Origin of the sequence: Lacimonas salitolerans (assembly GCF_042677865.1) — a bacterium.
GTDB classification, from domain to species: Bacteria; Pseudomonadota; Alphaproteobacteria; order Rhodobacterales; family Rhodobacteraceae; genus Lutimaribacter; species Lutimaribacter salitolerans.
Genome location: NZ_JBHUDD010000043.1, coordinates 56117 through 113243 on the forward strand (window position 1 = coordinate 56117; position 57127 = coordinate 113243).

At 65.7% G+C, this 57127-nt stretch carries 51 protein-coding genes (2 of these 51 cut by a window edge); 17 read left to right on the forward strand and 34 right to left on the reverse strand.

The genetic code is table 11. The features are described from left to right. The 5 genes from ACFTOW_RS06455 to ACFTOW_RS06475 form a co-directional block, all read right to left on the reverse strand. Nucleotides 1-265: the 5' end (the start) of a M20 aminoacylase family protein gene (locus ACFTOW_RS06455; protein WP_379914240.1), read on the reverse strand. The gene continues 899 nt to the left of window position 1, outside the view; the window shows 265 of its 1164 coding nt (coding positions 1-265); the start codon lies at nt 263-265; its stop codon lies beyond the left edge, outside the window. Nucleotides 266-340: 75 nt separating this feature from the next. Then, on the reverse strand, nt 341-1513 hold the full coding sequence (locus ACFTOW_RS06460) for a M20 aminoacylase family protein (protein WP_379914241.1): 1173 nt from the start codon (nt 1511-1513) through the stop codon (nt 341-343). A gap of 217 nt (nt 1514-1730) precedes the next feature. Beyond that, nucleotides 1731-3080 (reverse strand): NAD(P)/FAD-dependent oxidoreductase, encoded by a 1350-nt coding sequence (locus ACFTOW_RS06465; protein ID WP_379914242.1) that lies wholly within the window; start codon nt 3078-3080, stop codon nt 1731-1733. Then, nucleotides 3077-4234 carry an acetylornithine deacetylase gene (gene argE / locus ACFTOW_RS06470; RefSeq protein ID WP_379914243.1) on the reverse strand — a complete coding sequence of 386 codons (1158 nt, stop codon included), beginning with the start codon at nt 4232-4234 and terminating at the stop codon, nt 3077-3079. The genes ACFTOW_RS06465 and argE overlap by 4 nt, the downstream gene beginning before the upstream one ends. Before the next feature lie 138 nt (nt 4235-4372). Beyond that, a complete protein-coding gene (locus ACFTOW_RS06475; protein WP_379914244.1) occupies nt 4373-6193 on the reverse strand; it encodes an ABC transporter ATP-binding protein in 1821 nt (606 codons plus the stop codon). 295 nt (nt 6194-6488) lie between these two features. On the opposite strand from ACFTOW_RS06475, the gene ACFTOW_RS06480 reads away from it, so the two are divergent. The 4 genes from ACFTOW_RS06480 (at nt 6489) to ACFTOW_RS06495 (ending at nt 11558) form a co-directional block, all read left to right on the forward strand. Next, complete coding sequence (locus tag ACFTOW_RS06480) at nt 6489-8192, forward strand: peptide ABC transporter substrate-binding protein (protein ID WP_379914245.1); 1704 nt, start codon at nt 6489-6491, stop codon at nt 8190-8192. Between the two features lie 85 nt (nt 8193-8277). Continuing rightward, nucleotides 8278-9315 carry an ABC transporter permease gene (locus ACFTOW_RS06485; protein WP_379914246.1) on the forward strand — a complete coding sequence of 346 codons (1038 nt, stop codon included), beginning with the start codon at nt 8278-8280 and terminating at the stop codon, nt 9313-9315. Continuing rightward, complete coding sequence (locus tag ACFTOW_RS06490) at nt 9308-10288, forward strand: ABC transporter permease (RefSeq protein ID WP_379914247.1); 981 nt, start codon at nt 9308-9310, stop codon at nt 10286-10288. Before ACFTOW_RS06485 ends, ACFTOW_RS06490 begins: the two co-directional genes overlap by 8 nt. 211 nt (nt 10289-10499) lie before the next feature. Then, nucleotides 10500-11558, forward strand: a complete 1059-nt coding sequence (locus tag ACFTOW_RS06495; protein ID WP_379914248.1) for a YeeE/YedE family protein — start codon at nt 10500-10502, stop codon at nt 11556-11558. Here the strand turns inward: ACFTOW_RS06495 and ACFTOW_RS06500 are convergent. The 5 genes from ACFTOW_RS06500 to ACFTOW_RS06520 all read right to left on the reverse strand — a co-directional run bounded on the left by ACFTOW_RS06500 (nt 11479) and on the right by ACFTOW_RS06520 (nt 17547). Next, entirely contained in the window at nt 11479-12774 is a 1296-nt protein-coding gene (locus ACFTOW_RS06500; protein ID WP_379914249.1) for a DUF3422 family protein, read from the reverse strand. The two genes, ACFTOW_RS06495 and ACFTOW_RS06500, sit on opposite strands and share 80 nt — an antisense overlap. A gap of 192 nt (nt 12775-12966) precedes the next feature. After that, entirely contained in the window at nt 12967-14400 is a 1434-nt protein-coding gene (locus ACFTOW_RS06505) for an NAD(P)(+) transhydrogenase (Re/Si-specific) subunit beta (protein ID WP_379914250.1), read from the reverse strand. Nucleotides 14401-14417: 17 nt separating this feature from the next. Next, complete coding sequence (locus ACFTOW_RS06510; RefSeq protein ID WP_379914251.1) at nt 14418-15989, reverse strand: Re/Si-specific NAD(P)(+) transhydrogenase subunit alpha; 1572 nt, start codon at nt 15987-15989, stop codon at nt 14418-14420. Nucleotides 15990-16115: 126 nt separating this feature from the next. Continuing rightward, a complete protein-coding gene (locus ACFTOW_RS06515) occupies nt 16116-16565 on the reverse strand; it encodes a methyltransferase family protein (protein WP_379914298.1) in 450 nt (149 codons plus the stop codon). A 28-nt stretch (nt 16566-16593) separates the two neighbouring features. Beyond that, entirely contained in the window at nt 16594-17547 is a 954-nt protein-coding gene (locus tag ACFTOW_RS06520; protein ID WP_379914252.1) for an MBL fold metallo-hydrolase, read from the reverse strand. A gap of 155 nt (nt 17548-17702) precedes the next feature. Here ACFTOW_RS06520 and ACFTOW_RS06525 point away from each other — a divergent pair, with 155 nt between their 5' ends. From ACFTOW_RS06525 to kynA, 3 genes are all read left to right on the forward strand, one after another. After that, nucleotides 17703-18464, forward strand: a complete 762-nt coding sequence (locus ACFTOW_RS06525; protein WP_379914253.1) for an SDR family NAD(P)-dependent oxidoreductase — start codon at nt 17703-17705, stop codon at nt 18462-18464. 172 nt (nt 18465-18636) lie between these two features. Continuing rightward, on the forward strand, nt 18637-19830 hold the full coding sequence (gene kynU / locus ACFTOW_RS06530) for a kynureninase (protein WP_379914254.1): 1194 nt from the start codon (nt 18637-18639) through the stop codon (nt 19828-19830). 147 nt (nt 19831-19977) lie between these two features. Next, a complete protein-coding gene (gene kynA / locus ACFTOW_RS06535) occupies nt 19978-20811 on the forward strand; it encodes a tryptophan 2,3-dioxygenase (RefSeq protein ID WP_379914255.1) in 834 nt (277 codons plus the stop codon). Nucleotides 20812-20904: 93 nt separating this feature from the next. Here the strand turns inward: kynA and ACFTOW_RS06540 are convergent, their stop codons facing one another. Further along, nucleotides 20905-21513, reverse strand: coding sequence for a TetR/AcrR family transcriptional regulator (locus ACFTOW_RS06540; protein ID WP_379914256.1), 609 nt, complete (start codon nt 21511-21513; stop codon nt 20905-20907). Between the two features lie 93 nt (nt 21514-21606). On the opposite strand from ACFTOW_RS06540, the gene ACFTOW_RS06545 reads away from it, so the two are divergent. From ACFTOW_RS06545 to ACFTOW_RS06555, 3 genes are all read left to right on the forward strand, one after another. Next, nucleotides 21607-22068, forward strand: a complete 462-nt coding sequence (locus ACFTOW_RS06545; RefSeq protein WP_379914257.1) for a (2Fe-2S)-binding protein — start codon at nt 21607-21609, stop codon at nt 22066-22068. Between the two features lie 4 nt (nt 22069-22072). Next, nucleotides 22073-24310 carry a xanthine dehydrogenase family protein molybdopterin-binding subunit gene (locus tag ACFTOW_RS06550; RefSeq protein WP_379914258.1) on the forward strand — a complete coding sequence of 746 codons (2238 nt, stop codon included), beginning with the start codon at nt 22073-22075 and terminating at the stop codon, nt 24308-24310. Between the two features lie 128 nt (nt 24311-24438). Continuing rightward, nucleotides 24439-26706 carry a Hint domain-containing protein gene (locus tag ACFTOW_RS06555; protein ID WP_379914259.1) on the forward strand — a complete coding sequence of 756 codons (2268 nt, stop codon included), beginning with the start codon at nt 24439-24441 and terminating at the stop codon, nt 26704-26706. Nucleotides 26707-26718: 12 nt separating this feature from the next. On the opposite strand, the gene ACFTOW_RS06560 is transcribed toward ACFTOW_RS06555, so the two are convergent. The 5 genes from ACFTOW_RS06560 to ACFTOW_RS06580 form a co-directional block, all read right to left on the reverse strand. Further along, nucleotides 26719-27495, reverse strand: a complete 777-nt coding sequence (locus tag ACFTOW_RS06560) for a gamma-glutamyl-gamma-aminobutyrate hydrolase family protein (RefSeq protein ID WP_379914260.1) — start codon at nt 27493-27495, stop codon at nt 26719-26721. A 131-nt stretch (nt 27496-27626) separates the two neighbouring features. Then, the gene (locus tag ACFTOW_RS06565; RefSeq protein WP_379914261.1) at nt 27627-29771 is read right to left on the reverse strand and encodes a malate synthase G; all 2145 of its coding nucleotides are present in this window, start codon (nt 29769-29771) and stop codon (nt 27627-27629) included. Between the two features lie 112 nt (nt 29772-29883). Beyond that, nucleotides 29884-30048 carry a DUF2256 domain-containing protein gene (locus tag ACFTOW_RS06570; RefSeq protein ID WP_379914262.1) on the reverse strand — a complete coding sequence of 55 codons (165 nt, stop codon included), beginning with the start codon at nt 30046-30048 and terminating at the stop codon, nt 29884-29886. Between the two features lie 5 nt (nt 30049-30053). After that, nucleotides 30054-31562 carry an FAD-binding domain-containing protein gene (locus ACFTOW_RS06575; RefSeq protein WP_379914263.1) on the reverse strand — a complete coding sequence of 503 codons (1509 nt, stop codon included), beginning with the start codon at nt 31560-31562 and terminating at the stop codon, nt 30054-30056. Nucleotides 31563-31601: 39 nt separating this feature from the next. Continuing rightward, complete coding sequence (locus ACFTOW_RS06580) at nt 31602-31799, reverse strand: hypothetical protein (protein ID WP_379914264.1); 198 nt, start codon at nt 31797-31799, stop codon at nt 31602-31604. A gap of 110 nt (nt 31800-31909) precedes the next feature. Between ACFTOW_RS06580 and pepN the strand changes: the two genes are divergently transcribed. Together pepN and ACFTOW_RS06590 are read left to right on the forward strand one after the other, a co-directional pair. Then, entirely contained in the window at nt 31910-34459 is a 2550-nt protein-coding gene (gene pepN, locus ACFTOW_RS06585) for an aminopeptidase N (RefSeq protein ID WP_379914265.1), read from the forward strand. Next, entirely contained in the window at nt 34452-34892 is a 441-nt protein-coding gene (locus ACFTOW_RS06590; RefSeq protein WP_379914266.1) for a hypothetical protein, read from the forward strand. The genes pepN and ACFTOW_RS06590 overlap by 8 nt, the downstream gene beginning before the upstream one ends. Before the next feature lie 109 nt (nt 34893-35001). Here the strand turns inward: ACFTOW_RS06590 and ACFTOW_RS06595 are convergent, their stop codons facing one another. Beyond that, on the reverse strand, nt 35002-35526 hold the full coding sequence (locus tag ACFTOW_RS06595) for a peptidoglycan-binding domain-containing protein (protein WP_379914267.1): 525 nt from the start codon (nt 35524-35526) through the stop codon (nt 35002-35004). Between the two features lie 47 nt (nt 35527-35573). Further along, complete coding sequence (locus ACFTOW_RS06600) at nt 35574-35987, reverse strand: OB-fold nucleic acid binding domain-containing protein (RefSeq protein ID WP_379914268.1); 414 nt, start codon at nt 35985-35987, stop codon at nt 35574-35576. A gap of 128 nt (nt 35988-36115) precedes the next feature. Here ACFTOW_RS06600 and ACFTOW_RS06605 point away from each other — a divergent pair, with 128 nt between their 5' ends. Together ACFTOW_RS06605 and ACFTOW_RS06610 are read left to right on the forward strand one after the other, a co-directional pair. Further along, nucleotides 36116-36439 (forward strand): 2Fe-2S iron-sulfur cluster-binding protein, encoded by a 324-nt coding sequence (locus ACFTOW_RS06605; RefSeq protein WP_379914269.1) that lies wholly within the window; start codon nt 36116-36118, stop codon nt 36437-36439. 2 nt (nt 36440-36441) lie between these two features. Beyond that, nucleotides 36442-37149 carry an FG-GAP repeat domain-containing protein gene (locus tag ACFTOW_RS06610; RefSeq protein ID WP_379914271.1) on the forward strand — a complete coding sequence of 236 codons (708 nt, stop codon included), beginning with the start codon at nt 36442-36444 and terminating at the stop codon, nt 37147-37149. Here the strand turns inward: ACFTOW_RS06610 and ACFTOW_RS06615 are convergent, their stop codons facing one another. From ACFTOW_RS06615 to purD, 3 genes are all read right to left on the reverse strand, one after another. Continuing rightward, on the reverse strand, nt 37150-37362 hold the full coding sequence (locus ACFTOW_RS06615) for a hypothetical protein (protein ID WP_379914272.1): 213 nt from the start codon (nt 37360-37362) through the stop codon (nt 37150-37152). It abuts the gene before it with no gap. After that, on the reverse strand, nt 37362-37700 hold the full coding sequence (locus tag ACFTOW_RS06620) for a hypothetical protein (RefSeq protein ID WP_379914273.1): 339 nt from the start codon (nt 37698-37700) through the stop codon (nt 37362-37364). Before ACFTOW_RS06620 ends, ACFTOW_RS06615 begins: the two co-directional genes overlap by 1 nt. 113 nt (nt 37701-37813) lie before the next feature. Further along, a complete protein-coding gene (gene purD, locus ACFTOW_RS06625; protein WP_379914274.1) occupies nt 37814-39076 on the reverse strand; it encodes a phosphoribosylamine--glycine ligase in 1263 nt (420 codons plus the stop codon). A 71-nt stretch (nt 39077-39147) separates the two neighbouring features. On the opposite strand from purD, the gene xseA reads away from it, so the two are divergent. Further along, on the forward strand, nt 39148-40710 hold the full coding sequence (gene xseA / locus ACFTOW_RS06630; RefSeq protein ID WP_379914275.1) for an exodeoxyribonuclease VII large subunit: 1563 nt from the start codon (nt 39148-39150) through the stop codon (nt 40708-40710). Between the two features lie 286 nt (nt 40711-40996). Here xseA and ACFTOW_RS06635 read toward each other — a convergent pair whose 3' ends face one another. The 3 genes from ACFTOW_RS06635 to ACFTOW_RS06645 all read right to left on the reverse strand — a co-directional run bounded on the left by ACFTOW_RS06635 (nt 40997) and on the right by ACFTOW_RS06645 (nt 46013). Then, nucleotides 40997-42769 carry a bifunctional helix-turn-helix transcriptional regulator/alpha/beta hydrolase gene (locus ACFTOW_RS06635; RefSeq protein ID WP_379914276.1) on the reverse strand — a complete coding sequence of 591 codons (1773 nt, stop codon included), beginning with the start codon at nt 42767-42769 and terminating at the stop codon, nt 40997-40999. Nucleotides 42770-43161: 392 nt separating this feature from the next. Continuing rightward, entirely contained in the window at nt 43162-44673 is a 1512-nt protein-coding gene (gene gatB / locus ACFTOW_RS06640; protein ID WP_379914277.1) for an Asp-tRNA(Asn)/Glu-tRNA(Gln) amidotransferase subunit GatB, read from the reverse strand. An 80-nt stretch (nt 44674-44753) separates the two neighbouring features. Beyond that, the gene (locus tag ACFTOW_RS06645; RefSeq protein WP_379914278.1) at nt 44754-46013 is read right to left on the reverse strand and encodes a hypothetical protein; all 1260 of its coding nucleotides are present in this window, start codon (nt 46011-46013) and stop codon (nt 44754-44756) included. 146 nt (nt 46014-46159) lie between these two features. Here ACFTOW_RS06645 and ACFTOW_RS06650 point away from each other — a divergent pair, with 146 nt between their 5' ends. Next, nucleotides 46160-46813, forward strand: coding sequence for a transglycosylase SLT domain-containing protein (locus ACFTOW_RS06650; RefSeq protein ID WP_379914279.1), 654 nt, complete (start codon nt 46160-46162; stop codon nt 46811-46813). On the opposite strand, the gene ACFTOW_RS06655 is transcribed toward ACFTOW_RS06650, so the two are convergent. The 10 genes from ACFTOW_RS06655 to ACFTOW_RS06700 form a co-directional block, all read right to left on the reverse strand. Next, nucleotides 46765-47049, reverse strand: coding sequence for a DUF6525 family protein (locus ACFTOW_RS06655; protein ID WP_379914280.1), 285 nt, complete (start codon nt 47047-47049; stop codon nt 46765-46767). The two genes, ACFTOW_RS06650 and ACFTOW_RS06655, sit on opposite strands and share 49 nt — an antisense overlap. Further along, the gene (locus tag ACFTOW_RS06660; protein ID WP_379914281.1) at nt 47046-47681 is read right to left on the reverse strand and encodes a DUF1826 domain-containing protein; all 636 of its coding nucleotides are present in this window, start codon (nt 47679-47681) and stop codon (nt 47046-47048) included. The genes ACFTOW_RS06655 and ACFTOW_RS06660 overlap by 4 nt, the downstream gene beginning before the upstream one ends. Next, the gene (locus tag ACFTOW_RS06665; protein WP_379914282.1) at nt 47678-48889 is read right to left on the reverse strand and encodes a GTP-binding protein; all 1212 of its coding nucleotides are present in this window, start codon (nt 48887-48889) and stop codon (nt 47678-47680) included. Before ACFTOW_RS06665 ends, ACFTOW_RS06660 begins: the two co-directional genes overlap by 4 nt. Before the next feature lie 120 nt (nt 48890-49009). Beyond that, complete coding sequence (locus ACFTOW_RS06670; RefSeq protein WP_379914283.1) at nt 49010-50431, reverse strand: Do family serine endopeptidase; 1422 nt, start codon at nt 50429-50431, stop codon at nt 49010-49012. A gap of 209 nt (nt 50432-50640) precedes the next feature. Continuing rightward, nucleotides 50641-50838, reverse strand: a complete 198-nt coding sequence (locus ACFTOW_RS06675) for a DUF2065 domain-containing protein (RefSeq protein WP_379914284.1) — start codon at nt 50836-50838, stop codon at nt 50641-50643. Beyond that, on the reverse strand, nt 50835-51875 hold the full coding sequence (gene hflC / locus ACFTOW_RS06680) for a protease modulator HflC (RefSeq protein WP_379914285.1): 1041 nt from the start codon (nt 51873-51875) through the stop codon (nt 50835-50837). Before hflC ends, ACFTOW_RS06675 begins: the two co-directional genes overlap by 4 nt. Beyond that, nucleotides 51875-53023: an FtsH protease activity modulator HflK gene (gene hflK / locus ACFTOW_RS06685; protein WP_379914286.1), complete on the reverse strand. Its 1149-nt coding sequence runs from the start codon at nt 53021-53023 to the stop codon at nt 51875-51877. Before hflK ends, hflC begins: the two co-directional genes overlap by 1 nt. 68 nt (nt 53024-53091) lie before the next feature. After that, the gene (gene gor, locus ACFTOW_RS06690) at nt 53092-54447 is read right to left on the reverse strand and encodes a glutathione-disulfide reductase (protein ID WP_379914287.1); all 1356 of its coding nucleotides are present in this window, start codon (nt 54445-54447) and stop codon (nt 53092-53094) included. Nucleotides 54448-54586: 139 nt separating this feature from the next. Then, a complete protein-coding gene (rpiA, locus tag ACFTOW_RS06695; RefSeq protein WP_379914288.1) occupies nt 54587-55372 on the reverse strand; it encodes a ribose-5-phosphate isomerase RpiA in 786 nt (261 codons plus the stop codon). A gap of 81 nt (nt 55373-55453) precedes the next feature. After that, nucleotides 55454-56464 (reverse strand): Hint domain-containing protein, encoded by a 1011-nt coding sequence (locus ACFTOW_RS06700; RefSeq protein ID WP_379914289.1) that lies wholly within the window; start codon nt 56462-56464, stop codon nt 55454-55456. 195 nt (nt 56465-56659) lie between these two features. Between ACFTOW_RS06700 and ACFTOW_RS06705 the strand changes: the two genes are divergently transcribed. Next, nucleotides 56660-57127, forward strand: the start of a protein-coding gene (locus tag ACFTOW_RS06705) for an L-serine ammonia-lyase (protein ID WP_379914290.1). Its footprint extends 906 nt past the window's final position; 468 of the gene's 1374 nt are visible here — the first part of the coding sequence; its start codon is at nt 56660-56662; its stop codon lies beyond the right edge, outside the window.

Genomic DNA, 57127 nt, shown 5'->3' on the forward strand with positions numbered 1-57127 from the left:
TCTGCTCGTGGATCGGCAGCGCGTCCATGTCCGCGCGCAGGCCCACCACCTTGCCGCTGTCGGTGCTCTTGCCCCGGATCACGCCAACGACGCCGGTCTTGCCGATCCCCTCGACCACCTCGTCACAGCCGAATGCGCGCAGCTTTTCGGCCACCAGCGCGCTGGTGCGGTGGGTTTCGAACAGGATCTCGGGGTTTTCGTGCAAATCCCGGCGCCATTCGGTGATTTCATCGTGCAATTCTGCAAAGCGGTTCTTGACTGGCATGTCCTGCCCTCCTGATCTGGTGTTTGGTGCTACCCTGTTGGGGTGGCGCGGAAATGTCCAGCCACCCCGCGCCGATCACACCGCCTGCATGCGCCGCTCGACCAGTTCGGCAAACCAGCTGCATCCGACCGGAATGGCATCATCGTTGAAATCATAGGCCGGGTGATGACACATCGCCGTGTCTCCGTTGCCGAGGAAAATATACGCGCCCGGTCGCGCCTCCAGCATATAGGCGAAATCCTCGGCCGGCATCACCGGCGGGGTATTGCGGTCCACCTTGTCGGGGCCCACCACGGCCTCGGCACAGTCGGCGGCAAACTCGGCCTGCGCGGCATGGTTCACCGTGGGCGGATAGCCACGATCATACTGCACATGCGCCACCGCGCCGTGGCTCGCGGCAATGCCGGTGGTCAGGGCGGTCAGGCGCTCCTGCACCAGATCGCGCATGTCGGCATCGAAACAGCGCACCGTGCCGCGCAGCTTGACGGAATGCGAGATCACGTTCTGCGTGTCGCTTTCGGTCATGAAGGTCGCCACCGTCAGCACCGCATGTTTCACCGGGTCCACGTTGCGCGACACGATCGCGTTCAGCGCCTGCACGATCTGGCTGCCCACCAGCACCAGGTCGATCGCCTGATGCGGCACGGCGGCGTGACCGCCCTTGCCCTCCAGCCGGATGGTGAACTCGTCCGCCGAGGCCAGCAGCGGCCCCGACCGGATCGCGAACTGCCCCACGGCCATGCCCGGCATGTTGTGCAGACCATACACCTCCTGCACGTTCCAGCGGTCCATCACGCCGTCATTGACCATCTCCAGACCGCCCGCACCCCCCTCTTCGGCAGGCTGGAACAACAGCACCACGGTGCCGTCGAAATTGCGCGTCTCGGCCAGGTACTGCGCGGCCCCCAGCAGGATCGCGGTGTGCCCGTCATGGCCGCAGGCATGCATCGCACCGGGCGTCCTTGAGGCATACTCCAGCCCGGTGATCTCCTCCATCGGCAGCGCATCCATGTCGGCGCGCAGGGCGATCACCCGTCCCGTCCCGGTCGAGCGCCCCCGGATCACGCCCACCACGCCGGTCCGCCCGATGCCCTCGACGACCTCGTCACAGCCAAAGCTGCGCAGCTTTTCCGCCACGACCCCGGCGGTGCGATGCACGTCGAACAGGATTTCGGGATGTTCATGCAGATCGCGCCGCCATGCGGTGATCTCGTCGTGCATTTCGGCCAGTCGGTTTCTTACGGGCATCGCGTCTCTCCTCGTGCTTGCGTCCGCAGCCTGCCCCAAGCCCCTGACCGCCACAAGCGGACAACGCGCCTCCTCTTCCTCTCTCTGGAAATATCCCGGGGGGTCCGGGGGGCTGGCCCCCCGCTTGTCGTGCGGTGCGGGGGGCTGGCCCCCCGCTTGTCCGCGGGATGAGGGGGACAGCCCCCCGCCTTTGGTTCGGCGCGACCCTCAAGCCTGGCTAGAGGTTCGGCCCCGGCACGATCGGCGAGCCATCGGAAAAACGCCCCCAGCGGAACCGCGTCATGTCATGGCCCGCATCCTCGCCCGCCACCATGTCGGCCACGATCCGGCCAAAGGCAGGCCCGATGCCAAAGCCGTGCCCGCACAAGCCCGTGGCCACCAACAGACCCGGCAGGTCGGCGCAGTGATCCACCACCGGCACCACGTCGGGCGTGGTGTCGATCATGCCCGCCCAGCCCGCCGCCATCCCCGGATCGCCCGCGCCGGGAAAGGTGTCGGCAAACCGCCGCCGCGCCTTTTCCAGACGCGCAGGCCGGGGGGACGGGTTCAGCACGCGCATCCGCTCGAACGGGGTCTGCTGATCGGGCTGCCAGCGGCGCGCCGTGCCCCAGGCATCGGGATGGCCACGCGGCGGCAGCCCCCGAAACGACACTTCGAACCCGCCCGCGCGCAGCAGCGGCATGAACGCGCGCAGGTGGCGAAACGCCTCCGGCCCGATGAAAAACTCCGACGCGGTGGATGGCGCGACCGAGTATCCGCCATCCGCCCGCCTGCGCCACGCGATCCGTGAATCCGTGGCTCCGCCGCCGTGCACATCCGGGCAGCTTTCTGTTGCCAGCACCGTCGCGCGCACCGAAAGCTGAGGCAGCGACACGCCATGATTGCCCAGAAACAGCGCCGACCACGCGCCGCCGGCCAGCACCACATCGGGCGCCGCAATCCGCCCCCGTTCGGTCATCACCCCGGCCACGCGCCCCGCCGCCATGTCCAGACAGCGCACGGCGCAGCCCTCGCGGATCACCACCCCCTCGGCCACCGCCAGCCGCGCCAGTTCGGGCACCGCCTGCCATGGCTCGCCCTTCATGTCGCTGGCGGTGTGCAACGCGCCGACCCAGTCGCCCCGCGCGCCGGGCAGCATCGCGCGCACCGCGCCCGCGTCCAGCAACCGGCTGTCCAGCCCGTCAAACCCCTGCGCATCCTTCAGCCAGTCGGCATAGCGCGCCATGTCGGCCTGGTTGCGCGCCAGATAGCTGACGCCCACCGTTGCGATCCCCAGCCGCCCGCCACAGGCCTGATCCAGCGCGCGCCAAAGCTGCCGCGATTCCAGCGAGATCGGGATCTCCGCAACATCGCGCCCCTGCGTCCGGATCCAGCCCCAGTTGCGGCTGGATTGCTCTGCCGCCACGCGGCCCTTTTCCAGCACGACAACCCGCCGCCCCTTGCGGGCCTGATAGAGCGCCGCGCAAATCCCGATCACACCGCCCCCGATCACCACGCAATCGGTGGCCTCGGGCAGCGGCCCGTCATGCTCGGGCGGGGTCTGCACCTTGAAAGGAAAGCCGCTCACAACCGCTCCAGCAGCTTTTCCATGAACCCGTGACCGGCGTCGAACTGCGCCACGGTGATGAATTCGTCGGGCTGATGCGCCTGCGCGATATCGCCCGGCCCGCAGACCACGGCGGAATAGCCGCGCGCCTGAAACTGCCCGGCCTCGGTGCCATAGCTGACCACGTGGCTGGCATTGTCGCCAGTGATCGCGCGCACCAGCGCCTCGGCCGCGCCTTCGGTTTCAGGGCGCAGCGCAGGCACGCCGAACTTGGTCTCCACGTCGATGCGGGCATCCGGATGCACCGCCTGCATCCCGGCCTGCACCTGCGCCACCTTCTCCATGATCCGGTCCCGCCAGGCGTCTTCGTCATCCGAGGGCACGGCGCGGAACCCCAGGTCGAACCGGCAATGCTTTGCGGTGATATTGGCCGCGGTGCCGCCTTGAATCGTGCCGGAATGCACCGTGGTATAGGGTGGGTCGAACATCGCGGCCAGTGGTGCGGGGTCCTTCGCGGCCTCTTCGGCATTCACCTGATTGGCCCAGTCAATGATCCGCGCGGCCTCCATGATGGCCGACACGCCCTTGTAGGCGATCGAGCTGTGCACCTCGTGGCCCCAGACATCCACCCAGAACCCCTGCCCGCCCTTGTGGCCAGTGACCGCCTGCATCATCGACGGCTCGCCCACGATCACCGCCTCGGCGCGCGGCAGGGTTTCAAGAATGCGCTCGATCATCGGGGGCGCGCCGGTGCACCCAACCTCTTCGTCAAAACTCAGCGCGATCTGCAAGGGGCGCGAGACCCCGCGATGCTGCGCCTCCACCAGCGCCCAGAGCGCCAGCGCATCAAACCCCTTCATGTCGCAGGTGCCCCGGCCAAAATACTTGCCGTCCCGCTCCGTCACGGTCCAGGGATCGCTGGTCCAGGGCTGGCCATCCACCGGCACCACATCCGTGTGCCCTGACAGAATCACCCCGCCCGCGACCTCCGGCCCGACATGGGCAAACAACGCCGCCTTGTCGCCCGCGTCATTGTAGAACCGATGCGCCGTGATGCCGTGACCCGACAGATAATCCTCGACCCAGTCCACAAGCGGCAGATTGGTGTCGCGGCTGACGGTGGGAAAGCCGATCAACCGGGTCATCAGGTCGAGCGGGGATAGTCTCTGGGTCATGCGGTTCTCCTGTTATGCGGCCAGGACGGCGTTGCGCCATCCCGAGCGCCATGAAAATTCGTGCGCCTCCGCGATTTCTTGATCAAGAAATCGTCCGGAAACTTGCTCAAGTTTCCGGTGTCACCGACCGCACGTCTCTCAATATCCGCTGTCCGTGGTCAGAACGAAATGGCCCGGGCTCACCTCGTCATATTCCGACGGGGCGGGTTCATAGCCGACCTTGTGGATCGGGGACGGGATCGGTTTGAAATTCAGCTCGTGCTCGCCCTTGCGGCGGCGTGGGTCGGCGATGGGCACGGCCTTCATCAGCGCCTGCGTATAGGGGTGGCGCGGGTCTTCGAACACCGCCGCCCGCGGGCCCAGTTCGACGATCCGGCCCAGGTACATCACGCCGACATCATGGCTGACCCGCTCCACCACCGCCATGTCATGGCTGATGAAGACGTAAGACAGGCCCAGTTCGGCCTGCAGTTCCATCATCAGGTTCAGCACCTGCGCCTGCACCGACACATCCAGCGCCGAGACCGCCTCGTCCGACACGATCAGCTTGGGGTTCAGCGCCAGCGCGCGGGCGATCGCCACCCGCTGCCGCTGCCCGCCCGACAGCTCGTGCGGAAACCGCCGCATGAAGCTGCGCGGCAACTCGACGCGGTCAAACAGGGCGGCGACGCGATCCTGCACCTCGGCCCGGTTGGTGTGGCCATAGTTGCGCAAGGGCTCGGCCACCTGATCCAGCAGTTGCATCTGCGGGTTCAGGCTGGCGAAGGGATCCTGAAACACCATCTGCATATCGGCCCGCGCCCGGCGCAGATCGCCGGGGTTCAGCGCGATCACATCCACCCCGTCCAGATTGACGCTGCCCGACAGCGGCTCGACCAGCCGCAGCAGCGACCGACCCGCGCTGGACTTGCCGCAGCCCGATTCGCCCACCAGCGACAGCGTCCGCCCCTTGTTCAGGGTGAACGACACATCCTCGACCGCGTGCACATTGGCCACGGTGCGGCGAAAGAACCCCGCCTTGACCGGGAACCGCGTGGTCAGGTTGCGCACGGTCAGCAGCGGCTTGTCGCTGCCCAGGATCGGCCCGGTGTCATACCCTTCGATGCCCAGCAGGCGCATCGGTTCGGGCGCGGCCTTGCCGCGCATCTCGCCCAGCTTGGGCACCGCGGCCAGCAGTGCCTTGGTATAGACATGCTGCGGGTTCTCGAAGATTTCGGTCACGGTGCCTTCCTCGACCTTGTTGCCGCGATACATCACCACCACCCGGTCGGCCATCTGCGCCACCACCGCCATATCGTGGGTGATGAACATCACCGCCGTTCCGGTTTCGCGCTTCAGCCGGTCCATCAGCGCCAGGATCTCGGCCTGAATCGTCACGTCCAGCGCCGTCGTGGGTTCATCCGCGATCAGCAGACGCGGATTGCAGGCCAGCGCCATGGCGATCACCACGCGCTGTCGCATGCCCCCCGACAGCTCGTGCGGATACTGGTTCAACCGGCGTTCGGGTTCCGGAATGCGCACCTCGCGCAGCAGGTCCAGCGCCCGTTCGCGCGCCTGGGCCTTGGTCAGCCCCATGTGCAGGCGCAGCCCCTCGGTCAGCTGCCGGCCGACGGTGAACACCGGGTTCAGCGCGGTCATCGGTTCCTGAAAGATCATGCCGATCTCGTTGCCGCGGATATGGCGCATCAGCGACTGGTCGGTGGCGACAAGATCGATTTCGCCGCCGTCCTTGCGATCAAAAATCAGGCGCCCGCCGGCGATATCGCCACCGCCATATTCCACCAGCCGCATCAGCGACAGCGACGACACCGATTTCCCCGACCCGCTTTCGCCCACCACGCACACGGTTTCGCCCGGATTGATCGAGAACGACACATCCTCGACCCCCACGACGGGGCCATCCTTGGTCTGGAACTCCACCCGAAGATTCTCAATCCTGGCAATCGGTTGGTCCAGCATCGCGCCCACCTTGTTGTTGTTGCTTCCGTTTGGCCCTGAACGCTAAAGACAGCCGGCCACAGAAGTCAATTTCTAAGCGCTCTGTCCGGCGCAACGTCCGCGGGTGCACAGAAACCTTGCAATTTCTTGCCAACCCGCTTTTTGATGATTAATGCCGTGGTTGTCCGGCACGGTCGGACAGGGGATGAGGCTGCGGTGCGACTTGTTCCCAACCACGCGACAAGGACTGTCTGCCCGACCAGCACCACGGGCGCTTAAATAAGAGGCACGTCACGTGTCCAACATGGAGAGAAAGATGAAGATGAAAACCCTGCTGCTGGGCGCTGCGGCGGCCTTTGCGATCGCCCCGGCAGCCTTTGCCGAGCGTGGCGCGCATGGCCAGCTGAACATCATATACTGGCAGGCGCCCTCGATCCTGAACCCCTATCTGTCGGGCGGCACCAAGGACCTGGAATCCGCGTCGATGATCATCGAACCGCTGGGCCGCTACAACGAAGTGGGCGAGATGCTGCCCTGGCTGGCCGAAGAGATCCCTACCATCGAGAACGGCGGCGTATCCGAAGACCTGACCAGCATCACCTGGAAGCTGAAAGAGGGTCTGCTGTGGTCCGACGGCACGCCCCTGACCTCGGCAGACGTGGTGTTCACATCCGAGTATTGCATGCATCCCGAAGGCGGCTGCGCGCAGCTGGCCAAGTTCGAAGGCGTCTCGTCGGTCGAGGCGCTGGATGACCTGACCGTCAAGGTCACCTTCACCGAGCCGAAACCCTTTCCCTATGGCCCCTTCGTGGGCGCGCAATCCCCGATCATCCAGAAATCGCAGTTCGAGAACTGCACCGGCGCGCGCGCACCCGAGTGCACCGACGCCAACTTTGGCCCGATCGGAACCGGCCCCTTCGTGGTGGATGATTTCAAACCCAACGACGTGATCACCATGTCGGCCAACCCCAACTATCGCGACCCGGCGAAACCGGCCTTTGCCTCGGTCACCTTCAAGGGGGGCGGCGATGCCACCGGCGCGGGCCGCGCGGTTCTGGAAACCGGCGAATTCGACTATGCCTGGAACCTTCAGTTGGCGCCCGACGTGCTGGCCAACATGGAAGCCGCCGGCGTGGGTGTGATCGAGGTCGGCTTTGGCAGCCTCGTGGAACGCATCCATGTCAACATGACCGACCCCAGCCCCGACCTGCCCGAAGGCGAACGCTCGACCGCCGCGCATCCGCATCCGTTCCTGTCGGAGCTGAACGTGCGCAAGGCGCTGTCGATGGCCATCGACCGCCCCTTGCTGACCGAAATCGGCTATGGTCAGGCCGGTCGCCCGACCTGCGATCTGGTGCCCGCGCCCGAAATCTATGCATCGGGTGACACCTCGTGCCTCGAGCAGGACATCGAAGGGGCCAAGGCCCTGCTGGACGAGGCCGGCTGGGTTGACAGCGACGGCGACGGCGTCCGCGAAAAGGACGGCGTGAAACTGTCGATGCTGTTCCAGACCTCGACCAACGCCGTGCGTCAGGACTTTCAGGCCCTGATCAAGGCATGGTGGGAAGAAATCGGCTTTGAGGTCGAACTGCGCAACGTCAACGCATCGGTGTTCTTCGGCGGTGATCCGGGCAGCCCCGACACCTTCCAGAAGTTCTATGCGGATGTCGAAATGTTCGCCAACAACTTCGACGGCACCGACCCCGAGGCCCTGATGGCCGCCATGACCTGCGGCAAGGCCCCGCGCCCGTCCACCCAGTGGCAGGGCGAGAACGTCTCGCGCGTGTGCATGGAAGAGTACGACGCCAAAGTGGCCGAACTGGGCCGCACCGGCGAGCTTGAACAGCGCGCCGCGCTCGTCAAAGAGCTGCACGCCATGGTCATCAATGACGGCTACATGATCCTGCCGCTGGTCGATCGCGGTCGTGTCTCGGCCCGTGCCAAGACCCTGGGTGGCATTGTCCTGAACACATGGGACAGCGAGCTGTGGAACGTGGCCGACTGGCACCGCGTCGAGTAAACTGCCCGACCGCACGGCCCCGCCCGGCTTTCGCCGCGGGGCCGTGTTCATTTTCAACCATAACTCGTAACCGGGGCTTACCCGCATGCTGACATTCACCATCCGCAGGCTGGTTCTGTCTGTACCCACGCTTTTGATCATCGCGCTGGTCATCTTTGGCCTGCTGCAACTGGCGCCGGGTGACCCCATGGCCCAGGTGCCGCTGACCGTCCCGCCCGAGGTCAAGGAAAAGATGCGCGCCGCCCTGGGGCTGGGCCAGCCGTGGTACATCCAGTTCTGGAAATGGCTCGTGCAGATGTTCTGGGTCGAGCCCAAGGTCCTGATCGATTTCCTGACCCGCGACAGCTGGCTGTTCGGATGGCTGCCCGACACTGCGTTCTACAACGGCGAGTTGCGGGTGATCAGCTGGCAGACCCGCAGCCCGGTGATGGACATCATCGTACAGCGCCTGCCGCAGACCCTGATGGTGGTCGGGCTGGCCTATGTGGTGGGCATCCTGATCGCCATTCCGATCGGCATCTATTCGGCCTACCGGCAGTATTCGGTATTCGATCAGGCAGGCACCTTCGTCACCATGATCGGGTTTTCGATCCCGCCCTTCTTTACCGGTCCGCTGCTGATCGTGATCTTCTCGGTGCAGCTTGGCTGGTTTCCCTTCATCTACGACACGACCCATGTGGTGAATGACTGGGACAGCTTCGTGTACCAGGTGCGCCAGATGATCATGCCGGTGATGGTGCTGGCGCTGCAGACCACCGCACAGATCAGCCGCTTCATGCGCGCCTCGGTTCTGGACAACCTCAATCAGGATTACGTCCGCACCGCCCGCGCCAAGGGGCTGGGCGAGGCCGTGGTGGTCATGATCCACGTTCTGCGCAACTCGATGATCCCGGTGATCACCGTGATCGCCCTCGGCGTACCGGCCATCTTTGGCGGGGCCATCATCACCGAGGTGGTGTTTTCCGTGAACGGCATCGGCCAGTTGCTGATCACCGCGCTGTTTGCCAACGATCTGCCGATGGTGATGACGATCACCTTCATGTTCGCGGTGCTGATCGTCCTGTTCAACCTGATCGCCGACATCCTGTATGGCGTCCTAGACCCGAGGATCCGCTATGACTGATCCCGTCCCCACGAACCTGCAGGCGCTGAGCGCGCTGCAGAACGCCGAGCTTGCGACACCGCCGCGCAGCCAGTGGCGCGATGTCTGGCTCCAGTTCAAAAGCCACAAGGGCGCGTTGATCGGCGGCAGCTTTCTGGTGCTGATCACGCTGGCCGTGCTGTTCGGCAACTGGATCTGGCGGCTCGACCCGAACCAGCTTGATATCCGCAACCGCGATCTGCGCCCGATCTTCACCGTGCTGTGGGACGGTTCGGCCAAGGTAAGCTGGGGCAACCCGCTGGGCACCGACAACCTGGGCCGCGACTTGCTGGCGCAGATCATCGCCGGTGGCCGCGCCTCGATGGCCGTTGGCTGGGCGGCGATGCTGCTGACCATGCTGATCGGCACGATCATCGGAGTCCTGGCAGGGTTCTTCAAGCGGCTGGACGGCCCGCTGATGCGTTTTACCGACCTGGTGCTGTCGCTGCCGATCCTGCCGCTTATGCTGGTCGCGGTCACCCTGTTCCGCCAGCCGCTGCGCAGCAATTTCGGGCCGGAAACCGGCATGTTCATCCTGATCGTGGCCGTTATCGGCGTGACAAGCTGGATGCAGACCGCCCGCATCGTGCGCGGCGACATCCTGGCGCTGAAAGAGCGTGAATTCGTGCTGGCCGCCCGCGCCTCGGGCACCACAAGCTGGGGCATCATCAGCCGCCACCTGCTGCCCAACGTGCTGTCGCCGATCATGGTCTCGGCCACGCTGGGGCTGGCGACGGCGATCATCACCGAAAGCGCTCTGTCGTTTCTGGGCGTCGGCTTTCCGTCGGATTTCCCGACCTGGGGCAAGATGCTGGCCGATGCGGTGCCCCGGATGCAGGAATACCCCGAGCGGGTGATGCTGCCAGGCATCATGATCTCGCTTACCGTGCTGTCAGTGAACTACCTGGGCGACGGTCTGCGCGATGCGCTTGATCCGCGCATCCGTGGACGCTGAGGCAAAATAGGAACAGCATCAAGCGGCCCGCCCCTGTGGCGGGCCGTTCTTTTGCGCAGGCGCCGCGTGCAGAACAGGGATTTCGCGTTTCCCGGCCCAAACAGAACGCTGTTCTGCGCCACCGGGGGTTCACCCGGGCTGAACATCTTGATTCCCCGCCAAATCCACCGCAACTGGGACAGAATTCCTTTCCCGTCTGTGGAGGCGCACCATGTTCGAATCCCTTGGCCTTGAAACCCTGACCCCGGCACAAGCGGCGGTCTGGCTGGCACTTGCCGTCGGGCTTGCCTTTGGCGTGCTGGCGCAGATCACCCGTTTCTGCTTTCGCCGCATCATCGATGGCGACGACCGCCGACAGGCCGCGGGCATCTGGCTGACCGCCCTGGCCGTGGCCGTGCTGGGCACCCAAGGCGCCGTGGCACTGGGCTGGATCGGCTTTGCCGAGCATCGCTTCATGGCATCCGGCCTGCCGGTGCTGGCCATCGTGCTGGGCGGTCTGATGTTCGGCGCCGGCATGATCCTGACGCGCGGCTGCATTTCACGCCTGACCGTGCTGTCAGGCACCGGCAACCTGCGGGCCGCCCTTGTGCTGATCGTGTTCGCGGTGGTGGCCCATGCCACGCTCAAGGGCGTGCTGGCACCGGTGCGCACCACGCTGGGCAGCGTCACGCTTGACGTGTCCCCCGCCCTGCCCGGCCCGGCCCTGCTCTGGGCCGCAGGCATCGCGCTGGCCGCACTGGCCTTTGCCTGGCGCTCGGGCAACCGCCCCGGCATGCTGGTGCTGGCGGCCCTGCTGGGCGGGCTGGTGCCGCTGGCATGGGTCGGAACGGGCTTTGTCCTGTTCGACGACTTCGACCCCATCGGCATGGAATCGCTGTCCTTCACCGCCCCCGCAACCGAGGCGCTGTTCTTCACCGTCGCCTCAACCGCCGTGTCACCCGGTTTCGGCACCGGGCTTGTGGGCGGCGTGCTGCTTGGCGCTGCGATTGCCGCGCTGATCGGCGGGCAGTTCCAGTGGCAAAGCTTCGACTCCCCGCGCCAGACCGGGCGCTACATGGCCGGTGCCGTGCTGATGGGCGTGGGCGGCGTGCTGGCGGGTGGCTGCACCGTGGGCGCGGGCCTTTCGGGCATCCCCACCCTGTCGCTGGCCGCGATCCTGGCCATCGCGTCGATCGGCCTCGGCGGCTGGCTTACTCGGGCCGTCCTGCATGCACCGCGCGCTGCAACCGGCGCACAAGGAACCAGACAAGCCCCACTACCGGCAGAGTGATCGCTGCTGTCAGCAACCCCTTGCTCAGGCCCGATGCCTCGGCAAGGGGATACAGCGCATAACCCGCCAGCGACACCGCGTAATAGCTGATCGCCACCACCGACAGCCCCTCGACCGTGCGTTGCAGTTTCAACTGCATGTCGGCGCGTGTGTTCATGCTTTCCAGCAAGGCCTGGTTCTGCGCGCTGCGCTCCACGTCCACCCGCGTACGCAGCAGATCGCCCGCCCGGATCGCCCGGTCAGACATCGACACCAGCCGGCCTTGGGTGGATTTCACCGTGCGCATCGCCGGATCATAGCGGCGCATCATGAACTCGTTGAAGGTCTGACGCCCGTCGAACCGCTGCTCGCGCATCACCTCGATCCGCTGGTGCACGATCGCCTCATAGGCCCCGGTCGCGCCAAATCGGAAGGACGCGCGCGCCGCCATCGTCTCCAGCTCCGCCGACACCTCCAGCAAGCGCCCCAGCGTGTGTTCGGCCGGGGTGGCGTTGTCGGTCATCTCGTCCATCAGCTCGGTCAGCCGCCCGTCGATATCGTTCATCCGGGGCGACATCGCCTTGGTTTCGGAAAAGCCCAGCATCGACATGGTTTTATAGGTTTCGATCTCGCACAGCCGCTGCACCATACGGCCCACCCTGCGGTCGCCGGTGCTGGGATCGACGAAGATGGCAAAGCGCTGGTGCCCGGCCTCGTCGATCCGAAAATCCCCGGCGATCACCCCGGATTCATCCAGCACCTTGCTGACGGCGATGCTTTCGGGCACGAACCATTCGTTGATCGCCTTGATCGCCCGCTCTTTATCCGTCCAGGGTTCCACCCGGATCAGAGCGCTGGTCATCCTAACGCCCGGGATCGCCTCCAGCCAGTCGCTCGGGAACACCTCGAAATCCGCCGGATCAAAGGGGCGCGCCGACAACCCGTCGATAAAGGCGGTATAGGTCACGAATTCGGTGTGGCTTTCCCATTTCAGCTTGAACCGGCCAAGGGTGCCGAAATAATGCGTCGCCCCCGGCTGCGGATGCGGCGCGCCATAGCGATCCAGCAGGGTCAGCAGATGCGTCATGTCCGCCTCGCGGTTGCGCGCGGCCGCCCCATCGGGCTGTTTGACCGCCAGATAGACCGCCGTGCCCGGAAACGAGATCGCCGGGAACGGTCGCGCATGCAGTTCATTGGCAAGGCTGTAGCGCAGCGGATGATCGGCAATGGGGGCCATGGCACACTCCTGATTACCCAGCAGATAGGCCGGACCGCACCGGAAGTAAACGAAAATTCGTATGGTTTCCAATGGCTTGGCGGAATACTACGGCATACCTGCCAAAATGTCACGCAAGGCGGTGCCCTGTGCGACGAAAAACCCCCGACCGGATGTCCGGGCGGGGGCTGGCATCATCGGCACCAAGCCGGATCAGCTCATCTTGGCAAGCAGCGCCTCGACGCTGGCCTTGGCATCGCCATAGAACATCCGCGTGTTGTCCTTGAAAAACAGCGGGTTCTCGATCCCCGAATAACCGGTGCCCTGCCCGCGTTTCGACACGAACACCTGCTTGGCTTTCCACACCTCCAGCACCGGCATGCCGGCGATGGGGCTGTTGGGATCGTCCTGCGCGGCGGGATTCACGATGTCATTCGACCCGATCACGATCACCACGTCGGTGGACGGGAAATCGTCGTTGATCTCGTCCATCTCCAGCACGATGTCATAAGGCACCTTGGCCTCGGCCAGCAGCACGTTCATGTGACCGGGCAGACGCCCCGCCACCGGGTGGATGGCAAAGCGCACGGTCTTGCCCTTGCCCCGCAGCTTGCGGGTCAGCTCGGCCACGTTCTGCTGCGCCTGCGCCACCGCCATGCCATAGCCCGGCACGATCACGATGCTGTCGGCCTCTTCCAGCGCGGTTGCCACGCCATCGGCATCGATCGCGATCTGCTCGCCCTCGACCGCCATCTGCTCGCCCGCCGGGCCGCCAAAGCCGCCCAGGATCACGCTGATGAACGACCGGTTCATCGCCTTGCACATGATGTACGACAGGATCGCACCGCTTGAGCCGACCAATGCACCAACCACGATCAGCAGGTCATTTCCCAGGCTGAAGCCGATGGCCGCCGCCGCCCAGCCGGAGTAGCTGTTGAGCATCGAGACAACCACCGGCATGTCGGCCCCGCCGATGCCCATGATCAGGTGATAGCCGATGAACAGCGCCAGCAGCGTCATGATGACCAGCGTCCAGCTACCAGCGCCCGACAGGTACATCACCAGCAGCAGCAGCGACCCAAGGGCCGCGCCCGCGTTCAGCATATGCCCCCCCGGCAGCTTGGCAGCGGCGGTGTTCACCTTGCCCGCCAGCTTGCCATAGGCAATCACCGACCCGGTGAATGTGACCGCACCGATCCAGATGCCCAGCACCAGTTCGATCCGCAGGATGTTGATCTCGACCTGCGTTTTCTTGGCGACAAGCTGGGCAAAGCTGCCTTCGATTGTCTCGCCGGCTGCTTTCGCCGCCTCGACAAGGTTGATGGTGATATCGGCGTTGAAGCCCACAAAGACCGCTGCCAGACCGACCAGCGAATGCATCGCCGCGACCAGTTCGGGCATCTGCGTCATCTGCACGCGCTGCGCCAGCTGCACGCCGATGGCCCCGCCCAGACCGATCAGGATGAGCGACGCCAGCCACAGCCCCGACCCCGGCCCGATCAGCGTGGCCACCACCGCCAGCGCCATGCCGGCAATGCCGTACCACACGGCGCGTTTCGCGCTTTCCTGTCCCGACAAACCGCCAAGCGACAGGATGAACAGAACCGCCGCGACCACATAGGCCGCAATTGTGAATGCGTTATCCATGATCCTCTAACTCCCGCTTACGATTTCTGGAACATGGCAAGCATGCGCCGGGTGACGAGGAACCCGCCAAAGATGTTGATCCCGGCCATGAAGACCGACAGACCGGCCAGCAGCGTCACCAGACCCGAGGTCGAGCCGATCTGCATCACGGCGCCAAGGATGATGATCGAGCTGATCGCGTTGGTCACGGCCATCAGCGGCGTGTGCAGCGAATGGCTGACGCCCCAGATCACCTGGAAGCCGACAAAGACCGACAGCACGAAGACGATGAAATGCTGCATGAAGCTGGCCGGCGCATAAAGCCCCGCCGCCAGGATCAGCACGGTGCCGATGGCCAGCAGCGTGACCTGGTTCTTGGTCTGCGCCTTGAAGGCCGCAGTCTCTGCCGCGCGCTTTTCCTCGGGCGTCAGCTCCTTGACCTTTTCCTTGGGCTTGGCCGCGATCGCGTTCACCTTGGGCGGGGGCGGCGGCCATGTGATCTCGTGATCATGGGTCACGGTCGCGCCGCGGATCACGTCATCCTCCATGTTGTGCACGACCTTGCCGTCCTTTTCAGGCGTCAGGTCGGTCATCATGTGGCGGATGTTGGTGGCATAAAGGCTTGAGGCCTGCGACGCCATCCGGCTGGGGAAATCGGTATAGCCGATGATGATCACGCCGTTGTCGGTCACGATCCGTTCGTCGGCCTTGGTCAGCTTGCAGTTGCCGCCCTTTTCCGCCGCCAGATCGACGATCACGCTGCCGCGCTTCATCGAGGCGACCATATCCTCGGTCCACAGCTCGGGCGCTTCGCGGTTGGGGATCAGCGCCGTGGTGATGACGATGTCCATATCGGGGGCAAGCTCGCGGAACTTGGCCAGCTGCGCCTCGCGGAACTCGGGGCTTGAGACGCTGGCATAGCCGCCGGTCTTGGCCCCGTCCTGCTGCTCTTCCTCGAAATCGAGATAGACGAACTCGGCACCCATCGATTCGACCTGCTCGGCCACTTCGGGGCGCACGTCAAAGGCAAAGGTCATCGCGCCCAGGCTGGTGGCCGCACCGATGGCGGCCAGACCGGCCACACCCGCACCCACGACCAGCACCTTGGCGGGCGGCACCTTGCCCGCGGCGGTGATCTGCCCGGTAAAGAACCGGCCATAGTTGTTGCCGGCCTCGATCACCGCGCGATAGCCCGCGATGTTTGCCATCGATGACAGCGCATCCATCTTCTGCGCGCGGCTGATGCGCGGCACCATTTCCATGGCGATCACGCTGGCACCGGCCTTCTTGGCCTTTTCCAGACCTTTTTCATTGCCTGCCGGATTGAAGAAGGAAATCAGCACCTGCCCCTCGCGCAGGCGCTTCATCTCGGTATCGTAGGGCTGGCGGACCTTGGCGATGATATCGCACTCTTTCCACAGCGCGGCGGCGGTCTTGATCACCTCGACGCCGGCCTCGGCATAGGCGGCATCGGTGAACCCCGCCAGCGTGCCGGCCCCGGATTCGATCGCACAGTCATAGCCCAGCTTTTGCAAAGCCAAGGCCGAGTCCGGGGTCATGGCGACCCGCGCCTCACCCTCGTAAACTTCCTTTGGTGTTCCGATCTTCACGTATCCATCCCCTTTCTCGGCAGATAAATTTGGCCACCCCGACAGAGGCGGCCCCGCTCCTTAGATTATCCGCGCAACATTTGCAAAACTTCCCGTGGTCTTCGATTGCCAAAATGTCCCGGATTGTCAAACCCAACGCCGCGTTTTCTGACAATAGCGCGCGAAATCCGCCCGGAATTTACGCCTCAGGCGGTTTTCCTCGGGAATGATGAAGCGCCGCTCCAGTATCCAGACGAAAACCGGGATCAGCGGCAGCGCCAGAACCGAATCCCATCGCAGGATGAACCCCGTCAGGATCAGCACGTCCCCAAGATAGATCGGGTTGCGCGAGCGGCTGAAGATGCCGCTGCTGACCAGCCGGTCCGCGTCCAGATGCGGGATGATGGTGGTGCGCTGGCGGCGCATCTCGTAGACCGCCAGCAGTGCCAGAACCACGCCGCCGCCCACCAGAAGCCCGCCCGCGAAATCGGCCCAGGCCCCGCCAAACGACAGCCCCGCCGGGAAATGCACCGCCTGCGCCCAAGCCAGCGCCAGTGCCCCCAGCAGCCACACCGGCGGCAGGTCGATCCAGCGGATCACCTTGCCCGCCGCCGGTTGCTCAGGGTCATTCCCATTCCATCTCCTCGTAGACGCGTCCGGCGTTGCGCGTCGCCAGTTCCTCGAACGTGTCCATGTAGTCCCACTGTGACTGATCGACGTAATAGGCACCGGCCAGATCGCCACCCTCGTCGATATGCGCCCCGATCTTTTCACGCAGATCACGCAGGTAGGCGACGGTGCCTTTTGTCACAGTCTCCATCGTCGTCGGATGACCGTGGCCGGGGATCACATAGGTGGGGTTGAGCGCGGCGAACGGGCCTTCGAACGTCTCGATCCAGCAGCTTGTGCAGGTTTCGGGAAAGATCGGCGGCATGCGTTCGTGAAAGGCGATATCGCCCGCGATCATGATGCTGGGCTCGGGCAGCCAGACCTGCGCGTCGCCCGGATCATGCGACGGACCAAGATACAGAACCTCGATGCGCATGTCGCCCATCTCGACTGTATGGGTATCCTCGAACGACAGGTTGGGCAGCGCAATGGTCGTGCCCTCTGCCTTGTCGCGGTTATAGCCCTGCATCCCCTGCAGGATGAAATCGGCATCCTTTTCGAATGCCGCGATGGCATCTTCATGCGCCAGGATGTCAACGCCCTGCTCGGCCCAGTAGGCATTGCCAAGCATCGCGTGGCCCTGCCCGTTCTCGTTGATCACCAGCCGCACCGGCTGATCGGTCACGCTCTTGATCTCGTCATGCAGTGCCCGGGCGAGCCGGACCGATGCACCGGCGTTGATCACCACGACGCCATCGCCGGTCACAAGAAAGGACAGGTTGTTGTTGTGGCCCGAATTTTCATAGGTCGGCGGCGCGGTGGCGCCGATGGCAGACCAGACGCCCGGGTAGAATTCGACCGGTTTGTTGTACAGCTCCGACTGCGGATACTTGTCCGCGATATCCTCATGCGCGAACGCCATGCCCGCGCACAGCGTCACCAGCGCGGCGGCAGAAAAAAGTGGTCTCATGCTGTCCTCCCTCAAGATCCCGAAAACAAATTCACAGATATGAATACCAAAGTAAAGTGTCGGTGTGCAGCCGCATACGGACGCGCAACACCATGGCTTGCCACCCCCGGGCCAGCAGGTAGTCTGGCGCGAAATCAAACCGGAGGAGACAGACCATGACCCTACAGGGAAAACACGCGCTGGTAACCGGCGGCGGCACCGGAATCGGCCTTGCCATCGCGCGGGCACTGGCCGAACAGGGCGCGCAGGTCACCATCACCGGCCGCCGCGCCGAGGTGCTGGAGCAGGTGGCGGGCAACGGCCTGCATGGGCTGGCGATGGACGTGACCGACGAGGATCAGGTGCGCGACGTGATCGACACGGCAGTCGCCGCACGCGGCCCGCTGCAGATCATCGTCGCCAACGCGGGCATCGCCGAGGGGCGCAAGCTGCACAAGACCGACACCGCCCTGTGGCGCAAGATCATGACCACCAACCTCGACGGCGTGTTCTGGACCGTGCGCGAGGGCATGCGCTCGATGCTGGGCACAGACTGGGGCCGCGTGCTGGCGGTCAGTTCCATCGCAGGCGTGCGCGGCCTGCCCGGCGGCGGGGCCTATTCGGCCTCGAAACACGGGGTGATCGGCATGATGCGCAGCTTGGGCGAGGATTTTCTGGGCCAGCCCTACACCTTCAACTCGATCTGCCCCGGCTATGTCGACACCGACATCATCACCCGCAACGTCGACGCCATCAAGGACCGCGCGGGCATCTCGGCGGAAGAGGCGAAACAGGTCATGGTCGACTCGAACCGCCACAAACGCCTGATCGCCCCCGAGGAGGTCGCCGCCGCCGCACTCTGGCTCTGCATGCCCGGCAGCGAAAGCGTGAACGGACAGGAAATCCTGATCGCCGGTGGTCAGGTCGTCGGCAAATAGGGTGGGCATCTATGCCTCCCCTACCCCAACCCTGATGCGCATGGGCCGTGCATGGCATGTGCATGGCTTGCAGATCGCCCGGACCCCGGAATTTTCTGGACACCGCGTCGGCAAACGGCTACCCACAGGGCGAATACTTCAAGCCTAAAATACCATCCGACCGGAGCACGCCATGACCGATTTCGCCGCCACCAAGGCCCTCTTTCACCTGCCGCAAGGGGTGATCTATCTTGATGGCAACTCGCTCGGGCCGCTGCCCAAAGACGCCACCGACCGCATGGCAAGGGTCATGCAGGACGAATGGGGCGAGATGCTGATCACCGGCTGGAACAAGGCCGGCTGGATGGATCAACCCACCCGCGTGGGCGACCGCATCGCCCGGCTGATCGGCGCGGAACCGGGCCATGTGGTGATGGGCGACACGCTGAGCATCAAGGTCTATCAGGCCCTTGCCAGTGCGCTGATGATGAACCCCGACCGCAGGGTGATCCTGTCGGACAGCGGCAATTTCCCCTCTGATCTGTATATGGCCGAAGGTCTGATCCGCTTTCTGGGTCAGGATCACGAGCTGCGCGTTGTCGCCCCCGAGGAGGTGTCCGACCACATCACCGCAGATGTCGCGGTGATGATGATCACCGAGGTCGATTACCGCACAGGCCGGATGCATGACATGGCCACGCTGACCGCCAAGGCACATGAACATGGCGTCGTAACCGTCTGGGATCTGGCCCATACCGCCGGCGCCACCCCGGTCGACCTGAAAGGCGCTGATGCCGATTTCGCCGTTGGCTGCACCTACAAATACCTCAACGGCGGCCCCGGATCGCCGGCCTTCATCTACGTCAACCCGCGCCACGCCGACGCCGCCCTGCCCGCCCTCTCGGGCTGGCTGGGGCACGATGCGCCCTTCGCGTTCGAACCCAACTACCGCCCCGGCAAGGGCATCGACCGGATGCGCGTGGGCACCCCGCCGGTGCTGGCGCTGGCCGCGCTCGACTCGGCGCTGGACATCTGGGACATGACCGACATGCACGCCGTCCGCGCAAAATCGCAGGTGCTGACCGACCGGTTCATCGCGGGCGTCGAAGCCGCCTGCCCGATGCTGACGCTGGCCACCCCGCGCGACCCCGACCAGCGCGGCAGCCAGGTTTCCTTCAGGTTCTCCGACGGGTATGCCGCGATCCAGGCCCTGATCGCGCGCGGCGTGATCGGCGATTTCCGCGCGCCCGACATCATGCGCTTTGGCTTCACCCCGCTCTATATCGACGAGGGCGATGTCGACGCCGCAGTGGCAATCATCGCCGATGTGATGCAGAATGACCTCTGGGATCACCCCGATTACAAGACCCGCGCCAAGGTCACCTGATGCACCACACCACAGCCACCAGCCATCTGCCGCTCTGCCTGCCTGCCGGCTGGGCGGCGCTGTGGCGTCGTATGGCGGCAAATTCCTGCCTGAACGCATGACCGGCGGCCGCACCCGCCCCATCGTCCAGATACAGGAGACATACAGATGACCGACCCCTACGATCCCGCCACCGAAGGCGCCCAGATGCAATTCGACGGGCGCATGTCCTATGGTGATTACCTTGACCTCGACAGCGTGCTGGGGGCCCAGAAGACCCGCACTGACACCCATGACGAGATGCTGTTCATCATCCAGCACCAGACCTCCGAGCTGTGGATGAAACTGGCGATCCACGAAATCGCCGCCGCCCGCCGCACCCTGCAGGCCGGGCACACCCGCCCCGCCTTCAAGATGCTGTCGCGGGTGGCGCGCATCTTCGAGCAGCTCAACAACGCCTGGGACGTGCTGCGCACCATGACGCCCAGCGATTACACCGCCTTTCGCGATGCGCTGGGGGAAAGCTCGGGCTTTCAGTCGCACCAGTATCGCCAGATCGAGTTCATGCTGGGCAACCGCAACGCGGCCATGCTGCGGCCCCATTCCCATCGCCCCGACATCGTGCAGATGCTGCGCGACGAGATGGCGCAGCCCTCGCTCTATGACGTGGCGCTGCACCTGCTGCACGGCACGATCCCGCTGCCCGACGAGGTGCTGAACCGCGACCTGTCGCAAAAATACGCCCCTCATCCCGACGTGACCGCCGCCTGGGTGCAGGTCTACAGCGCGCCGTCAACCCATTGGGAACTCTACGAACTCGCCGAGAAGCTGGTGGATTTCGAGGATTACTTCCGCCGCTGGCGCTTCAACCACGTCACCACGGTGGAACGGGTCATCGGCTTCAAGCGCGGCACCGGCGGCACCGGCGGCGTCAGCTACCTGCGCCGCATGCTCGAGGTCGAGCTTTTCCCCGAACTGTGGCACATGCGCACCGACCTGTAAGCGCGCAGGTCATCCTTCGTTAAGGTTAACGCCGCCCCCGCAGCTTCATCTTGCCCCTAAACTCCGGGGGTGTGGGGGCTGGCCCCCACACAGCTATCCGGCAACGCGCAACGCCCGGCCAAAAAGCGCCGCCAGCCGGTCGGCACTGGCGCGATACGACGCGTGATCGGGCTTGGACGCTTTCAGCCCGTGCAGCGCGGTCATCATCGTCTCGGCCAGCGCCCGCGCAGCGCCGCCGAACGGGGCGAGGTCCACTCGGCCCGCCACCGCTTCCTCTGCCAGCCAACCGGCGTAGATCGCCGCAAGCCGCGCCTCGCCGGCCTCGGCCACATCGGCGGCCTGCGCGTATTTCGTATCCAGCAATTCCTCGCCATGGGGCGAGTTCAGCAACGCCTCGAACAACTCGCCCGCCTGCACCTCGAAGGCAGCGCGCAACGCCTCGTCCACCGGACGTCCGGGGTGCAATTCGGCCCGCACCGCCGCCTCGGCGGTGTCGTAGTAATAGCCCGCAAGCGAGCGGAAGATGTCTTCCTTGTTGCGGTAATGCAGGTACAGCGCCGCCCGCGACATGCCCGCCCCGCGCGCTATGTCTTCCATCGAGGTGCGGCGAAAGCCGTAGTTGCGAAACGCATCAAAAGCCGCGCCCAGAATGGCCTTTTGTCGCGGATCATGGTCCGTGGGCGGGTGCGGTGGGTGTGTCATGACAAAGCGGTGACAGATCGGGTGAAAACTGTCAATTGACACACTGACATAAATGCTCCATTTTGTCATAAATGCCAGGTGACAGGAGTCCCCATGCCCACCAGACTGACCATCAACGGCACATCCCATGACGTGGATCTGCCCGAGGACGTGCCCCTGTTGTGGGTGCTGCGCGACGAGATCGGGTTGACCGGCACCAAGTTCGGTTGCGGCGTGGCGGCCTGCGGGGCCTGCACCGTGCATATCGACGGTCAGGCCGTGCGGTCCTGCCAGGTGGCGCTGGCGGATGTCTGGGGCGACGTGACCACGATCGAGGGTCTGGGCACGCCAGAGGCACTCGGCGCGCTGCAATCGGCGTGGGTCGAGCATCAGGTGGCGCAATGCGGCTATTGCCAGTCGGGCCAGATCATGCAGGCCGCCAGCCTGCTGGCCGAAAACCCCAGCCCGTCGGACAGCGAAGTAGATGATGCGATGCAGGGCAATCTGTGCCGCTGCGGCACCTACCCGCGCATCCGCGCCGCCATCCACACCGCCGCCGCAAAGATGGAAGGCTAAGCCCATGGCAAGCATCGGAAAAATCGCCCGCCGCACCTTCCTGATCGGGTCCGCCGCCATCGTCGGTGGCGCCGCATTCGGGGCGTGGTACGTGGGCCGGCCCGCCGCCAACCCCCTGCGCCCCGGCGCGGGCGAGGCGGCGTTGACCCCGTTCGTGATGATCACGCAGGACGGCGTGACCCTGATCACCCCGCGCGCCGAGATGGGCCAGGGCACGCAGACCACGCTGGCCGCCCTGATCGCCGAGGAACTGGACGTCGCATGGCAGGACATCCGCATCATGCACGGCCCGCCCGCCGCCGCCTATTACAACGGCGCGCTGATGGGCGAGGCGATCCCCGGCAAGGGCTATGACCAGTCCGATTTCATGCACGGGCTGGCCGAGACCATCGGCAAGGTCGGCAAGGTGTTCGAGATGCAGGTCACCGGCGGCTCGACCGCGATGAAGGACGGGTTTGACCGCCTGCGCATCGCCGGGGCCACCGCGCGCGAGGCGCTGAAATCCGCCGCCGCCGCACGGCTGGACGTGGACGTGGCGCAACTGCGCACGGAAAATGGCGCGGTCATCGCCACCGATGGCACCGCCATACCCTACGCCGATCTGGCGACCGAGGCCGCACAGGTGGACCTGCGCGCGCCCGACCTGCGCGACCCCTCCGAATGGAAATACCTGGGCCAATCCATGCCCCGGCTGGACATGGTCGAAAAGGCCACCGGCACCGCCACCTTCGGCATCGACGTGCGCCCAGAGGGGCTGATGTTCGCGGCCCTGCGGATCAACCCGCGCCGGGCAGGCATGGTCAGCTTCGACGCCAGCGCCGCGGAAACCATGCCGGGCGTCGAAAGGGTGGTCGATCTGGGCACCGGCATCGCCGTCGTGGGCCGCAACACATGGCTGGCGCAGCAGGCGGCGGACGCGGTCGAGATCGAGTGGGAAGCCGCCCCCTACCCCGCCGACACGGCGGCGATCTTCGACCGGATCGCGGCGGCCTTCGACACAGGCGCGAACTCGACCATGCGCAACGACGGCGATGCCGACACCCTGCCGCAGGGTGCCACGGATGTGACGGCAAACTACAGCCTGCCCTACCTGGCCCATGCCACGATGGAGCCGATGAACGCCACCGCCCATTTCACCGGCGATACGCTGACGGTCTGGTGCGGCAATCAGGCCCCCACGTTCACCCGCGATCACTGCGCCCGCGCGGCGGGGTTGGACCCCGATAAGGTCGAGGTGATCACCACATATCTGGGCGGTGGGTTCGGGCGGCGCGGCGAAATGGATTTCAGCACCTATGCCGCGCAACTGGCCGTCGCCATGCAAGGCACGCCGGTGCAACTGACCTGGAGCCGCGAAGAGGACATGCGCCACGATTTCTATCGTCCCGGCGCGATGGCCCGGATGCGCGGCGCGGTGCAGGACGGCCGGGCGGTGCTGCTGGACGCGCAGGTGGCCGCGCAATCGACCACGCAGCAGGCGATGGGCCGTTGGCTGGGCATGTCCCCCGGCGGGCCCGACAAGGGCCATGTCGACGGGCTGTTCAACGCGCCCTATGCCATCCCGAACCACCGGGTGCGCGGCTATCTGGCCGATCTTGCGGTGCCGGTCGGATTCTGGCGCTCGGTCGGTGCGTCGTTCAACGCGTTCTTTCAGGATTGCTTCATGGACGAGATGGCCCATGCAGCCGGTGCCGATCCGCTGGAGTTCCGCCTTGCATTGATGCGCGATGAATACCCCACAGGTGCGGCCGTGCTTGAGGCGGTGCGCGAGATGTCGGGCTGGGGCGGCGACAAACCCGCCAATACCGGGCGCGGCGTGGCCTTTTGCTACAGCTTCGGCACGCCGGTGGCGCAGGTGGTCGAGGTTGTGGACGAAGACGGCACAATCCGCATCGCCCGCGTCTGGATCGCCTGCGATGTGGGCACCGCGCTGGACCCGGGGATCATCGAGGCGCAGATGGTCGGCGGCTGCATCTACGGCCTGTCGGCGGCAGTAAGCGAAGAGATCACCTTTGCCGATGGCATGGCCGAGCAGGGCAATTTCCCCGATTACGACGCGCTGCGCATGCACAACACGCCGGAATTCTCGGTGCGCATCCTTGAAAACAACCTCCGTATGGGCGGCGTGGGCGAACCCGGCACGCCCCCGGCGGCCCCGGCACTGGCCAATGCGCTGTTCGATCTGACCGGCACCCGCGCGCGCGACTTGCCGCTGAACCGCACGTTCGATCTGCTGATCTGAACAGGATCGGCCCAAATGTGAGCTTTCGAGGGCATATGGTAAACATGTCCTCGAATTAACCTTAATTCCAACTAAAACCTGCCGCACCCCGTCTGTAGCCAGTTCGGAAACATCAGGATGCGGGTGCCATGCCGACGACTTTCAACTGGATCTACCTCGGGGTTTCCTCGACCACTATCGACCCGACCGAAGGCAATGCGATCGCCGAGAATGCGAATCTGCTTGTCGGTCAGACGTTTGGCTCGGAAACCAACCCGCTCTACCAAAGCGTCACCCGCGCCACGATGATCGACAACGGTGGCTCTCCGACGGCGCTTGATACCAACAACTTGGCATCCAATGACGAGTTCACAACGGATATCGGCAACGGTTCGCAGACCTTCACCTTTGACGGAGTCGCAGTCTATTCTGCAACGCTGAGCTATACCGACGGTACACCTGCCAGCTTCGCCGCGATCGTTGTGCAAGACACGCTTGGCAACCTGTTTTTGGCACCACCACTGTCTTTCAGTGGCGATGTTCCCACGCTGACCGCCCGTCCGATCGAATCAATCACGCTGAACACGCTGACTGCCAACAACGGCAACTTGGGCTCCGACAGGCAGGATATCGGCTTTGACGATGGTATCGTGCAGGGCACCAGCGGCAATGATCTGATCGATGCGGGCTATATCGAGCCGGTAACCGAGGGCTCGGACCGTGTCGACAACAACGATGGGCTTGATGGCAGCAATGCCGACGTGATCCAGGCCGGTGCAGGCAGTGACACGGTCTTTGCCGGGCTGGGCGACGACACCGTGTTCGGCGGCACCGGCAACGACCTGATCTACGGCGGCGCGGACAACGACGAGCTTTATGGCGAGGCCGGCACCGACACGCTGTATGGCGGCGCGGGCAATGACAGCCTGTTCGGCGGGGCCGGCGACGATGTGATCCATGGCGACGGCCCGTCGGGCGGGCGCTGGGAATACGCGACCTACACGCGGGATTTCACATCGGCCAACGGTCAGGCCTTTACCATCGAAAGCGGCACGCTGGCCGCCACCGGCACGGCCGACAGCTTTGACATCCGCGGGCTGGGTCAGGCCGCCACCGGACAGGGCGACCCCAATGATTTCGGGGTGATCTATACCTCGACCCTGTTTGCACCGGATGATGGCACCTACCGGTTCCAGACCACGTCCGACGATGGCTCGACCATCCGCATCCTTGACGAGCAGGGCAATCCCCTGAGCTTCACCAATCAGGACGGCAGCACGACGTCGTTCATGAACAACGATTTTCATCAGGGCGCCACCACCCGCTGGGGCGAGGTCGCGCTTGACGCCAACACGCTCTACACGATCGAAGTCCGCTATTGGGAGAACCTGGGTGCCGAGGTGCTGTCGGCACAGGTGACGCCGCCCGGCGGGGTGGCCGAGGATCTGGCAACCAGCGATCTGGTGGTCGGACCCGGGCTTGACGACGGCGACGATTCCATCGACGGCGGCGCGGGGGCCGACCTGATCTTTGGCGGTGGCGGCAACGATACCATCATGGCCAGCCAGGGCGACACCGTCTTTGGCGGGGCGGGCGAGGATCTGTTCATCCTCGACAGGCTGGGCGACTCGGGCAGCATATTCATCGACGGCGGCACATCGGACGAGCCGGGCGGCGACACGCTGGACCTTAACGGCCATGCCGATCGCACCACGCTGTCCTTCACGCCTTCGGCGCTGGACCCTGACGCCTTTGACGGCACCGTCACGATGACCGATGGCACGGTCGTCACCTTCCGCAACATCGAGAACATCATCTGCTTCACTCCGGGCACGATGATCGCCACCCCGTCGGGCGAGCGTGCAATCGAAACGCTGCGCCCGGGCGATCTGGTGCTGACCCGCGATGACGGCCCGCAGCCCGTGGGCTGGGCCGGGCGCTCGACCGTACCGGGGATGGGCCCGTTTGCCCCCATCCGTCTAGAACCCGCTCTGACCGGCGCGCGCCGCGCCCTGACCGTGTCGCCGCAACACAGGATGATGATCGCCGACTGGCGGGCCGAGCTGCTGTTCGGCACACCCGAGGTGTTCGTGCCGGCGCTGCACATGCTCGGCTTCGACGGGGCCACCATCGCCCCGGCCCCGCAGGTCACTTATATCCACCTGATGTTCGACCGTCATCAGGTGATCACTGCGGACGGCGCGCCAAGCGAGAGTTTCTTTGCCGCCGGTCAAGGCCTTGACGTGTTGGCACCCGAGGCGCTGGCAGACCTGTTTGCCGCCTATCCCGCGCTGCGTGCCGGGCCCAAGGCCTATGGCCCGACAGCGCGCCTTTGCCTGCGCGCCTTTGAATCGAACGCGCTGCTGGCGCGGATGCACCGTCGTAGACCTGCGCAGCAGGCCACGCAAGCCGCGTGATCCGTCAGGGCCTCACGCCGATTTCAGGATCTGCGGCTGGCGTGCCCCGGCCCAGGCCCGGACCGCATCGCCAAAGGCGGTGAACAGCGGGCGCGATACCGGATCATTGGCCGCGTCCCACTCGGGATGCCACTGCACCGACAAGGTGAACCCCGGCGCATCGCGCACAAAGATCGCCTCGGGCGTGCCATCAGGCGCGTGACCTTCGATCTCGATGCGCGCGCCCGGGGTCAGGATACCCTGCCCGTGCAGCGTGTTGGTCATCACCTGCGCCGCGCCAAACAGCCGGTGAAACACCCCGCCTTCGGTCAGGGTCACCTTGTGGCGCAGGGCGAATTTTTCCTCAAGCGTGCCATCGGGGGGCATGCGGTGGTTCATCCGGCCAGGAATGTCGCGGATTTCGGGGTGCAATGTGCCACCCATGGCCACATTCACCTCTTGAAACCCACGGCAGATGCCGAACACAGGCTGGCCGCGTTCGACGCAGGCACGCACCAGCGGCAGGGTGATCGCATCGCGGGCACGGTCGAAATCGCCATGCGCCTCGGTCGGCTCGTGACCATATTCCTCGGGGTGGACATTGGGCCGCCCGCCGGTCAGCAGGAAACCATCACAGGTGTCCATCAACTCGGCAACCGACATGAATCGCGGATCGGCTGGCACGATCATCGGCAAACATCCGGCAACGCAGGCCACAGCTTCGGAATTCATCGTGCCGCCCGCATGCGTCGGGTAGGTGTCGTTGATCAGATGTGTATTGCCGATGATTCCGACGACGGGTCTGGTCATGATGCGCCTGTTGCCTGTGAGTTGACGCCTAGATATAGCGCAAGCGCGGTCAAGAAAACACCCCACGTGCCCAATCGCCCCGCACAGCCCCCCTGCGCGCCCTAAAAACGGGCAGTTGCGCGCCTCGCACGCTATCCCGCCGCCTTCAGCTCCAGCCGCCGACGATGCAGCACAGGCTCGGTATAGCCCGAAGGCTGCTCCCGGCCCTCGAACACCAGCGCGCAGGCGGCCTGAAAGGCGATGCCGTCGAACCCCGGTGCCATGGGGCGATAGGCCGGATCGTCCGTGTTCTGCCCATCGACCACGGCGGCCATCTTCTGCATCGCGCCCATCACCTGATCGCGGCTGACGACACCGTGATGCAGCCAGTTGGCGATATGCTGCGAGCTTATGCGACAGGTCGCGCGATCCTCCATCAGGCCCACATCGTTGATGTCAGGCACTTTCGAGCACCCCACCCCCTGATCGACCCAGCGCACCACATAGCCCAGGATGCCCTGCGCGTTGTTTTCCACCTCGCGCATCACCTGCGCCTCGGTCCATTTGCGGAAACTGGCGGTGGGGATGTCCAGCAGCATGTCCAGATGCGCGCGCCGCCCGCCCGCCTTCAACCCGTCCTGCACCCGGAACACATCGACCTGATGATAATGCAGCGCATGCAGCGTGGCGGCCGTGGGGCTGGGCACCCAGGCGCAGGTCGCCCCGGCCTTGGGATGCTCGATCTTCTGTTCCAGCATCTCGGCCATCGCGTCGGGCTTGGCCCACATGCCCTTGCCGATCTGCGCGCGCCCCTGCAGCCCGCATTCCAGCCCGATATCCACGTTCAGGTTCTCATAGGCACCGATCCAGGCCTTGCGCTTGATGAAATCCTTGCGGCTGAAGGGCCCGGCCTCCATGCTGGTGTGAATCTCGTCGCCGGTGCGATCCAGAAAGCCGGTGTTGATGAAGCACACGCGTGATTTCGCGGCGCGGATACATTCCTTGAGGTTGGCAGATGTCCGCCGCTCCTCATCCATGATCCCCAGCTTGACGGTGTTGCGCGGCAGGCCCAGCGCGTCCTCGACCCGGTCGAACGTCTCGGCGGCAAAGGCAACCTCGTCCGGCCCGTGCATCTTGGGCTTGACCACATAGACCGATCCGGTGACCGAATTGCCCCCCTCGCGCGCCAGATCGTGCATGGCGATCAGCGTGGTGATCATGCCATCCATCAGCCCCTCGAAAATCTCGGCCCCGTCGCGGGTCAGGATCGCGGGGTTGGTCATCAGATGGCCGACGTTGCGCACCAGCATCAGCGCGCGGCCTTTCAGGGTCATCGCCCCCTGCCCGTCGGGTGCCGTATAGCTGCGGTCGTCCGACAGCCGCCGCGTCACCTGCGCGCCGCCCTTGTCGAATGTCTCGGTCAGATCGCCGCGCATCAGGCCCAGCCAGTTGGCATAGGCCGCCACCTTGTCGGCAGCATCCACGCAGGCCACCGAATCCTCGCAATCCATGATCGCCGACAGCGCGCTTTCGATCTGCACATCGGCCAGCCCTGCCTGATCGCGGCTGCCGATGGGATGCGTGCGATCAAACACCAGTTCCACATGCAGGCCGTGATTGACCAGCAGCACCGCATCGGGCGCCTTGGGGTGGCCGCGATAGCCCACGAATTGCAAAGGGTCCGCCAGCGGCAGATCATCCACCAACAGCCGCCCCCGCTCGACATGATAGCGCCGGGCATCCGCGTGGCTGGTGCCGTCCACCGGAAACGCCTGATCCAGAAACACCCGCGCCCGCGCCACCACGCGCGCCCCGCGCCCCTTGTCATAGCCGCCCGAGGGCACCGGCGCGCCCATCACATCGGTGCCATAGAGGCAGTCATACAGGCTGCCCCAGCGCGCATTCGCCGCGTTCAGCGCAAACCGCGCATTGGTGATCGGCACCACCAGTTGCGGACCGGCCATGCGGGCAATCTCGGGGTCCACATTGTCGGTGTCGATCCGGAAATCCCCGCCCTCGGGCACAAGATATCCGATCTCGTCCAGAAACCGGCGATAGGCCTGCGCATCGTGCTGCTGGTCGGCCCGCTCGCGGTGCCACGCGTCGATCTGTGCCTGCAATTCCGCGCGGCGCTCCAGCAGGCGGGCGTTTTTCGGCCCCTGGACATGAGCAATCTCCGACAGCCCCGCCCAGAAGGCATCGGGCGCGACACCCGTGCCGGGCAAAGCCCGCGTTTCGATGAAGTCCACCAGTTCGCTGGCCACTTGCAGGCCGTGCTTATCGATGCGTGCGGTCATGCGCCCCTCCTGTCCGTTGGTTTCAGGATTAGGGCAGAAGTTTCCTATAGGCAACAGGATTGGTAAAGATGCTTTACCAATTTTTGCAAATCCCTTCGTGTGGGTTAAAGTTTCACCCCTGCTTTCGCGCATCCCCGACAGATCGCGGCCTTTCACGGCGGCAGCGATCCGAGCAGTAGCGCACCTCGTCCCAGACCTTGGCCCACTTCTTGCGCCACGCAAAAGGCCGTCCGCAGGTGGCACAGGTCTTTTCCGGCAGGTCCGATTTGCGGCGCATCCGGGTCACAGGTCGAACTTCAGCTGGCGATCCTCGGGGGTTTCGCGCACGGGATCGCGCACGAACCGGCCCGTTCCGTCCTTGCGGCTGGCATGCTTGTGCACGATCGCTTGCGCGGTCTTGCGGAACTGATCGCCCTTGCGCACCGCCCACACGGTCTCGCGCGCCTGTGCCGCTGCGCGTTTCACATCGACCAGCGGCTCGGGATAGACCTTGCCCAGCACCCGCCCCGCCTGCGGCCAGCGCCACGGCTCCTGCAGCCAGTCATTCGGCACCCCGGCCAGTTCGGGCACCCAGGCCCGGGTGAACACCCCGTCCGGGTCCTGATCCAGACCCTGCTTCACCGGGTTGTAGATGCGAACCGTGTTCATCCCCGTGGTGCCCGACTGCATCTGCACCTGGCTCCAGTGTATGCCCGGCTCGTAATCGGTGAACAACCGCGCAAGAATCGGCCCGGTCGCGCGCCAGTCCAGCCACAGATGATAGGACGCCACCGCCATCACCATGCTGCGCATCCGGAAATTCAGCCACCCGGTCGCGTTCAGATAGCGCATGCAGGCATCGACAAAGGGCAACCCGGTCTGCCCGTTGGCCCAGGCGTGGAGCTGCGCGGCATCAGGTTCGACCGGGCGCAGCCCCTCATAGGCCGGATGCAGGCAGCGCCATTCGATCGCCGGTTCATCCTCCAGCTTCTGCATGAAGTGATCGCGCCAGGCCAGCCGCGACTGGAACGATCGCATCGACCCCGGCCAGCTCTTCTGCCCCCGGACCTGCGCCGCACGCTCCACACCAGCCTGCGCCACTTCGCGCCCCGACAGGGTGCCAAAGGCCAGATGCGGCGACAGGCGCGAACACGCATCCGCGCCATAAAGCGGCGAGGACATGGCACTGCGATAGTCGCGCCCGCGCGCATGCAGGAACGTATCCAGCAGGCGCAGCCCCTCGACTCGCCCGCCCGGCTGCCGCTGCGGACAGGGATCATGCAGCCCCAGCGCCTTTGCGTCCGGCAACGGATCACTGATGACACCCTGCTGCACTAACCTCAGTCCCTGCACCGAAACCTGCGGCTGACGCACGAAGCCATCCCGCCGCGCGGCCCAGCCGTCGCGCCCGCGCAACCGCCGCACCACGCCCGATTGCGGCATCTCCTGCCACGCCACACCCTGCCCGCGCGCCCACGCTGCCACCGCCCGGTCTCGGGCATAGGTCCAGGCGTTGCCGGTTTCCTCGTGGCTGACCAGATGGCACACGCCGTGCCGCTGGCGCAGATCGTCCAGCACCTCGACGGCATCGCCCACGCGCACCACCAGCCGGCCATCCAGATCGGCATCCAGATCACTCAGGCTTTCGCGCAGGAACGCATACTGCCGCCCCGACGCATCGGGCTGCGCCCATAATTCAGGCTCGACAATATACAACGGGATCACCGGCCCCAGCGCCGCCGCGCGGGCAAGGGCCGGATGATCGTGCAGGCGCAGATCGCGCTTGAACCAACAGACCACCGCATCTTTCATGCGTTACGATCTAGCGGCGGCGCGCGCGACGGCAAAGGCTCAGTCAGCCGGGACTTCATCGCCCGTGCGACCGTCGATCCGCGTCTCGGGCGTCTCCGGCGCATTCCCGTTCACGATCACCCATCCGCCGAACAGGATCAGAAGCACCACGGCAAATGCCACCGCGCCCTTCATCCCCAGCAACGAGGGCTTGTGTTTCTTTTCCTGCTTTTCGACATCGGTGTTCGGTGCTGACATGGCAAACCTCAATTTCTGCTGTCCCGGCCCTGTCCGGCGGGCCATTGAAGCCCGCACCGCATCGTTCTACCCTCTGGACAAACCCGGATCATATGACTGGAGCGCCCACGATGAAAGACGCCTCTACCAACACCATATATCTTTGTGACTACACGCCACCAGCATACCTGGTCGAAAAGGTCGATCTGACCTTCCACCTGAGCCCGGAAAAAACACGCGTTATCAGTCGCATAGCATTCAAACCCAACCCTGCCTCACAATCGGGTGACTTCTTCCTGCATGGCGAGGACCTGACCCTGCTCCGCGCCAGCATCGACGGCCAGCCAGTCACGCCCGATGTCACCGATCAGGGCCTGACCTGCGCCGTGCCCGACGCCCCCTTCGTGTGGGAGGCCGAGGTTCACATCAATCCCGCCGCCAACACAGCACTCGAGGGGCTGTACATGTCGAACGGCATGTACTGCACCCAGTGCGAGGCCGAAGGCTTTCGCAAGATCACCTACTACCCCGACCGCCCCGACGTGATGGCCCCCTTCACCGTGCGCATCAACGGCCCGCATCCGGTGCTGCTGTCCAACGGCAACCCGGCGGGCGCGGGCGACGGCTGGGCCGAATGGCACGACCCCTGGCCCAAACCCGCCTATCTCTTCGCGCTGGTGGCGGGCGATCTGGTGGCCCATCCCGACACATTCACCACCCGCTCGGGCCGGCATGTCGATCTCAACATCTGGGTGCGCCCGGGCGACGAGGACAAATGCGCCTTTGGCATGGAGGCGTTGAAAGCCTCGATGACATGGGATGAACAGGTCTATGGCCGCGAATACGATCTGGACGTGTTCAACATCGTCGCCGTCGATGATTTCAACATGGGCGCGATGGAGAACAAGGGCCTGAACGTCTTCAACTCGTCCTGCGTGCTGGCCAGCCCCGAAACCAGCACCGACATGAATTTCGAACGGATCGAGGCGATCATCGCGCATGAGTATTTCCACAACTGGACCGGCAACCGCATCACTTGCCGCGACTGGTTCCAATTGTGCCTCAAGGAGGGGCTGACGGTCTTTCGTGACAGCCAGTTCACCGCCGACATGCGCAGCGCCCCGGTCAAGCGCATCAGCGACGTGATCGCCCTGCGCGGGCGCCAGTTCCGCGAGGACAACGGCCCGCTGGCCCATCCGGTGCGCCCCGCCAGCTTTGTCGAGATCAACAATTTCTACACCGCCACGATCTATGAAAAGGGCGCCGAGCTGATCGGGATGCTCAAACGCCTTGTAGGCGACGATGCTTACGACCGCGCGCTCGACCTCTATTTCGACCGCCACGATGGCGACGCCGCCACGATCGAGGATTGGCTGACGGTGTTTCAGGACGCCACCGGCCGCGACCTGACCCAGTTCAAGCGCTGGTACGAACAGGCCGGCACCCCGCGCCTTTCTGTCACCGAAGAGTTCGCCGACGGCACCTATACCCTGACGTTCGAACAGCACACCCCCGCCACCCCCGGCCAGCCCGACAAGGGCCCGCAGGTGATCCCCATCGCCGTGGGCCTGTTGAACCCAAACGGCGACGAGGTGGTGCCGACCACCGTGCTGGAGATGACCGAAGCGAAACAAGGCTTCACCTTCGACGGGCTGACCGCGCGGCCTATCCCGTCGATCCTGCGCGACTTTTCCGCCCCTGTGATCGTCCAGCGCGACACTACCAATGCCGAACGCGCTTTTCTGCTGGCGCATGACACCGACCCCTTCAAAAAGTGGGAGGCCGGGCGCGACCTGGCCCGCGACGTGCTGATCCGCATGGTGCGCGACGGGGCCGCCCCCGATGACGGCTATCTCTCGGCGATGCACGCCATGCTGCGCGACGACACCGCCGATCCGGCCTTCCGCGCGCTGGCCCTTGGGCTGCCGTCGCAGGACGACATCGCGCAGACGCTCTATGACACCGGCACCACCCCCGACCCGCAGGCGATCTGGGACGCCGGGCAAACCCTGCGGCAGGCGCTGGCCCAGCAGATGCAGGACACGCTGCCCCGGCTCTACGCCCAGCATCAGGTCACCGACCTCTACCGCCCCGATGCCGCGCAATCGGGCAACCGCGCACTGGCCAACGCCGCGCTGTCCCTGCTGACCCGTCTGGACGGAGGCGCACAGGCCCAGCGCCAGTATGACGCAGCCGACAACATGACCCAGCAGCTCGCCGCCTGGGGCTGCCTGTTGCAGGCCGGCAAGGGCGACCAGGCCACCGCCGCCTTCTACGACCAGTGGCGGCACGACCGGCTGGTGATCGACAAATGGTTCAGCCTTCAGGTGGTCCATGCCGACCCGTCGCAGGCCGTCGAAACCTGCGCGGCCCTCACCGATCACCCTGATTTCAATTGGAAGAACCCCAACCGCTTCCGCGCCACGCTGGGTGCGCTGGCGATGTCGCCCGCCGCCTTCCACCGCGCCGACGGGGCGGGCTATGCGTTGCTGGCCGACTGGCTGATCCGGCTCGATCCGCTCAATCCGCAGACCACCGCCCGCATGTGCAGCGCGTTCGAGACCTGGTCACGCCATGATACGACCCGGCAGGCCCACGCCCGCGCCGCGCTGAAACGCATCCTTGCCACTCAGGGCCTCAGCCGCGACACGACCGAGATGGTCGGCCGGATCCTTGGCTGACCCCACGCCCCTGACCCACCACAGCCGGGGCCGGTCGCGCCGCAATATGGGCGCGCTGGTGCTGATCTGGGCCGGGCTGGCGGGGCTGCTGGTGTTTCTCGACGCGGCCCCCTGGATCGTGGCCAGCCTTGCCCTCTTCACCCTGCCGCTGGCGTATGAGGTCTGGCGCAACCCGCAGTGCCGCCTGACCCTCGATGCCACCGCGCTGGACTGGCAGGGCATCCTGGGGGCCGACCGCGTGCCGCTGGTGCGCATCGACAAGGTCCGCTTCGACCGCCGCCTCGACATGTCGATGCGCGTCACGCTGGTGCTGACCGACGGGCGCAAGCTGCGCCTGCCGCATGACGTGCTGCCCCCGCCCGAGCGGCTGGAAACCGCGCTGCAGGCCTATGGCGTGAAAACCGAAAGACACCCGTTCTCGCTTATCGGCTGATCCGCTTCATCTTGCCAGGTAAACTCTGGGGTGAATGCGGCGCAGCCGCAGAGGGGCAACGCCCCTGCCTCTCTTGATCAAACCTGCGCGCCGCAGGCGCTCCGCAAGGTCACGCCGGATCAGGGGCGCGCGCCATCGCCACCAGCCCCAGCCTGCGCGCCGCCTCCAGCGACAGGATGCCCGAGTCCACCCCGTCCGGCGATTGATAGCGGCGGATGGCGGCGCGGGTGGCGCGGTCCATCTCGCCGCTCTCGGCGCCGCGGTACAGGTCCCGCGCCGCAAGCGCGCGTTGCAGGCTGGCCACGAACTCGGGCGTCAGCACCTCCGGGCAGGGTGTCTCGAACCATGTCTCGCGGCGTTCGCGCACGATCTGCTGGCGCGTCTCGGTGCGATAGACCGCTGGCGACACGACCGCGCCATCGGCCCCGGTCTCGGCCGGCTGCACGATCACCTGTTCGGTCACCGTCTCGATCAGCGCGGGCGTTTCGGTCTTGCCCCAGCAGGTGCCGGGCGGCGCCCCCGGCGGCGCCGGCTGGAACAGCCGTGTGGCCGGGGGCTCGGCCTGCGTGCTCTGGCACGCCGACAAGACGGCCAGCGCGATCAGCGCGGCGACGAAACGGGGGGATATCTGCATCTGCCTTGCGCCTCTTGCCGACCTCTGACGGGCCTGTCCGCCGCAGGTTACCCGGTTTTCTCCGGCAGATAAAGCGCACCCTCGGGCTCGCTGTCCAGCAGCCGGTCCAGCATGTCCGAGATATCCTCGATCCCCTCGGCGATCACATGGGTCACCCCGGCCTCGCGCTGCACCCGTCCGGTCACGCGCAGCAGCCGCCCCGCGATCACCGCCCGGCGGAACCGTTCATAGATCTTGCGCCAGACGATCACGTTCACCGTCCCGGTCTCGTCTTCCAGCGTCAGAAAGATCACCCCCTTGGCGGTGCCCGGGCGCTGGCGCAGGATCACCAGCCCCGCCACCGTCACCCGCGCGCCGCCCGGTGGACGGTCCAGATGCGCCGCCACCAGCGCCGCGGGCGGGCGTGCCCAGCCCGGCGGCCCGGGCCTGTTCATCTCGTGCATCCGGGTCAAGCGCGTCATGAGAACAAATATAGAACATATGCCGATTCCCGCAACCCCGCGACACCATATGCGAAAATTGCGCTGGCACGGCCCCCGGTGCTTGGCTAGGAAAGACCCCGAAACCGTCCAAGGGGAGAGCATAGCACATGGCCAAGATCACCTATATCGAGCACAACGGAACCGAGCACGTCGTCGACGTCGCCAACGGCATGACCGTCATGGAAGGCGCGCGCGACAACAACATTCCGGGCATCGAGGCCGATTGCGGCGGGGCCTGCGCCTGTTCCACCTGCCACGTCTATGTCGATGCGGCCTGGGTCGAGAAACTGCCCGCCAAGGACGACATGGAAGAGGACATGCTGGATTTCGCCTACCAGCCCGATCCCGGCCGCTCGCGCCTGACCTGCCAGTTGAAGGTCAGCGATGCGCTGGACGGTCTGGTGGTGCACATGCCCGAAAAGCAGATCTGACCATGACGCGCGGCGGGCAGATCCTGTGCCGCGCCGCGCTGCTGCTCTGGGCCGGTGCGGCGACGGCCCAGACGATCACACAGGCCGAATACACCGATCCCACCACCCGCTATGCCCACGGCGTCTTAGGGGACGCGGTGGAATGGGGCGCCCTGCGCCTGACACTGTCGGACGGGCGGCACCTGGTGATGACCCTGCCCGACACCTTGGTGTTCGAGGATACCAGCCCAAGGCTGGCCGATCTGGACGGCGACGGCAGGCCCGAGGTCGTGGTGGTCGAATCCAGCCTGACCGCAGGTGCGCGGCTGGCCGTCTATGGCCCCGCAGGCCGGATCGCCGCGACGCCCCATATCGGCACGCGCAACCGCTGGCTGGCCCCGGTGGGCGTCGCCGATCTGGATGGCGATGGCCGGGTCGAACTGGCCTATGTCGACCGCCCCCATCTGGCCAATCGGCTGCGGGTCTGGCGCTATGACGCGGGCACGCTGACCCATCTGGCCGATGCCGACGGGCTGACCAACCACAAGATCGGCTGGGATTTCATCCCCGGGGGCATCCGCGACTGCGGCACCGGCCCGCAGATGATCACCGCCGATGCGGGCTGGCAACAGGTGATGGCCACGCAGTTCGACGGCACGCGCCTGATCTCGCAGCCGATCGCGCCCTATACCGCCCCGCGCGATCTGGATGCCGCGCTGAGCTGTCCCTGATCACTCGCGCCGCGCCGCCGCGGTCAGGATGCCCGGCAGCGCCGCCGCGCTGATCGCGGGCCAGCGCCGGTGCTGCCCGCGCCGCAGCAGCAGCCATGCCACCGCCGCCATCGCCAGCCCCACAAAGGCCAGCGCCGTGACCCCCGCCAGCAGCACCACCGCCACCGAAATCGCCACCGCAGCCGCCACCGCGCCCAGCGTCACGGCCATCATCACCCGCCCCGGCACGCCCGATCGCGATACTGGATGCGAAACCCCGGGGTCAGCTCGGCCAGGCGCTCGGCCACGGCGGCGCTCAGCGCGCGATGCTCTGCCAGATCACAGGACTGCACCATCCGGCTGCGTGGCACCGTCACGCCCACCTCGCGCCAGCCATCCGGGCCACGCAGCTGCAAGGCATAGCGCAGTCCCGTCCAGCCCCGGATTTCGGCATAGACCGCCTCGGATACCTGGGCCAGATCGACCTGCCAGACCGCGCCGCCCTGTCCGCGCCCCGACAGGGTCGTGCCCGTCAGGCGGGCATCCGCACAGCAGATCGTGTCTTGCGGCATCACGGCATCCCGATCCCGGTTTGCCGGCAAGTCTAGCAATCAAAACCCGCACTGCCAAAAGGAACGCCCGAAAAGCGAGCAACCCGCCCCTTCACTCCCGCTAAACGCGAACGCTACAGCGCGCGCCAGCCGATATCGCGGCGGCAAAAGCCCTCGGGCCAGTCGATCGCATCGACCATCCCATAGGCGCGCTCTGCCGCCTCGGCCAGGGTCCCGCCACGCGCGGTGACGTTCAGAACCCGCCCGCCATTGGCCAGGATCTGCCCGTCCTGCGCCGACGTGCCCGCATGGAACACGATGGCATTGCTGGCCTGCGGCAGCGCCTCAAGCCCGCGGATCACGCTGCCCTTTTGATAGTCGCCCGGATAGCCATCCGCGGCCATCACCACGGTCAGCGCGTGATCCTTGGCCCAGTTCACCCGGCACCCGGCCAGCCGCCCCTCGGCTGCGGCCTGCATCAGGTCCATCGCCTGCGCGCCCAGCCGCATCATCAGCACCTGCGCCTCGGGGTCGCCAAAGCGCGCGTTGTACTCCACAAGGCGCGGCTCGCCGTCCTTGATCATCAGCCCGGCATACAGCACCCCGGTATAGGGCGTGCCGCGCCGCGCCATTTCGGCCATCGTGGGTTTGATGATCTGGTCCAGCGCCTTTTGCGCAATCGCGTCCGTCAGCACCGGCGCGGGCGAATAGGCGCCCATGCCGCCGGTGTTTGGCCCGGTGTCGCCCTCGCCCACGCGCTTGTGATCCTGTGCGGTGCCGATGGGCAGCACGGTTTCCCCGTCGCACAGCACGAAGAACGAGGCCTCTTCGCCGTCCATGAACTCTTCGATCACCACCTCGGCCCCGGCGTCGCCGAATTCGCCGCCGAACATGTCATCGACCGCCGCCAGCGCCTGATCCACGGTTTCGGCCACCACAACGCCCTTGCCTGCGGCCAGCCCGTCGGCCTTGACCACGATGGGCGCGCCTTGGGCCTCGATGTAATCCCGCGCGGCCTGTGCATCGGTGAAATGCGCATATCCGGCGGTGGGCGCGCCCGCCGCGTCGCAGACCGCCTTGGTGAAGGCCTTGGAGGCTTCAAGCTGCGCCGCCGCCGCCGAAGGGCCAAAGACCAGCATCCCCGCATCGCGCAGCCGGTCGGCCACGCCTGCGGCCAAAGGTGCCTCGGGGCCGATGATGATGAAATCCATCGCCTCGGCTTCGCAGAAGGCGGCCACCTCACCGCCATCCAGAATGTCCAGATCGGCGCATTCGGCCATCTGCGCGATGCCCGCATTGCCCGGGGCCACCACCAGACGGTCGCATTTGGGGTTCTGCAACACCGCCCAGGCCAGCGCATGTTCGCGCCCGCCGCCGCCGAGGATCAGGATATTCATGGCGCTCTCCGTCTTGGCCTTGCCTGCGCGGCGTTCTAGGGTGTGCGCAAGCCATAGGCAAGCGAGGCGCAATGTCCGACCTGATCGACGACCCCCTTCCAGGCATGAACGAGCCCGAATACACCGTGTCCGAAATCTCGGGCGCGGTGAAACGCGTGATCGAGGGCGAGTTCTCCCACATCCGCGTGCGCGGCGAACTGGGCCGGATCAGCCGCCCGCGCTCGGGCCACATCTATCTGGATCTCAAGGATGACCGTGCGGTGATGTCCGGCGTGATCTGGAAAGGTGTCGCCAGCCGCCTGTCGGTCCAGCCCGAAGAGGGCATGGAAGTCATCGCCACCGGTCGCCTGACCACCTTTCCGGGGCAGTCCAAGTATCAGATCGTGATCGAAGATATCAAACCCGCCGGCATGGGCGCACTGATGGCCATGTTGGAGAAACGCAAGAAGGCGCTCGAGGCCGAAGGGCTGTTCGATCCTGCGCGCAAGCGGCCCCTGCCCTATCTGCCCGATGTGATCGGCGTGGTCACCTCGCCCAGCGGCGCGGTGATCCGCGACATCCTGCACCGCCTGCGCGAACGCTTCCCGCGCAAGGTGCTGATCTGGCCGGTTGCCGTGCAGGGCCAGAACTGCGCCCCCGAGGTGGCCCGCGCCATCGCCGGGTTCAACGCGCTGACGCCCGGCGGCGCGCTGCCCCGTCCCGACCTGATCATCGTCGCGCGCGGTGGCGGCAGCATCGAGGATCTGTGGGGCTTCAACGAGGAAATCGTGGCCCGCGCCGCCGCCGCATCCGAGATTCCGCTGATCTCGGCCGTGGGGCATGAAACCGACACCACGCTGATCGACTATGTCTCGGACAAGCGCGCGCCCACACCCACGGCGGCCGCGGAACTGGCCGTGCCCGTGCGGCTGGAGCTGCTGGCCTGGACCGATGGGCAGGGCGCACGCCTGTCGCGCGCGCTGTCGCAGGCCATCGGCCTGCGCGGCCAGCGCCTGCGCGATCTGTCGCGCGCCCTGCCCCGGCCCGACAGCCTGCTGGACGGCCCGCGCCAGCGCTATGACCGCGCCGCCGACCGCCTGCCGCTGGCCCTGACCGGCATGGTGCAGCGCCGCCGCGTGGCCCTGTCCGAGGCATCGGGCAGCCTGCGCCCGTCGATCCTGTCACGCGCACTGGCCGAACAGCAGCGCCGCCTTGCCGGCAGCGCGCCGCGCCTTGCCGCCGGGCTGACGGCCGCAGTGGAGCGCAAGCGCGAATCGCTGGGACGGCGCACCGACCGGCTCAGCCTTGCGCCGATCCGTCGCAACCTGACCCAGTCGCAGGACCGGCTGACCGACCTGTCGCGCCGCCTGTCCAAGGCCGGGCAGACCCAGACGCAGACATGGCGCAAACAGATCGACGCGCTGGACCGGCTGCGCGAAACGCTGGGCTACAAGGCGACGCTGGCGCGCGGCTATGCTGTGGTGCGCGGCGATGGCGAGGTGGTGACCACCGCCAAGGCCGCAAACGCGGCACAGGTGCTGGAAATCGAGTTCGCCGATGGCCGGATTACCCCGGGTGGGGGACCAGGTGGTGCGGCAAAACCCGCCAAATCCGCCCCCAAGCCCAAACCGCCCGAACAAGGCAGCCTGTTCTGAGCGCAACGCCCTGCACAAACGAATAGACCCCCGGCGGGCTGCGCAGCTTACCGAGGGTCGATCTGGTAGGTCCCGAAAGACCTTAATGCGACGTGCCACCGCCAAACCCCATATCCCAAGGCCGTTTTGGCGACCCAAGGCGCGGTGCGGCAAAAGCCAAAATCTACGCAGTCCGGTGCAGTAAATCCCTGCAAGGACGCGGAAACAGGATTGTTACCCCCCGGTTCCTGTCACAGCCTAGAATCGCGCGGCGCGGCGCGCATCCCCAATATGGGTTAACGCGCCATTAACACGGCTGGAGAAACGGGCGCAGCAGCGCCAGAACCTCGGGCCACTTGGCAAACAGCACCAGTTGCCCGGCATCCTCGTGAATGTGGAAATTGATCCAGGGGTAATCCTGACGGAACTCGGCCAGCGTCTCGGGCGGCGACTGCACGTCCTGCGCGCCGTTGACCATATGCACCGGGATGGCATGGGTCTGCGTGGCCCGCACCGCCCGGGTCCAGTCCACACGCGCCTGCTCCAGCACGTTGCGCGACATGGCATCATGGGCGGTGTGCGTGTCGTTCAGCGCCACGTGACTGCCCGTCACCATCGCCTCCAGGAAATCGGGCTCGGACAACAGCGCCACATCCGCCTCGGCCTCGCCCAGCACCGCATGCAGAAACGCGCGCCGCCCGCCCTTGCGGGCAAGGTGAAACTCCGCCTTGATCATGAACGGCAACAGCTTGGGCGTATAGCGCGCCCCGCCCATGATCATCCGGTGCCACTTGTTCATGCGCGCGATCTGCTCGGGGCGGGTCAGCGGCAGGAACGCCCCGCAGGGGATAAGCGCGCGCACCCGCTCGGGGCAGTCATGCACCAGCCAAAAGGCAAACTGCGCATCGCCCTCGTGGCTGATCACCGGGGCGCTCTCCACCCCCAGATGATCCATCAGCGCCACGATATCGCGCACCACCTGCCCGGCATAGGTGCCAGAGCGCGGGGCCGGGTCCGACCCGCCATAGCCCGCGCGCACCGGCACGATCAGGGCAATCTGCCCGTCGCGCAGCGCGCGCTCCGCCTGCGCGGGCCAGCGCGCCAACCCATAGGCCGAATGCAGATAGACCGCAGGCCGCCCCGCCGGATCGCCCAGCACCATGTACTCCAGCCGCCGCCCGTCCGCGGCCACGAACCGCTGGAACGGCACGCTGGCCAGCCGCCCCTCCTGCGCCGGATCACCGCCCACCACGGCCTCGCGATCCGCCGCAACCCCCGCCATATCCATCATCGACAGCACCAGCCGCACCAGCTCGACCTGCCCGCGCGTCTCGGTCTTGGCCATGATCGCCTTGACCTGCGCCCGGATCGTCTCGATCGAGCGGCCCCGCGTTTCGGCGATCTCCTTGACGCTGGCGCAGTCGATCAGCAGACGCACCACCTCGGTCTCGGCCATGCTCAGCCCGAACGCCTCGGACAGCATCCGCCCGAACCCATCGGGCCAGTGCAGATGCGCGGTGACCGCCACCACCATCGGCGCGCCGGCCACCATACGGCGGCGCATGTGGAACACGATGAACCGCCCCGCATCCGCCGCCCGCACCCGGAACACCGAGGCCGCGCTGTCGGCATCCTCCAGCATCCGCGCCACCCGCCGCGACAGCGCTGCACGGTCCTGCGCATCGATCCGGGCCTCGGCCAGCGACGCCCCGGTCCGCAGCCCCAGCGCGCCCGCAGCGGCCGGGTTCAGCCCCGCCACCCGCAGATCCCGGTCGATCACCAGCGCCGCCACGCTGTCGAGCTGGTCCAGCAGCAGCGTCACCTCGTCGCCCTGCGGCACCCGTGCAACCTGATCCAGCACGGTACCCGCCCGGTCGAAATGCCCAAAGATCGCCGGATCATCCATCAACGGCGCCCGCGCCAGCCCCACATCCGCCCCCGACATCACCAGGTCGTTCCAGCGATCCACCAGATGCTCGTAGGACAACGGGTCAAGCGCCACGTCATAAACGCGCCCGATCAGGTCATCCATATCGCCCGAGGGCGCGGCCACTGCCTCTGCCTTGTCGTGATCTCTCATCGCTCCCCCACGCGCGGTGACGCAAGGTAACCCATCCCCGTGATGCCGCCAAGAGGATGCAGGTCAGGAGCGCAGCGCGACGCGCGTTTTCGGGTGCGCTCGGGACGCAAGGCGCCGGAAATCCCGACAGGCCGACGCGCCGCAGACCTCCTGCTCGCACCATGCGACGTGTCGTGCAGCGATGGCCGGGGGCGAACAGGCCCGTGGTGGGTTGGCACCCACCCTACGCGGCAGCCCGATCCGCTTGCGCATGGCCTGCGCATGCGAGGTGCATGACGTGCATCGCCCTTTTTCAGGTCGGCACCGTAGGGTGGGTGCCAACCCACCCCTGCATGACCCGTTCATCGCCATTGTGCAGGTCGGCGCCGTAGGGTGGGTGCCAACCCACCACCCTAAAGCCCCAGCTTCGCGCTCACGATCTGGTTGACGGCCGCGGGGTTGGCCTTGCCGCCGGTGGCCTTCATCACCTGTCCCACGAACCAGCCCGCCAGCTTGGGATTCTGCTTGGCCTTTTCGACCTGGGCGGGGTTTGCGGCGATGATCTCGTCCACGGCCGCCTCGATCGCGCCCATGTCGGTCACCTGCTTAAGGCCGCGCTCTTCAACGATTTTTTCGGGATCGCCACCTTCGGTATAGACGATCTCGAACAGGTCCTTGGCGATCTTGCCGCTGATGTCGCCCTTGGCAATCAGGTCGAGGATCCCGCCCAGCTGCGCCGGAGTGACCGGGCTTTGGCTGATCTCGGCATCGTCCTTCTTCAGCCGCCCGAACAGTTCGTTGATGACCCAGTTGGCCGCCATCTTGCCATCGCGCCCATCGGCCACGGCCTCGAAGTAATCTGCGTTCGCCACCTCGGCGGTCAGCACGCTGGCGTCATATTCCGACAGGCCCATGTCCTTGACAAAGCGGGATTTTTTCGCGTCCGGCAGCTCCGGCAGGCTGGCCATGATGTCGTCGACCCAAGCCTGTTCGATCTCCAGCGGCAGCAGGTCGGGGTCGGGGAAATAGCGGTAGTCATGCGCCTCTTCCTTGGACCGCATCGACCGCGTTTCATTCCTGTCGGGATCATACAGGCGGGTTTCCTGCACCACCGCGCCTCCGCCTTCGACAATCGCGATCTGGCGGCGCGCCTCGTATTCGATGGCAGCCTGCATGAACCGCATCGAGTTCATGTTCTTGATCTCGCACCGCGTGCCGAGATGCGAAAAATCCTGCGTTTCCTGATACTTCTCGTATTGTCCGGGGCGGCAGACCGAGACGTTCACATCGGCGCGCAGGTTGCCGTTCTGCATGTTGCCATCGCAGGTGCCCAGATACCGCAGGATCTGGCGCAGCTTGGTGACATAGGCGGCGGCCTCTTCGGGGCCGCGGATGTCGGGGCGGCTGACGATCTCCATCAGCGCCACGCCCGTGCGGTTCAGGTCGACGAAGGACATGGTCGGGTCCATGTCGTGGATCGACTTGCCCGCATCCTGTTCCAGGTGGATGCGTTCCACCCGCACCAGCCGCGCGACACCGGGGCCCATGTCGACCAGGATTTCACCCTCGCCCACGATCGGATGATACAGCTGGGAAATCTGATAGCCCTGCGGCAGGTCGGGATAGAAATAGTTCTTGCGGTCAAAGGCCGACCACAGGTTGATCTGCGCGTTCAAGCCCAGCCCGGTGCGCACGGCCTGCGCCACGCAGAATTCGTTGATCACGGGCAGCATGCCGGGCATCGCCGCATCCACAAAGGCGACGTTGGAATTGGGTTCCGCGCCGAACAGGGTCGAGGCACCGGAAAACAGTTTCGAGGCACTGGCCACCTGCGCGTGCACCTCCATCCCGATGACCAGTTCCCAATCGTGCTTGGCCCCGGCGATCACCTTGGGTTTCGGCGTCTCATAAGTCAGGTCGAGCATCGGTGGCGCCCCTTGTGCTGGCTGGATCGCAGCGGTTCTAGGACAGGGCCGCGACAGGGGCAAGGGGGCACCGGGCACGGTCAGCCCTCGGCACGTTCCAGATGCGGGCCGGTGCTGTCCCAGACCACGCGCATGCCGCGGCGCAGGTCGCGGTCGAAATGCCGCGCGATCCGCGCCAGCGCAAAGTCCCTCCCCAGCCGCGCCATGTCCTCGCGCGTACCGCTGGCCTGGCCGGGGCGCGCGGCGATCCCCCAGACCAGCGGGTGCACCTCGGTCAGGTGGTCGCGCAGGATCCAGTCTAGCGCGCTGCGCACCTGCCGCACCGCAGGCGCGATCGGGGCGGCATCATAGCGCGGCTGGGCCAGCGTGACGGCGCAGAACGCCGCCCACAGGTTGGCCACATGCTCATCGGGGCGGCGTGTCAGGATATCGCGCATCCCGTCCACGAAGAACGGCACATCCAGCCGCAGGAACGCGCCGGGATCGACCGTCAGCGCATCCAGATGCACCCATGTATAGGCCCCCGCCCCCCAGATATCGCCTGTGCGCGCCGCGCTGCGCCGCGCCTCAAGCTCCAGTTGGTCATAGTCGCCGAACCAGCGCGGCAGCAGATGGTTGCCAAGCCCGCGCATGTGGCGCGGGTTGCCGGGGTCGAGGTCGATCAGATCCTCGTAGTCATCGGCCACCCGCGATTGCGGTTCGGGGCTGGCAGGCAGCAGGGCGCAGCGCGCGGCGGCCAGCGCGGGGCTGTCCAGACCAAAGGCGTCAAATCTGTCCAGAATCTCGCCTGCACGGTCGAAATGCCGTTGAAAAGCCTGCCGGTGCCGGTCGGGTACCTCGGTGCGCCAGCCCTGCCCGCGCCAGGCCCAGCCGATGTCGATATGAGCATGGGCCACCACCAGGGCGACGCCGTAATCGTCGGCATGCTCCGCCAGCACGCCCTCAAGCGCGCTCAGCCCGGCGCGCGGGGCATGGGCGGCCATCAGGCCGGGATCGGCAAGCGCGGCTTCGATCGGGCGCACCACATCGGCGCGCGCGCCATAGGCCAGCAAATCGGCAAGAGCACTGCCACCCGGCGTGGCGCGGCGGGCGCTGTCATGGCGGCGGATCTCGGCACCCAGGTCCTGCCACCGCTCCTGCCGTGCCAGGAACTGCCCGCGTTTGCGCAGGCGCAGGCCCTGCGCCTCTTCCTCGGTCTGTTCGACCACCGGGATCGACACCGCCCCGACATAGCGCTGCGCCATCGCCGCATCCGTGGCGCGACGCCAGCGTGGCACCTGTCGCAAGAGGCGCAGGCCAAGACCCAGACGGGTCAGAGGATATGTGAGGGAACGTGTCATGGCAGTCCGCTTTGGCATGCCAGCCAGCAAGCCCGCACTTTCAGGCCGAAACGTGGCGCAGGAGCGGAGTTTGCACGGAATCATCCAGCCGAATTGCGGCACGCAGGTCATTGCGCGCCGATGCAGTTTGGGCGCATGGTCAAACCATGTTGATACGCGTGATCCTGTTCGTGCTGATACTGCCCGGTCTGGCCATGGCCCAGACCGCCGACCAGCGAGGCGCCGAGGCACTGCCGCGCCCGCCCGCGCGCGACAGCGACCTGCCCCGCACAAGGTGGGAACACCGGCAGGGTCACGCCCTGTGGACCCGCTCGGCGCTGTCGGCGCTGGGGGGCCATGGCGCGGCGCTGGTCAGCGTGGTGCCGCGCGACATCGACGACTGGTGCCCGGCCTATCGGCAGGCTGACGACAAACGGCGCGCGCAGTTCTGGGTCGGGTTTCTGTCGGCGCTGGCCCGGCACGAAAGCACCTGGCGCGCCGATGCCGTGGGCGGCGGCGGGCGCTGGTTTGGCCTGTTGCAGATCCTGCCCGCCACCGCGCGCGGCTACGGCTGCCGGGCGCGCAGCGGCGAGGCGCTGAAACACGGGCCGTCGAATTTGAGCTGCGCCTTGCGGATCATGGCCGTGACGGTGCCGCGCGACCGCGCGATCGCGCTGCGGGACACGCGCTGGCGCGGGGTGGCCGCCGACTGGGGGCCGCTGCGGTCACAGGCCAAGCGCGAGGATATGGCGCGCTGGCTGCGCGGGCAGTCCTATTGCAAGCCGCTGTCGTCGACCCGGCCAAAGCTGCGCCCGTTCTGAGCATCGCGCGCCAGCATCTGCGCCTCGATCCGCGACAGGCGCTCCAGCGCACGTGCCGCATCGCCTGCGCGTTCCAGTTCCCGCAGATAGATGCGCCGGGCCGAGCGCAGGCTCCACGGCAGCACCGCCTGCGCCAGCCACCGCCGCAGCGGCCCGGGCAGGCGGTCGAACTCGTGCATCACGGGTCGTGCCCGGCCCCGGCGGCGCAGCGGTGTCTGGCCAAGGTTGCCGGTCATGGCTGGTCGTCCGGATCGTCCACCGGGTCCAGCACCAGAACCAGCCGCACCTGCCCCGTACCCGCAATGGGCGGCGAGCGATGCACAAAGCCTGTATCGGGCTGCGGCGGCCACAGCCGTCCGCGCATCACCATGGCCGACCCCGTGGGCAGGTCGTGGATTTGCGCCGGGTCATTGCCCTGCCGGGCCAGCCCGTATTGCGTGCCGGGGCCGCGATAGGTGCAGATCAGCCGCGCGCGCAGCATGTCGACGTGGAACTTGCGGCACGCATCTGTCCCGACCACATCCAGCCGCAACTGCAAGACCTGCGCCCCCATGGTGGTGGCAAAGATGTCCGACAGCGCTACGATGTCCTCGATCAGGCGCTGGCGATGCGGCCCGGGCGGCGTGCCCACCTGTTCGCACAGCGCGGTCAGCATGTCGGGCACCGCATGGGGCCGCAGGATCACCCGTCCGCGCGGCAACTGATCACTCGGCAGATCATCCAGCCAGCGCTGGAACGCAGGCAGGGGCGCGCGCGTCCAGATCGCCGCCGCCGCATCGGCGCGGCGGATCAGGGACAGCCCCTCGGGCGTGTCCGTGACCGCCAGACCGGGCAACATCGGGGTCCGGGCAACCTCGGCGACGCTCATGCCGCCGCCCTGCGCCAGAGCGGAAACGGATCGGGCAGGTCGGCCCATGCCGGGTTCAGCCCGCCACCTTCGGTGCCCAGCAGGCAAGCATCCAGCGCGGCGGTGATCGCTGCCCTGTCCAGCCCCGCACCGATGAACACCAGTTCCTGCCGCCGGTCGCCCCACGGCTCGGCCCAGTGACGGGTGACATAGTCATGCGCATGTGGCGCGTCGGGCCAGCGGTCACGCGGGACAGCCGCCCACCACGTGCCCAGCGGCCCGACCGAGGACAGCGCACCCGCGAGACTGAATTCCGCCACCCAGTCGGGGCGCGTGGCGACCCAGAAATGCCCCTTGGCGCGGATCACCCCGGGCAGCGGACCGTTCAGCACCTTGTGCAGCCGGGCCGGATCAAACGGACGCCGCGCGCGGTAGGTGAAATGGCTGACGCCGTATTCCTCGGTCTCGGGCACGTGATCGGCAAAGCCATACAGCTCTTTGGCCCACATCGGATGATCATGCGCGCGGTCGAAATCAAACAGCCCGGTGCCCAGCACGTCATGCGGATCAACGCGGGCGAAATCGGTCTCGATCAGCCGCGCATCGGGGTTCAGGGCGCGCACGATCTTGCGCGCCGCATCCAGCCGGTCGGGGCCTGCCGTGCCCGCCTTGTTCAGCACGATCACATCGGCAAATTCGATCTGGTCGGTCAGCAGATGCACCAGCGTGCGGTCGTCGCCCTCGCCCAGCGACTCGCCGCGATCGGTCAGGAAATCGTGGCTGGCGTAATCATTCAGCAGGTTGGCGGCATCGACCACCGTTACCATCGTGTCCAGCCGCGCCACATCCGACAGGCTTTGCCCGGCCTCGTCGCGGAATTCAAAGGTCGTGGCGACCGGCAACGGCTCGGATATGCCGCTGGATTCGATCAGCAGATAGTCGAACCGCCCCGCCTCGGCCAGCGCGCGCACCTCTTGCAGCAGATCGTCGCGCAGGGTGCAGCAGATGCAGCCGTTGGACATCTCGACGAGCGTTTCCTCGGACTGGCTGAGGCTGGTGCCCTCGCGCAGCAGATCGGCGTCGATGTTCACCTCTGCCATGTCGTTGACGATCACGGCCACCCGCAGCCCGGCGCGGTTGTTCAGGATATCGGTCAGGAGGGTTGTCTTGCCCGCCCCCAGAAAACCGGACAGGACAGTGACAGGCAGGCGGGTATCTTGGACGGTCATGACGGTCTCCTCTGGCATTGAATGTAATGTTATTACATTACACCATGCAGACACCGCAAGAGCGCAAATGAAAAAGGGCGCCCGGCTGGGGCGCCCTTTCGCAAGGTCATGATCGGCGGGTCATTCGTCCAGCGACAGCGCCACAAAGCGCGGATCGCCCGCGCGCCGCACCAGCAGTAGCACGGATTTGCGCCCGGCCTCACGCGCGGCCTCGACCTGGTCTTCCAGATCGCTGACGCTGGCCAGCTTTTGCTGCCCGGCCTCGGTGATCACGTCACCCGCGCGAAGACCCTTTTCAAAGGCTTCCGAGGTTTCATCGACTTCCATCACCACAAGCCCGGTGATGCGGCTGTCCAGGTCCATGTCATCGCGCAGGCTGTCGGTGACAGGGGACAGGGTCAGGCCCATCATGTCGGTCATCGCGGGCTCTTCGGGCTCGGACGGCTGTGCGGCGGGCACGGCGCCTTCGGCTTCTTCGCGGCGGCCCAGGGTCACGCGCAGGGTTTCGGTCTTGCCATTGCGCAGCACGACCACGCGAACGGCCTTGCCGACGGCGGTGTTGCCGACGGTGCGCACCAGGCTGCGCGTATCGCCAACCTCGAACCCGTCAAAGCTGAGGATGACATCCCCCTGCACCATGCCGGCATCCTTCGCAGGACCATCGGGCACATCCGTGACCATCGCGCCACGGGCCGTATCCAGACCGTCGATCGCATCGACCATGTCCGGCGTCACGTCCTGAATGCGCACGCCAAGCCACCCGCGACGGGTTTCGCCGTATTCCTTCAACTGATCGACGACGTTCGTGACGACATTGGCCGACATGGCAAAGCCGATCCCGATCGAGCCGCCGGTGGGCGACAGGATCGCGGTGTTCACGCCGATCACCTCGCCATCCAGATTGAACAGCGGCCCGCCCGAGTTGCCCCGGTTGATCGCCGCATCGGTCTGGATGTAATCGTCATAGGACCCGCGCAACGCACGGTTGTTGGCCGACACGATCCCGGCAGAAACCGAGAATCCCTGCCCCAGCGGGTTGCCCATGGCCACGACCCAATCGCCGACGCGCATCGCGTTGCTGTCGCCGAAGCTGACATATTTCAGCGGCTGATCCGCCTCGACCTTCAGCAGGGCAATGTCGGTGTTCGGGTCGGTGCCGATCACCTTGGCCACCAGCTCGTCCGCCGGCTGACCGGCACCGGGGTAGAACTCGATCAGGATTTCATCGGCACTTTCGATCACGTGGTTGTTCGTCACGATGAACCCGTCCTCGGAGATCACGAAACCCGAGCCAAGGGCCGAACTGCGCCGGGGTCTGTCGCCTTCGCCCTGACGGTCGCGGAATTCACGAAAGAATTCCTCGAAAGGGCTGCCTTCGGGCACGATCGGGTTGGGGCCACCGGGCCGCGCCACGGTGGTCGATGTGGTGATGTTCACCACCGCCGGGCTGATCTTTTCGGCCAGGTCGGCAAAGCTTTCGGGCATGCGCGCCTGCGCGGCAATCGCCTGCGCCAGCATGAAAAGCACTGCCAGCAGGGCCATCCACATGATGCGAAGGGCCGGGTGAAAAGTCGGGGCGGGGTTGGTTCTGGTAAGGGTCTGGGCTCTGCTGGTCACGCCAGTTTCTCCTCTGGGTTACCTGTTTTCACTGGAGTCACCATCAACATAGGATGCCTGCCTTGCAATACAAAGGGCCATGTCAGCACGTCAAAGCCGCGTGACAGGCCGTGACAGCCCCGTGATGCGCGCGTTCAGGCGCCCAATGTCTTGGCAACCCAGACAAACACCACACCCAGCGCCATCGCCACAAGACCGACGTTGCGCCGGACGGATTCGGGCAGGCTGCGCAGCATCTCGAGCATCTGCTCGACAAGAGAAGGGGCCAGCGCATAGGCCAGCCCCTCCACGATCAGAACCAGCCCGAGAGCCAGAAATGCGGTTTCGATCATTGCGTTTCTTCGTCCGGGGTCGCGCGCTGCTCGATTTCCTCGTTGCTGCGCTCGAGTTGCTCCCGCGCTTCGGGCGGCAGGTCCTCGGAGATCTCGCTTTGCGGTGCCAGTTCGCGCAGCTCCTCGGCGGTCAGCGTGCCCTCGGTCTCGGCCAGCAACCCGTCGGCGCGCACCGCGTCGAACATAGACGACACGAAATCACTGCCCGGCGTCAGAACCACGGTCGAGGTATCGCTGTTCAAGCTGCGTTCGAACGCGGCCATCGAGCGGTAGAACCGAAAGAACTCGGGGTTCCCGCCATAGGCCTGTGCAAAGATGCTGTTACGTTCGGCATCAGCTTCACCGCGACGGATTTCCGCCTCACGCTCGGCTTGGGACACGGTTTCAACCACGGTCCGGTCTGCGGCGGCGCGTACGCGCTGTGCCGCCTCGTTACCGCGGGCGATCTCGTCGGCGGCCTCGCGTTCACGCTCGGCGCGCATCCGGGCAAAGGTTGCCTCGAGATTCTGCTGCGGCAGGTTGGTCTGTTTCAGGCGCACATCGACCACCTCAAGCCCCAGACCCTCGGCGCTGCTGCGGGCCTGCGCACGGATGCGCACCGCCAGTTCGCGTCGCTGGTCCGACAGGATGGTGTTGGACGTCACCTGATCCGAACCCAGAACCTCACGAATCTGGGCATTCAGGATCGACGACAGACGGTCCTCGGCGGCACGGGTGCCGCCGATGCCGACGGCCTGCCGAAACTGCACCACGTCGCGGATACGGTAGCGGGCAAAGGCATCGACCACAAGACGGCGATCATCCGACGGTGTCACCTCGATCGTGTCGGTATCGAGCGACAGGATGCGCGCGTCATAGCGGACAACCTCTTGGATCAGCGGAATCTTGAAACCCAGTCCGGGTTCCTCGCGCACCTGCTTGATCTGACCGAATTGCAGTACCAGAACCTTTTCACGCTCGTCCACGATGAACAGCGATGAAAACGCGATGACAGCCAGCGCTACGATCGCCGGGATAAGAAAAGCGGTTTTCCGCATCAGTTCGACCCTCCCGAGTTGCCACGGCGCAGTTCGTTGAGCGGAAGATAGGGCAGCACGCCATTGCCACCCGCGCCCATGTTGTCGTCCAGCAGGATCTTGTCGACATTGCCAAGCGTCCGCTCGACGGTCTCCAGGTACAGGCGGCGCTGCGTCACTTCGGGCGCGGCGTTGAATTCCTGCGCCACCGCGACAAAGCGGCTGGCCTCACCGATGGCCTCGTTCACGACCCGTGCGCGATACCCTTCGGATTCTTCAAGGATCTGAGCCCCCTGGCCGCGCGCCTCGGCGAGCACCCGGTTGGCATAGGCGTCGGCCTGACGCTGCAGGCGGTCGCGTTCCTGTTCGGCGGCCTGCACCTCGCGGAAGGCATCGATCACCGCCGGCGGCGGGTCGGCCTTGTCAAGGTTCACACGGACGATGTTGATACCGCTGTCGTATTCGTCCAGCGTCGTCTGGATATTCGCCAGCGCGGTATCCGCGATCAGCCCGCGATCCCGGTTCAGGATCGGAGACAGGTTGCTGGCCGCGATGATCTCGCGCATCACCGATTCCGACACCGCCTGAACGGTCAGTTGCGGATCGCGGATGTTGAACAGCACCTTTGCCGGGTCAGAGATGTTCCAGACCACCTGAAACTCGATATCCACGATATTGGCATCGGTGGTCAGCATCAGGCCGTCGTTGGTGCCGCCCCGGCGCACGCCGATGTTCTCGGTCCGCTCGGATGTGACGTTCACGACGTCGTAGGTAACAAGCGGCCATGGCGCAAAGTTCAGACCGGGATTCCCGGTTGCCGAATAAGCCCCGAGGAACAGTTCGACGGATTGTTCTTCAGGTTTCACGGTATAAAAGCTGGAGAAAGCCCAGAGGCCCAGCACCAGCGCGCCGCCGATGATCCACGTGCCCCTGCCAAACTGCGGGCCGCCCGGATCGCCGCCCGATCCTCCGGTGCCGCCGTTTCCGCGGCCCCCCATAAGAACGCGAAGCTGCTCGCGTCCCTTGTTCATTAACTCGTCGATTTCCGGGATCTGGGGGCCGTTATCCTCGGGGCGGCGACCGCCACCCCCGTTTTGTCCGCGGCGACCGTCATCATCGCCCCCCCTGTTTCCGCCGCCGCCCCATGGGCCGCCAGAATGTCCAGCCATCTACCTGCTTTCCCTTTCGTGGTCGTGTTTCTTTGTCTGCGTAATACCTGTGCGGTACGGGCAAAAATTCAAGCCGTCCTGACCGGCTCTCGCATGGTTACCAGTTCCTCGGCCATGGTGGGATGCACGGCGCATGTCGCGTCGAACTGCTCCTTCGTGGCCCCCATCTTGACCGCGATGCCGACCATCTGGATCATTTCGCCCGCGCCGGGCGCGACGATATGACAGCCCAGAACCCGGCGGGTGTCGGCACAGACGATCAGCTTCATCAAAACCCGCTGCGCCCGCCCCGCAAAGGCCTCGCGCATGGGTTTGAAAGAGGTGCAGTAGACCTCGATCGGGCCGTTTTCCCTTGCCTCTTCCTCGCTTAGGCCAACCGTGCCCATCTCGGGCTGGGTAAAGATCGCGGTCGGCACAAGCGCGTGATCGACCGGCGTCGGGTTGCCGCGGAACACCGTCTCGACAAAGGCCATGCCCTCGCGGATGGCCACCGGCGTCAGGTTCAGCCGGTCGGTCACATCGCCCACGGCATAGACAGATGGCACGCTGGTCTGGCTGTACTCATCCACCTCGACCGCGCCGTTGCGGCCCAGTGTCACGCCGACCTCTTCCAGCCCCATATCGGCGGTATTCGGGCGGCGCCCGGTGGCGAACATGACCTGATCGAACCGCTCCTCGGAGCCATTGGTGGCCTTGACGCGAATCCCGTCGCCATCCTTCGACATCTCGATGATATCGGTGCCCAGGTGCAGATTGACACCGTTCTGCTGCATCTCCTCCGAGATCAGGCCCCGCGCCTCTTCGTCGAAGCCGCGCAGGATCTGCGCGCCGCGATAGAACTGCGTCACCTCGACCCCCAGCCCGTTCAGGATGCAGGCGAACTCGCAGGCGATATAGCCACCGCCCACGATCAGGATTCGCTCGGGCAGCTTGTCGAGGTGAAATATCTCGTTCGAGGTGATGCCAAGCTCGGCGCCCTTGACCTCTGGCAGGACGGGCCAGCCCCCCACCGCCAGCAGGATGTGGCGCGCGCTGAGGCGGGTGCCATCCGACAGCTCGACCGTATGCGGATCGGCCAGTTTCGCCCGCGCATCAAAGGTCTGCACGTCGTTGTTTCCAAGGATCTTGCGATACACGCCTTCCAGCCGGTCCAGTTCGGCATGCAGCCGGGTCTTGAACCGCTCCCAGCTGAAGTCACCCAGTTTCGTGTCCCAGCCATAGGCGCGCGCATCCTCGACCGCGCCGGGATATTCGCTGGCAAACACCATCAGCTTCTTGGGCACGCAGCCGCGCTGCACGCAGGTGCCGCCGTAACGATCGACCTCGGCCAACGCGACCTTCGCCCCGGTCTGCGCCGCGACACGGGCCGCGCGCACCCCGCCCGAACCGCCGCCAATCACGAAAAGATCATAGTCGAAATCCACGAAATCACCCCTGTGCCGTTGTTGCCGCATGGTATTTCATACCGGGGCGCGGAAAGCCATAGCCGTAGGGTGGGTGCCAACCCACCTTTCACTGTCTCGGGGCGGACGAATGGTGGGTTGGCACCCACCCTACGCGACCTCAATCAAGGTCGGCGAACAGGTTCTCGCTTTCGATGAAATCCAGCCGGTCCGTCTCGACCGTGCCTTCGTTGATGTCGCGGGTTTCCACCCGGCCATCGCCATAGCCCACGATCACGATATCGCAGATGTCGATGAACAGCCCGTTCTCCACGACACCCGGCACCTGGTTCAGCACCATCGCCAGTTGCCGCGCGTTGCCGATGCGGTTGAGGTGCAGATCAAGGATATGGTTGCCCTCATCTGTCACGAAAGGTGAGTCGCCATTCATCCGCAGCGTCACGCTGCGGCCCAGCACATCCATCGAGATCAGCATGTCCTCAACCAGTGCCTTGGACGTCTGCCAGCCGAACGGGATCACCTCGATCGGCAGCGGAAAGGCCCCGAGGCTCTCGACCTCCTTGCCCACGTCGGCGATCACGATCATCTGGTCGCTGGCGGTCGCCACGATCTTTTCCTGCAACAGCGCCCCGCCGCCGCCCTTGATCAGGTTCAGGTCGGCATCGAACTCGTCCGCCCCGTCGATGGTCAGGTCCAGCCAGCGGGCCTCGTCGAGGCTGATCACCTCGATCCCGACCTCGCGCGCCAGCGCGGCGGTGCGGGTCGATGTCGGCACGCCACGGATTTTCAGCCCGTCCTCGCGCACCATCTCGCCCAGGCAGCGCACCATCCAGGCCGCCGTGCTGCCCGTTCCCAATCCCACGCGCATTCCGTCCTCGACGAAATCCACAGCACGTTTGGCGGCGACGAACTTGGCCTTGTCGATGGGCGACAAATCTCCGGTCATGGGGCGACTCCTTTGCAGCTTTGGCGCCTTATACGGGCTGATCTGCCGCCTTGGTAGGGGCAATGCGCCCTCGCGCGTCCGCTACATCACACCGCCTGCACGGTGTGCTGACCACATCAGCTGGCGCCGCACCTTCCCCGGACGCAGTGTTGGCCGCGCCGCAGCCCAGCATCGCTGCCCCAGCGTCGGGAACAGCGACGAAACCTTTTGCCTGTCGGTTCTGGGCAGGGATTTCAGCGCCTGCGGCCCGGGCAGAAAACTCTCGACCGGCGCGCCCTCTGCCAGAAGCAGCTGGTGCGCGTCAAACAGCAGGTGCAGATACGCCACCTGACGGTAAGGCGCAAAGCATACTCCCGGCAGCCCCACCAGGGCCTTGACCGGCACCAGCACATCCGCACCCAGCCCCAGAGCACGCGGCGCAATCACCCGGTGCTGGGGCGACAACAACAGATCGCGCGCATTGCCCAGAACGCCGCGCGAAACCGCGACCGGCATCGCCGCACCGACACCACGCGCCACCTGCCCCCCGATCCAGACCAGCGGCTGCGGCCCGTTGTCCACGGTACAGACCCGATCCCCGGGGCGCAGCGCCTGCACCGCCACGGGCCCGCGCGGCGTTGCGATTTCGACACCGGGCGTGAAGCACACCACCAGATCGGTATATAAAACCTTGGGATCGTTGCTGCCTCCGTCGATGATCTGATAGGTGACGTTTTCCGACAGCCGCTGGCTGGTGGTTATCCCCTGCACCTGCGTTCCGAACTCAAGCACATAGATGGTGATAAAGGTGGCCGGATCTGTCGAACCGAAGGGGCGGATCAGGTAACTGTACTCAATCTCGATACTCTGGCCCACAGTGTAGCCATTGCCGTTGAAGGTTGCCGGCACGGTCAGCTCCTGTGCCCCGTCGCCATCCTCAAGCTCGGGATCATCGTCGGTCATCGTGATCCGCGTCCACTCGACCCCCGGTGCCAATCGCAAAGTGGTCTGGTTGAACGCATCTGTCTCGCGCCGCGAGTTCGAGTCAAAAGGGTCCGGTCCCGACACGATCAGGTCGGATATTCCCAGCGCCAGAAAGCTGCGGTCTGCCATGCCTTTTCCCTTCAGGCTCGACCCTAGACCGGCAATCGTGAACAAATCGACAACGACTGACTGCGCCCTGCGTCGTCCTGCATACTCTGCGGCCGCCCGGCACACCCTTGGTCCGGGTAGGCGATCACCGTTTCCGGTTTGCAACCAGGCGGCCCCTGCCCCATCCTGACGCGACCGCACCGCAAGAGGACCGCCATGTTCCTGTCCGTATTCGAGATGTTCAAGATCGGGATCGGCCCGTCCTCGTCGCACACGATGGGGCCGATGGTGGCGGCCGGCCGGTTTCTGGATACCCTGCGCGCCGCCCCCTTCACCGCCCACGGGCTGCGCGCCTCGCTGCATGGCAGTCTGGCGTTCACCGGCGTGGGCCATGCCACCGACCGCGCCACGATCCTTGGCCTGGCAGGCTTTGCCCCCCACAGCTATGACCCCGACCTGGCCGAGGCCACGCTGGCCGATATCCACGAACGCCACGTGATCGACGCACCGGACCTGCCGCCGCTGCGCTTTGACCCCGGCAGCGATCTGCTTTTCGACTACGGCCCGCCGCTGCCCGGCCATGCCAATGGCATGGTCGTGATGGCCACCGATGCGCAGGGCGACGTGATCCTGCGCGAAACCTACTATTCCGTCGGGGGCGGCTTCGTGCTGACCGCGGATGAG

Coding starts and splice junctions, on each gene's coding strand:
- ACFTOW_RS06460 (WP_379914241.1), bottom strand. CDS start 1,513: ATGCCCGTAAGAAACCGACTGGCCGAAATGCACGACGAGATCACCGCA.
- argE (WP_379914243.1), bottom strand. CDS start 4,234: ATGACCCAGAGACTATCCCCGCTCGACCTGATGACCCGGTTGATCGGC.
- ACFTOW_RS06475 (WP_379914244.1), bottom strand. CDS start 6,193: ATGCTGGACCAACCGATTGCCAGGATTGAGAATCTTCGGGTGGAGTTC.
- ACFTOW_RS06480 (WP_379914245.1), top strand. CDS start 6,489: ATGAAGATGAAAACCCTGCTGCTGGGCGCTGCGGCGGCCTTTGCGATC.
- ACFTOW_RS06485 (WP_379914246.1), top strand. CDS start 8,278: ATGCTGACATTCACCATCCGCAGGCTGGTTCTGTCTGTACCCACGCTT.
- ACFTOW_RS06490 (WP_379914247.1), top strand. CDS start 9,308: ATGACTGATCCCGTCCCCACGAACCTGCAGGCGCTGAGCGCGCTGCAG.
- ACFTOW_RS06495 (WP_379914248.1), top strand. CDS start 10,500: ATGTTCGAATCCCTTGGCCTTGAAACCCTGACCCCGGCACAAGCGGCG.
- ACFTOW_RS06500 (WP_379914249.1), bottom strand. CDS start 12,774: ATGGCCCCCATTGCCGATCATCCGCTGCGCTACAGCCTTGCCAATGAA.
- ACFTOW_RS06505 (WP_379914250.1), bottom strand. CDS start 14,400: ATGGATAACGCATTCACAATTGCGGCCTATGTGGTCGCGGCGGTTCTG.
- ACFTOW_RS06520 (WP_379914252.1), bottom strand. CDS start 17,547: ATGAGACCACTTTTTTCTGCCGCCGCGCTGGTGACGCTGTGCGCGGGC.
- ACFTOW_RS06525 (WP_379914253.1), top strand. CDS start 17,703: ATGACCCTACAGGGAAAACACGCGCTGGTAACCGGCGGCGGCACCGGA.
- kynU (WP_379914254.1), top strand. CDS start 18,637: ATGACCGATTTCGCCGCCACCAAGGCCCTCTTTCACCTGCCGCAAGGG.
- kynA (WP_379914255.1), top strand. CDS start 19,978: ATGACCGACCCCTACGATCCCGCCACCGAAGGCGCCCAGATGCAATTC.
- ACFTOW_RS06540 (WP_379914256.1), bottom strand. CDS start 21,513: ATGACACACCCACCGCACCCGCCCACGGACCATGATCCGCGACAAAAG.
- ACFTOW_RS06545 (WP_379914257.1), top strand. CDS start 21,607: ATGCCCACCAGACTGACCATCAACGGCACATCCCATGACGTGGATCTG.
- ACFTOW_RS06550 (WP_379914258.1), top strand. CDS start 22,073: ATGGCAAGCATCGGAAAAATCGCCCGCCGCACCTTCCTGATCGGGTCC.
- ACFTOW_RS06555 (WP_379914259.1), top strand. CDS start 24,439: ATGCCGACGACTTTCAACTGGATCTACCTCGGGGTTTCCTCGACCACT.
- ACFTOW_RS06560 (WP_379914260.1), bottom strand. CDS start 27,495: ATGACCAGACCCGTCGTCGGAATCATCGGCAATACACATCTGATCAAC.
- ACFTOW_RS06565 (WP_379914261.1), bottom strand. CDS start 29,771: ATGACCGCACGCATCGATAAGCACGGCCTGCAAGTGGCCAGCGAACTG.
- ACFTOW_RS06570 (WP_379914262.1), bottom strand. CDS start 30,048: ATGCGCCGCAAATCGGACCTGCCGGAAAAGACCTGTGCCACCTGCGGA.
- ACFTOW_RS06575 (WP_379914263.1), bottom strand. CDS start 31,562: ATGAAAGATGCGGTGGTCTGTTGGTTCAAGCGCGATCTGCGCCTGCAC.
- ACFTOW_RS06580 (WP_379914264.1), bottom strand. CDS start 31,799: ATGTCAGCACCGAACACCGATGTCGAAAAGCAGGAAAAGAAACACAAG.
- pepN (WP_379914265.1), top strand. CDS start 31,910: ATGAAAGACGCCTCTACCAACACCATATATCTTTGTGACTACACGCCA.
- ACFTOW_RS06595 (WP_379914267.1), bottom strand. CDS start 35,526: ATGCAGATATCCCCCCGTTTCGTCGCCGCGCTGATCGCGCTGGCCGTC.
- ACFTOW_RS06600 (WP_379914268.1), bottom strand. CDS start 35,987: ATGACGCGCTTGACCCGGATGCACGAGATGAACAGGCCCGGGCCGCCG.
- ACFTOW_RS06605 (WP_379914269.1), top strand. CDS start 36,116: ATGGCCAAGATCACCTATATCGAGCACAACGGAACCGAGCACGTCGTC.
- ACFTOW_RS06610 (WP_379914271.1), top strand. CDS start 36,442: ATGACGCGCGGCGGGCAGATCCTGTGCCGCGCCGCGCTGCTGCTCTGG.
- ACFTOW_RS06615 (WP_379914272.1), bottom strand. CDS start 37,362: ATGATGGCCGTGACGCTGGGCGCGGTGGCGGCTGCGGTGGCGATTTCG.
- ACFTOW_RS06620 (WP_379914273.1), bottom strand. CDS start 37,700: ATGCCGCAAGACACGATCTGCTGTGCGGATGCCCGCCTGACGGGCACG.
- purD (WP_379914274.1), bottom strand. CDS start 39,076: ATGAATATCCTGATCCTCGGCGGCGGCGGGCGCGAACATGCGCTGGCC.
- xseA (WP_379914275.1), top strand. CDS start 39,148: ATGTCCGACCTGATCGACGACCCCCTTCCAGGCATGAACGAGCCCGAA.
- ACFTOW_RS06635 (WP_379914276.1), bottom strand. CDS start 42,769: ATGAGAGATCACGACAAGGCAGAGGCAGTGGCCGCGCCCTCGGGCGAT.
- gatB (WP_379914277.1), bottom strand. CDS start 44,673: ATGCTCGACCTGACTTATGAGACGCCGAAACCCAAGGTGATCGCCGGG.
- ACFTOW_RS06645 (WP_379914278.1), bottom strand. CDS start 46,013: ATGACACGTTCCCTCACATATCCTCTGACCCGTCTGGGTCTTGGCCTG.
- ACFTOW_RS06650 (WP_379914279.1), top strand. CDS start 46,160: ATGTTGATACGCGTGATCCTGTTCGTGCTGATACTGCCCGGTCTGGCC.
- ACFTOW_RS06655 (WP_379914280.1), bottom strand. CDS start 47,049: ATGACCGGCAACCTTGGCCAGACACCGCTGCGCCGCCGGGGCCGGGCA.
- ACFTOW_RS06660 (WP_379914281.1), bottom strand. CDS start 47,681: ATGAGCGTCGCCGAGGTTGCCCGGACCCCGATGTTGCCCGGTCTGGCG.
- ACFTOW_RS06665 (WP_379914282.1), bottom strand. CDS start 48,889: ATGACCGTCCAAGATACCCGCCTGCCTGTCACTGTCCTGTCCGGTTTT.
- ACFTOW_RS06670 (WP_379914283.1), bottom strand. CDS start 50,431: ATGGCCCTGCTGGCAGTGCTTTTCATGCTGGCGCAGGCGATTGCCGCG.
- ACFTOW_RS06675 (WP_379914284.1), bottom strand. CDS start 50,838: ATGATCGAAACCGCATTTCTGGCTCTCGGGCTGGTTCTGATCGTGGAG.
- hflC (WP_379914285.1), bottom strand. CDS start 51,875: ATGCGGAAAACCGCTTTTCTTATCCCGGCGATCGTAGCGCTGGCTGTC.
- hflK (WP_379914286.1), bottom strand. CDS start 53,023: ATGGCTGGACATTCTGGCGGCCCATGGGGCGGCGGCGGAAACAGGGGG.
- rpiA (WP_379914288.1), bottom strand. CDS start 55,372: ATGACCGGAGATTTGTCGCCCATCGACAAGGCCAAGTTCGTCGCCGCC.
- ACFTOW_RS06700 (WP_379914289.1), bottom strand. CDS start 56,464: ATGGCAGACCGCAGCTTTCTGGCGCTGGGAATATCCGACCTGATCGTG.